Raw genomic sequence first — 57,671 nt, 5'->3', positions numbered from 1 at the left:
TTACTAAGCCCGATACGCCGCCGTATTCGTCAATAACAACAGCCATATGGTAGCGTTGCTGACGAAATTCGTTTAGCAGTGTATCAACACGTTTGCTTTCAGGTACTACCATTGCTGGGCGTAAATAATCGCGTATTGATGGTAAGTGCTCGTCTTTATTTAAGATCAGTGGCAATAAATCTTTAGCGAGCAAAAAACCTTCTACATGATCTTTATCTTCAATCACCACCGGAAAGCGTGAGTGAGTTGAGTCAACCATCATTGGAATTAGCTCTTCAAGCGGCTTGTCGATCTCAAGAGTGATCATTTGTGAGCGCGGAACCATTATGTCTCGCACTTTAAGCTCAGACACGCCAAGCACACCTTCTATCATCTCTTTTGTTTCTGGATCGATTACGTCTCGTTCTTGCGCATCGGCAATAACTTCGACCAGCTCTTCTCTATTCTGGGGTTCCCCTTGCAACATTTGAGCTATTCTGCCCAACCACGTTTTGCCAGAAGAACCCTGGCTAGATTGCGAGTTACCGTCGCTCATTGCGTCTAATTGCTCCGTTAATTTAAATATCGTCCCGGTATGGGTCTGCTATGTTCAGCTCTGCAAGTAATTGCTTTTCTATGCTTTCCATCTCTAAAGCATCGTCACTCTTTATATGGTCAAATCCAAGCAAATGCAAGCATCCGTGAATAACCATGTGGGCAAAGTGGTCATGAAATGACTTCTCTTGCTCAATTGCTTCAGCTAATACAATGGCTGGGCAAATAATTAAATCACCAACCAAGGGAATATCTATTCCTGGTGGTGCTTCAAATTCGAACGACAGTACGTTGGTCGGTTTATTTTTACCACGATAGTCGTTATTAAGCTGTTGCGATTGCGCTTCGTCGCTAATAACAATACTGAGCTCTGACTCATCACGATATTGGCTAAGGGCTTTGTCGGCCCACAGTGCAAATTGCTCTTCGCTTGGGAGGTTGTCAAACTCACAGGCTATTTGTAAATCAAGTTCGGTTGTCAAAGTATTACTCTTTAGTAGTAGGCTGTTGAAGAGCGGCAAGTGCGTCTTTTGCATTTTGCTTTTCAATGCGCTTTAGTCGCTCGCTTTCATCGTTACGCTCGTAGGCTTCAACTATGCGTGCTACAACAGGGTGGCGTACTACGTCTTGGGCTTTAAAGTAGTTAAAGCTAATTTCGTTTACGCCATCAAGTACTTCCATTGCATGGCGAAGGCCTGAGCGTGTACCACGTGGTAAATCAACCTGTGTAATATCACCTGTAATAACCGCTTTTGAGTTAAATCCTATGCGGGTTAAAAACATTTTCATTTGCTCGGCGGTGGTATTTTGGCTTTCATCTAAAATAATAAAGGCATCGTTTAAAGTACGTCCGCGCATGTAAGCAAGCGGGGCTACTTCGATGATATTTTTTTCGATGAGCTTTTCTACTTTTTCAAAACCTAGCATTTCAAAAAGCGCGTCGTAAAGAGGGCGCAGGTATGGGTCTATTTTTTGACTTAAATCGCCAGGTAAAAAGCCAAGCTTTTCGCCCGCTTCTACAGCAGGACGCGTTAATAATATACGGCGTATTTCTTGGCGCTCAAGGGCGTCAACGGCGGCAGCAACGGCAAGGTAGGTTTTACCAGTACCAGCAGGGCCAATACCAAAGGTAATGTCGTGGTGTAAAATATTAGCCACATAAACACCTTGGTTATCGTTACGTGGTTTAATTACACCACGGCGCGTTTTAATCACCATATCTTTGCCGTAAGCGCTGCTTGATGCGTCTTGCTCTAGGGCTTTTGATTCGGTAATAGCTAAATGAACGGCTTTGGGTTCTATTTCGCCTAAAACACCACGCACTGGCTGAGTATCAACATAAAGGTTTTTTAAGATTTCTACAGCGCCGGCGCAGTTGTGCAGTTTACCGGTTACTTTAAAAAAGTTGTCACGGTGAATTATTTCAACAGCCAGGTGGCGTTCAATTTGTTTGATGTTTTCGTCAAACGGGCCACATAAAGAAGAAAGGCGTTTGTTATCGGCAGGTTCTAAATAAATCTCTAATGTTTTTAACTGATTACTCAAAATTGCTTCCTATAGTACTGCGCCAGCGTTAACTGGCGCTAATAGTGTGACTAAGGAACGAAAGTAGCTACGCCAATTTCGTTAACAGTGTCTGGTTTTGGCTCTGCAGCTGCAGCTTTAGTTAAAATAGCTGAAGGAGCGATTTCACGTCGTAAGTTCATTTCTGATTCTGTACGAATTAAGTCACCACGTAAAGAGTTAGGTAGTGCTTCGGTAATACGTACGTCAACAAACTGTCCGATCACTGTGTGTGGGCCAACAAAATTTACTACACGGTTATTTTCGGTACGGCCACGTAATTCCATTGGGTTCTTTTTAGAAGGACCTTCAACAAGTATACGTTGCTCTGTATCGAACATTTGGCGGCTAATTTGCTGCGCCATTTGTGTAATACGATTTTGTAGTAAGTATAAGCGTTCTTTTTTCTCTTGCTCTGTTACGTCATCTGGCAAATCTGCCGCTGGCGTACCTGGGCGTGCACTGTAAATAAAGCTAAAGCTCATATCAAAACCAATGTCGCTAATAAGCTTCATGGTTGCTTCAAAGTCTTCTTGGCTTTCGCCTGGGAAACCAATAATGAAATCTGACGACATGCTTAAGTTAGGACGAATTTTACGTAACTTACGAATAGTCGATTTGTATTCAATTGCCGTATGGCCACGTTTCATTAGGTTTAATATACGGTCTGAACCACTTTGTACTGGTAGATGTAAGTGATCTACAAGCTCTGGTACATCGGCGTAAACGTCAATGATATCTGGTGTAAATTCTACCGGGTGCGATGTGGTGTAACGAATACGGTCAATACCATCAATAGCAGCTATAAGACGAATTAAATCTGAGAAGTAACAAATTTCGCCATCGTGCGTGTCGCCGCGGTATGCATTTACGTTTTGGCCAAGTAGGTTTACTTCACGTACGTTTTGCTCAGCAAGCTGTGCAATTTCAAGTAATACGTCATCTACTGGGCGGCTAACTTCTTCACCGCGAGTGTACGGTACAACACAAAAAGTACAGTATTTAGAACAGCCTTCCATAATTGATACAAACGCAGATGGGCCATCCGCTTTTGGCTCTGGCAGGCGGTCAAACTTTTCAATCTCTGGGAATGAAATATCAACAACCGATGAGCCTTTGTTGCCTTGCACTTGTTTAATCATTTCTGGTAAACGGTGTAATGTTTGCGGGCCAAAAATAACATCTACAAATGGTGCGCGTTGGCGAATAGAGTCACCTTCTTGTGAGGCAACACAACCACCTACACCAATTATTAAGTCTGGCTTGTCGTCTTTTAACAACTTCCAACGACCTAACTGGTGAAATACTTTTTCTTGTGCTTTTTCACGAATTGAACAGGTGTTAAGTAAGATTACGTCGGCATCTGTTGCATCATCAGTTAGCTGGTAGCCGTTGGTGGCATCTAAAAGTTCAGCCATTTTCTGAGAGTCGTATTCGTTCATCTGACAACCCCAGGTTTTAATATGCAGCTTTTTGCTCATTGAAATATTGCCTCGTGTTCAATTCGATAGTGGCACAAAAATGTGCTAGAAACAGGATTAAGGAGCAAGCATGCTCACTTAAAGGAGGCGTATTTTAGCTGGATACCCGCCCAGATCCAAGTATAGTTTTCATGTTTGTGATCTCAAATCAATACAGGGCGAGTTTAATGTGCTGTTAGGGATATCCTCTGGTATAAAACAAATTAATTTTGATACAATCAAAACAGACTCAAGTAATAATAAAATGATGAAAAACATGACCAAAAATAATGTGATAGTAGTGGGCGGGGGCATGGTTGGCGCGGCTATGGCGATAAAGCTGGCTCAACAAGGCTTTGGCGTGCGCATAATCGAAAAACACCTTATAGACCCATCACACATTCTTAGTAGCGATAAGGTGGATATTAGAGTGTCGGCTATTAATCGTTTTTCAGAAAATTTACTTGATGAATTAGGGTCAATGCCTCTTTTAAGGCAAAACCGTATAGCGCCTTATCAACAGTTGGAAGCATTTGAGCGCGGTGGTGACAATTTATTATTTGATTGCGCCGACATAAACACGACACATTTAGGCCACTTGATTGAAAATAGTTTAATTCAAGCAAGTTTGTGGCAGCAATTTGGGCATTATAAGATTGAGGTTGTTGAGCAATCATTGCCGGTAACTAAAATAGAGCAAACGGATGATTTAATTACGCTTGTATATGGAGAACAAACTTATACAGCTGATTTAGTAATTGCCGCCGATGGTGGGCAATCGCAACTGCGTGCTAAAGCTAATATTGGTATTACAGGTTGGCAGTACCAACAGCATTGCATGGGGGTATTAATTAAACTCGATGCACCGCAACAAATTAAAACATGGCAACAGTTTACACCAACCGGGCCATTAGCATTTTTACCAATGCAGGCACCGTACGCTAATTTAATTTGGTACGACGATGCAAATACACTGCAAGCATTTAGAGGGTTAAACCCAGAGCAGTTAAAAACGCACATACTTAATAAATTCCCGGAACTTGCTGGAGACTTTGAAGTACAAACCCATGCAGTATTTCCGCTTACTCGCCAACACGCTAATAATTATTCGCAAGGGCGCTTGGTTTTAGTGGGCGATGCTGCACATACAATTAACCCCCTTGCAGGGCAGGGCGTTAATTTAGGTTTTCAGGACGTTGTGGCACTTGCTGATATTTTAAATGATGCAGATGACGCTGGTTGCCCACTAAAGCTTAAAGAATACGAGCGAGCTCGCCGTAAAGCCAATTTATTAATGATGAGCATGATGGATGCCTGTTACTTTGGGTTTTCTAATCAAATTACGCCACTTAAATGGGCACGTAGCCAGTTTTTAAAAATGGCGAATAATACGGGGCCAATAAAAAACTGGGTTTTAAAATACGCAATTAGCGGTGATTTAGGCTAAATTTAAAGTAGATATTAGAAAGGCTCATTTATGAGCCTTTTTTTATGTCTGTTTTTTAAGTTAACAGATGGTGATATGACTATCTCGAATACGGTTTTAACTTAACGGGCATTACATCATTAAATTGCAATTAAATAACTTTAAAGAGCCTGTGTGTGGATAATTTTTTTACAGTAATGATTATGTTAGGTGTGTTGCTACTTGTAGCTAGCCTAAAAACAACGATTAAAGTATGTAAAAAAACAGCGCAGTTAGCGTGGACTATATTGTTATGCGCCATTATTAGCTTTATTTTTGGCTATTGGTGGGTACTTTATTACTTTTCTAACTACGCTATTGCACCTGTTGTGATGAATATGGTCGCTATGTTGTTATTTGGTGGAGCAGGGTTTGTTTATTTAGTGATTAAACTGAGTTTAAAAAGTATTGTTAAAATAGAGCAAGCAACCCAGTATCAAAAATATCAAACTGAGCACGATAACTTAACAACCTTACCCAACCGCGATAAATTTTTTAAATCCTTAAGTAAACAAGTGGAATACCCTTCTTCATTTGCATTGTTCTATATCGACTTAAATAATTTTAAACAAATTAATGATGCGTTTGGTCATCAATGTGGCGATCAACTATTAGCAGCGTTCGCCAATAAACTAAGCAAAGACTTGTGCGGAATTGCTAAATTATATCGAATAGGAGGTGATGAGTTTGCATTTTTACTGCATACCGATGCGGATGAAAGTATGGATTACTGTGTAAATATTATAAATTCAGCTGTTAAAACTCCATTTTGTACGAATGAGCAAATAGTTAAAATACAATTAAGTATAGGCGTAAGTCGTTTTCCTCATGATAGCCGATTACCCGATCAGTTATTAAAAAAAGCCGACTTGGCACTGCATGAAGCTAAAAAAACATTTCAACCTTTAGTAAATTACTCATCTGCAATAGGTAAAAGAGCGGAGGACTTTTTTGATTTATCAGCCAAAATTAAAGTGGCATTACATAAAGATGAGTTTGAGCTTTATTTACAACCCATAATGGACTCTAAAGATCTGCAATTACATGGCCTAGAAGCGCTTATCCGATGGCCGCAAGATGATGGTAGCTTTATTAGTCCAGAAAAGTTTATAACCGTAGCTGAGCGTACAGGGCTTATTTTTCCTTTATCGAAATGGGTTGTACAAGAAGCCGTTAATCATATTAGAAAGCTCAAGCTATTTGGTTTCACCGGTACTATACATGTCAATTTATCAACGAAAGATATTGAAAGCAGCGAGTTTTACGATTTTATAATTAGTTTACTCGCAACCGACCCTACATTAAGCGACTCGTTAATTTTTGAAATTACAGAAGGTGCAATGATGACAAATATACCGGCTGCTAGAAAAATGATGCAACAGTTGAGTATGCGCGGGTTTAAATTTAGTGTTGATGACTTTGGTACTGGCTTTTCGTCACTGTCATTATTAAGAGAGCTGCCAATCAATCAAATAAAAATTGATCAGTCGTTTGTCAAAGATATGCTCATTAACCCACCAGATTATGCCATTGTTGAGTCTACATTATTTTTAGCGAGTCGATTAAATTGTGATGTAGTAGCTGAAGGAATAGAAACAAAAGAGGTAGAGCAAGCGCTATTAGGTATGAACTGCGATTATTTACAAGGGTATTTATATAGCAAACCGATAACAATAGATGAATTTATAAGTGTTTATTTAAATGCAGAAAAAGTAGGTTGAATTTAGTAAGTATTGGGGAGTTTTAGAAAAGGGAGTCAAATTGGCTGGGATACCAGGATTTGAACCTGGGAATGCCAGGATCAAAACCTGGTGCCTTACCGCTTGGCGATATCCCAACTGTAAATTTGAATTAGTTTTAGTTCTTAATAAGAACATGGTGCGGAAGGAGAGACTTGAACTCTCACAACCTAAGTTACTGGAACCTAAATCCAGCGCGTCTACCAATTCCGCCACTCCCGCATCACTAATTTGCTAATTTAAACTCTAAGCTAGAGCAATTCTTTTATCCAACTTTCCTTGGTAGAAGAAGTTGGCTGGGATACCAGGATTTGAACCTGGGAATGCCAGGATCAAAACCTGGTGCCTTACCGCTTGGCGATATCCCAACAAAGAATTCTTTATAATTTTAGTTCTTATAAGAACATGGTGCGGAAAGAGAGACTTGAACTCTCACAACCGAAGTTACTGGAACCTAAATCCAGCGCGTCTACCAATTCCGCCACTCCCGCATCACTAATTTGCCAATTTAAACTCTAAGCTAGAGCAATTCTTTTATCCAACTTTCCTTGGTAGAAGAAGTTGGCTGGGATACCAGGATTTGAACCTGGGAATGCCAGGATCAAAACCTGGTGCCTTACCGCTTGGCGATATCCCAACAAAGAATTAATGATAATTTTATTTCTTATCAAGAAATGGTGCGGAAAGAGAGACTTGAACTCTCACAACCGAAGTTACTGGAACCTAAATCCAGCGCGTCTACCAATTCCGCCACTCCCGCATCGTTTGTACAATAAAGTACAGGTAGTTATTTTAAACTCTTCATTGAGCTGCAATTTAACTCTTGCAGAGCCATTTCTAAAAGAAGAAATGGTGGCTAAGACGGGATTTGAACCTGTGACCCCATCATTATGAGTGATGTGCTCTAACCAGCTGAGCTACTTAGCCATTGTTGGCTGGGATACCAGGATTTGAACCTGGGAATGCCAGGATCAAAACCTGGTGCCTTACCGCTTGGCGATATCCCAACAATAACAATTGATAGTTTTAATTCTTATCAAGAAATGGTGCGGAAAGAGAGACTTGAACTCTCACAACCGAAGTTACTGGAACCTAAATCCAGCGCGTCTACCAATTCCGCCACTCCCGCATCGTTTGTACAATAAAGTACAGGTAGTTATTTTAAACTCTTCATTGAGCAACAAAAAAATAAATGGTGGCTAAGACGGGATTTGAACCTGTGACCCCATCATTATGAGTGATGTGCTCTAACCAGCTGAGCTACTTAGCCATCTTTTTTTGTTAGCACTTCATCGCTGAGTGCGGGGCGTATTATGCTGATATGACCCAAATTCGTCAACACCTTTTTTGCAAAAAAACACTTAACTGTGTTTGTTTGCAGGAAAATTAAGCTAACAGGCTAAATTTTAATAAAAATGCTGTTTTTTTAGCTGCCTTAAATACGCAGAATCTTAATTAACCCTGTACTTCTTTAATTGAGCGATATTACAAAGATAGACTAGGGCCTGTTTATCTTTTGAGGTTGAATTTGCAGCAGTGTGTTTGGTATTTAGACAAGGCAGAGCCTATGTAGTGTGGTTATTCCCCATAAATAGGCGATAACGCAGAATAAATGCCAAACATGCGCTGCCCGAAGGGTTCTGCCTAGGGGCAATTTACTCTTTGTTGCTCGGTTTTTACTTAGCCCACTAGGTTACAAACCTCGCGCCGCGATTAAATAACCCCTAGATTGAACAAATTTCAATCCTAAAAAGTCAACAGGCCCTGATTGTGCTCAATTATTATTTTTATAATACTTAAATACAAAAAAGGCTCGTAAAAACGAGCCTTTAAAAATTATTACCAAGCTAAATTGGTTTAATTTGTACTTATACGTTGAACAAGAAGTTCATTACATCGCCGTCTTTAACAATGTACTCTTTACCTTCTTGACGCATCTTACCTGCTTCTTTTGCGCCACTCTCACCTTTAAAGGAAACAAAGTCGTCAAAAGCAATAGTTTGCGCACGAATAAAGCCACGCTCGAAGTCGGTATGGATTTTACCCGCTGCTTGTGGTGCTGTAGCACCTACAGGGATTGTCCATGCGCGCACTTCTTTTACGCCAGCTGTAAAGTAAGTTTGTAATTGTAGTAATTCATAACCACCACGAATAACAAGGTTAAGGCCTGGTTCTTCTAGGCCAAGATCAGCCATAAACTCAAGCTTATCTTCGTCATCTAATTCTGAAAGCTCAGATTCGATAGCGGCACATACAGGAACAACAATCGCATCTTCAGCTGCGGCAATTGCGCGTACACGATCAAGGTATGGGTTATTTTCAAAACCATCTTCAGCAACGTTTGCAATATACATTGTTGGTTTAATCGTTAAGAAGTTTATAGAGCTAATTGCTGCTTTTTCTTCTTTAGTTAGTGCTAGACCACGTAAAGTTAAGCCTTCGTCAAGATGCACTTTTACTTTTTCAAGTACAGCATTTTGCTCTTTAGCGTCTTTATCGCCACCTTTAGCTTTTTTTGAATTACGGAAAAGGGCTTTTTCAGCACTATCCATATCAGCAAGCACTAACTCAGTGTTGATTACGTCAATATCGTCAGCAGGGTCAATAGTACCCGCTACGTGGATGATGTTTTCATCTTCAAAACAGCGAACTACGTGGCCAATTGCATCGGTTTCACGAATGTTAGCTAAAAACTGGTTACCAAGGCCTTCACCTTTAGATGCGCCTTTTACTAAGCCAGCAATGTCTACAAATTCCATACTAGTGGTAAGAACTCGTTGAGGATTAACAATTTTAGCAAGTTCGTCTAGACGAGGATCTGGCACTGGTACCACACCTGTATTAGGCTCAATGGTACAAAAAGGAAAGTTAGCGGCTTCAATACCCGCTTTAGTTAGTGCATTGAAAAGCGTTGATTTACCAACGTTAGGCAAGCCAACGATGCCACATTTAAAACCCATAGTAAGATACCTTGTTTAGATTCGTTTAAACGATGTGCTTGAACCCAAGTTATTAGGGTTTAAACGAATGTAGTCTGTTTTGTGCTTTTAACACACCATCTTTTGCAAGTATTTCCATACAACGAACTGCTTCATCAACAGCAGCATCCATTTTTTCTTGGTCTACTTTGGCCGCTTTTCCAAGCACCCAACCAGTTACCATTTCACGATGCCCCGGATGACCTACACCTATGCGTAAACGCATAAAGTCTTTTTGATTTGCCATTTTTGCAATAATGTCTTTTAAACCATTATGACCGCCATGTCCGCCGCCTTTTTTTAATTTGGCAACGCCTGGGTCTAAATCCAATTCGTCATGGGCAACTAAAATGTCCTCGACAGGGATTTTGAAAAAATTAGCTAAACTACTGACCGCTTTACCACTTAAATTCATGTAAGTAGTGGGGATCAATAATTTGAATTCTTGGCCTTGAATTATCACTTTGCCAGTAAGGCCGTGATATTTAGGATCGTGTTTTAGAGTGCAGTTGTAGCGTGCAGCGATTTGCTCGATGAACCAAGCACCTGCATTGTGGCGTGTGTTTGCGTATTCGGGGCCTGGATTAGCCAGGCCCACAAGCATTTGAATAGAATTCAAGGTTGCGAGACCTTAAAAATTATTCTGCTGCTGCAGCGTCGTCTTCAACTGGAGCTGCTTTGTTTGCTTTGATAGTCAGGATAGACTGATCATGGCCTTCGCCTTTACCTAAATCTACAGAGCTTACGCCTTTAGGGAAAGTAAGGTCAGAAATATGAACAGAATCGCCAACAACAAACTTAGACACATCTACTTCAATGAATTCTGGAAGTGCTTTTGGAAGACACGAGATTTCAACTTCAGTTAACTGGTGAACAACAGTTGCGCCAGCTTTAGTTACAATATCTTCACCGATGAAGTGAAGAGGAACTTTAGTTTGAAATTTATGAGTAGCATCTACACGTTGGAAATCAAGGTGAGTAAGCTTAGGTTTGAATGGGTGACGTTGGATATCTTTTAAGATTACTTCAACAGCTTCGCCATCTACGTTAAGCGTAAGGATATGCGTGTAGAAACCTTCGTCTTCTTGTGCTTTGATCATATCTTTATGAGCAAAAGTAAGAGATAAAGCTTCTTTGTCAGCTCCGTAAAGGATTGCAGGAACTTTGTCTTCGCGACGTAGGCGGCGGCTCGCACCAGTACCAGTTTCTACGCGAAGTTCAGCGTTATACGTATAAGTTTTGTTAGACATGATGTCTCCAGTTATTTAAATGTGTAGGGCCTTTGCGACCAAGGTCCCTAGCCAAAAGGCGCGCTATCATACCACCACGCTCAGACAAAATAAACATCACTTACAAAAAAAGCGCCAAAAGGCGCTTTTATACTCAGGAATGTTTAATCTTAGTGTTCAAACATCGCTGAGATAGATTCTTCGTTACTAATACGACGAATAGTCTCTGCTAACATGTCAGCAAGCGTAAGTACCTTTATTTTATCAAGGGCTTTAAGCTCGTCAGATAGCGGAATTGAGTCAGTTACAATTACTTCGTCAATCATTGAGTCACGTAGGTTCTCTGCTGCTTTACCTGAAAGAATAGGGTGCGTTGCGTATGCAAATACACGCTTAGCGCCATGTTCTTTTAGTGCTTCAGCGGCTTTACATAACGTACCACCGGTATCAATCATATCATCTACGATAATACAATCACGGCCTTCAACGTCACCAATAATATGCATTACTTGAGAAACGTTTGCTTGTGGGCGACGTTTATCAATAATAGCTAAATCGGTATCGTTTAGTAGTTTTGCAATTGCACGCGCACGTACAACACCACCAATATCTGGAGATACAACAACGACGTCTTCAAAGTCGCGTTCTTTCATATCTTCAAGTAATACAGGGCTGCCAAATACGTTGTCTACTGGTACATCAAAGAAGCCTTGGATTTGTTCCGCATGTAAATCAACCGTAAGAACACGGTCAACACCCACACTTGATAAGAAATCGGCAACAACTTTAGCGGTAATTGGAACACGGGCAGAGCGTACACGACGGTCTTGGCGCGCATAACCAAAATAAGGAATGACGGCAGTAATACGACCTGCAGACGCACGACGTAGAGCATCAACCATAACGATAAGCTCCATTAAGTTATCGTTTGTAGGGGCACAGGTTGATTGCAATATAAAAACATCCGAGCCACGAACGTTTTCATTTATTTGAACACTGATCTCACCGTCGCTAAAACGGCCAACAACAGCATCGCCTAATTCAATATATAAACGTTTTGCAACTTTTTGAGCTAACTCAGGTGTTGCGTTACCAGCGAAGAGCTTCATGTCAGGCACGGTAGGGTTCCTCAGGCACTGAATATTTGGACTAACGAGCAGTAATAAATACCACTGCAAGTTAACTTATGATTACTTGTACGTTACTTCATTGATCGAAAATGGCGGTTAACTCCGTATGAGCAGGTGAGACATTTGCGCTTGAAGCCACAAAACCCTGCCAAGTATGGGGGAGATTTTCAAGTACATCTTGTGCTTGAACTTGACTAGCAAATTCGACAAAACAACATGAACCTGTTCCGGTCATCTTCGACGGTGCGTATTTTAGCAACCACTGGAGGGTTTTTTCAACCTCGGGGCAAAGCTTTTTAACTAAAGGCTCACAATCGTTGGTTAAAATGTGGTGTTTCCAATCGCCTATTATTTTTGGTGTGTCGCGTTTTAAATCGGGATGTGTAAATATTTTAGCCGTACTTACATGCTGATTTGGATGCACAACACAGTACCATTTTTGTTCAAGTTCTACGTGGTGCAATTTCTCACCAATACCATGTGCTATGGCGCTTTGACCTTGTATGAACACCGGAACATCAGCGCCTAATTTAAGCCCTAATTGGGCTAGGGTTTCCAAATTTAGTTCTAATTTCCATAATTTATTGAGTGCTAATAAAGTACTTGCAGCATCGGATGAACCACCTCCAACACCTCCTCCCATCGGTAAGCGTTTAATTAAATTTATTTTTACACCTAAAGGGATTTTACAGTACGTTTGTAATAAAAGTGCCGCTTTATAGATGAGATTATCAGTTAAGGGTATGTCTTTAGTATCACCATCGATAGAAATGCTGCCATCCGTTGTTAACTCAAAGTACAACTCATCACCAAAATTTAAAAAAGTAAATAAGGTTTCAAGTTCGTGATAGCCATCTTCTCGGCGCGCATTTATATGTAAAAATAAATTGAGTTTTGCCGGAGCAATAAGTGAAAAAGAGGTTTTGTTATTCATGCTTATTTAAACTGCCAATCGTAGAGTTGAATCTTAATTTTTATTTGTTGATGCTTTAACGTTAGTTTGGTTGGTAACCAGTAACCTGCATTTTGTACGTAAGTGCCATAATCTATTTGCCATTTTTTGCCTGTATTATCAAACCATAATACTTGCTTTGCGCGGCCTAACTCATCAACATCTAAACTTTGATCATCAATAGTCCCTTTAAGCCAATTATCGGCATTATCAACAGGGAGTGTAAAACCCGTTAAGCGCTTTAAAAGCTCTGAAGCGTTAGTATCAAAGTACTCATCGCCGTCAAATTCTAATTCAGCACCGTTTGCTGTTTGTTTAAGCGACAAAATACGCGTACCAATAAAGGTAGTCAGTATTAAATTATTGGAATTTGTTGTTTGCTGCCAATTTAAGTTTGCAGATTGACGCTCTTCTGGGCTAATAAACGCGAGTTTACCCTCGACCTGCCAAGTTTTTTGAGCAGCTAAACGTGGTTTCCAATCATCATAAAGTGTTGTTTTTGTATCAATTTGATGAGCACAGCCACCTAAAAACAAAAAAAACATGAATAAAATCAAATATTGTCGAATCAAATGTTGTTCCTTACTTTCCATATTCCGCTGATTTTTGGTAAAATTACCGCCTTTGAAGTAGGGCTCAGCAATATTTGGCAAATATGACCATAATAGCACTAGGTATAAATCACAAAACCGCATCCGTAGAATTACGTGAAAAAGTGGCCTTTTCGCCTGAGCAAATTTCAGAGGCGTTGCAACAATTAAGTGGCCATGCCGACTTTAATGAAGCGGTTATTGTGTCTACCTGCAATCGAACCGAGATCTATTGTAGCCTCGCTCAGCAAAATTCCCAAACACTGTTGACTTGGCTTGCCAGTTTCCATGGTTTGGATGAACATGAACTGAGCAGCAATATATACTGCCATGAAGGTAATGACGCCATTAACCACCTAATGCGCGTAGCGTGCGGTTTAGACTCCTTGGTATTAGGGGAGCCGCAAATTTTAGGGCAAATAAAACAATCGTTTTTTAGCGCTAAAACCCACGACGCTGTAGGTGTTACTTTTGATAGATTGTTTCAAAAAACATTTTCGGTGGCGAAACAAGTTAGAACCGAAACAAATATTGGCGCAAGCGCAGTATCGGTTGCATTTGCGGCTGTTAATTTAGCGAAGCATATTTACGGTAAGCTCGATAAAACAAACGTATTATTAATTGGCGCCGGCGAAACTATAGAGTTAGTTGCTAAACATTTATATCAAAATGAGCCACAAAATATCACCGTTGCGAACCGAACTATTGAGCGAGCTCGAAGCTTAGCTGACGAGGTGTCGGCGGATGTAATTGCTTTAGCGCAATTGCCAGAGCGTTTACATAAAGCCGATATAGTGATTAGTTCTACAGCCAGTACTTTGCCTATTATTGGTAAAGGGGTTGTTGAACAAGCGCTTAAACAACGCCGTCACAAGCCTATGCTATTTATAGATATTGCGGTTCCACGCGATATAGAAAGCCAAGTAGGGGAGCTAGATGCTGCCTATTTATATTCCGTTGATGACTTACAAACCATTGTAAGCGAGAATATGGCAGCGCGAGAGCAAGCTGCTGAGCAAGCACAAATAATTATTACTGAGCGCACCAAAGAATTTGCAATGTGGATGCGTTCACTCGATTCGGTAGATTTAATCCGCCATTATCGAAATGATGTACAAACAATTAAGTCAGAGCTTGTTGAGCGAGCTGTTAGTCAGCTAAATACAGGTAAAGATGCAGAAAAAATTATATTAGAGCTCGCCAATAAATTAACCAATCGCTTAATGCACGCGCCTACCCGTGCAATACAAGACGCAGCGAAAAAAGGTGAAGTGGCGCAGCTAAACCAGTTGAAAAAAATGTTAGGTATTGATCAGGAATAACCGTTAAATGAAAGAGTCTGTTTATAATAAATTAGAAACCTTAGTAGAGCGTTACGAAGAAGTACAAGCGCTGCTAAGCGACCCGTCGGTCATTAGTGATCAAAATCGTTTTCGTGGGCTTTCAAAAGAATACTCTGAGCTTGAAGAGATTGTAAAAACGTTTTTAACCTACAAAGAAACGCAAGACGATTTAGCCAGTGCAGAAGAAATGCTTAAAGATTCTGACCCTGAAATGCGTGAAATGGCGCAAGAAGAATACAAAGAAGCTAAAGCACAAATTTTGGTAATTGAAGATCAAATTCAAGTATTAATGTTGCCAAAAGATCCGCGCGATAACAACAACGTGTTTGTTGAAGTACGTGCTGGAACAGGTGGTGATGAAGCGGCTATTTTTGCTGGTGACTTATTTCGTATGTACAGCCGCTACGCAGAAACTAAAAAGTGGAAAGTAGAAGTTGTGAGCACCAATGAAGGTGAACACGGTGGTTACAAAGAAGTTATTGCAAATATTAGTGGTGAAGGCGTTTACGGGCAATTAAAGTTTGAATCTGGTGTACACCGCGTTCAACGTGTGCCAGAAACTGAGTCACAAGGGCGCGTTCATACCTCTGCGTGTACTGTTGCGGTAATGGCAGAAGTACCAGAAGCTGAAGCGATACAAATTAATACCGCAGATTTAAAAGTTGATACATTTCGTGCATCGGGCGCAGGTGGTCAGCACGTTAATAAAACAGATTCTGCTATTCGACTTACACATATACCTACCGGTGTTGTGGTTGAGTGTCAGGATCAACGTTCACAGCATAAAAACCGGGCTAAAGCGATGTCGGTACTTGCAGCACGCTTGCAACAAGCTGAAGATGAAAAACGCCATGCGGCAGAAGCATCTGAGCGTCGTGATTTAGTAGGTAGTGGTGATCGTTCTGAGCGTATTCGTACTTATAACTACCCACAAGGTCGTATTACCGATCACCGTATTAATTTAACACTTTATCGTTTGAATGAAGTGGTAGCGGGTGATTTAAGCTGCGTTATTGACCCACTAATGCAAGAGCATCAAGCTGACTTATTAGCGGCTATGGGCGACGAGTAGTCGTGAGCCACACTATTGAACAAGCAATTGCTGCAGGCGCTAATTTATTAGCACCTAGCAGCGAAAGTGCTAAATTAGATGCACAAGTTTTACTTTTACATATTCTTCAAAAACCTCACAGTTACCTTTTTACTTGGCCAGAGCATGAGCTTAACGCTGAGCAACAACAGCAATTTGATAACTTTTGCCAAAGACGTTTAAACGGTGAGCCCGTTGCACATATTACCGGGCAACGTGAATTTTGGAGTTTATCGCTTGAAGTTAACGCAACAACCTTAGTACCGCGACCAGATACCGAAACATTAGTAGAACAAGCACTTGAAGTAGCGCTACCCGCTACAGCGAAGGTACTTGATTTAGGCACAGGTACTGGTGCAATTGCGTTGGCACTGGGCAGTGAAATGCCTAACTGGCAAATTACGGCTGTAGATAGAGTAAGCGATGCTGTTGCACTTGCTACACGTAATCAGCAGCGACTGGCAATTAATAACGTACACGTTAAGCAAAGTAATTGGTTTAGCGAGTTGCACGGTGAAAAGTTTAACCTAATTGTCACCAATCCCCCTTATATTGAAAGCAGTGATATACACTTGAATCAGGGCGATGTGCGCTTTGAGCCTTTGTCGGCATTAGTGGCTGATGATTGCGGAATGTCTGATATTAAACAAATAATTACACAATCACGTGACTATTTGTTATCTAGTGGTTATCTTTTAATAGAACACGGTTTTGAGCAAGGTGAAGCTGTACGTCATTTCTTTGAAAAAATGACGTTTGTTAATATTAAAACAGTGAAAGACCTTGGTAATAATGACCGTGTAACGTTTGCACAGTGGCCCTAAAGAATAATAATTGCTTGCTAGTGCGTTAAATAATGCCATGAAGGAATTTCGATTATGATGGGTGATTTTTTATTTTCAGATGAGCCAGAAGAGACAATCGATGAGATTGAACACGGTACCTGGAAAGTGTTAATTGTTGATGACGAACCTGAAGTTCATGCCGTTACAAAACTAGCGTTGAGTGATTTTGAGTTTCAAAATAAACGCTTAGAATTTATCAGTGCTTATTCGGGTGCTGAAGCCAAAGAGCTTATAAAAGAGCATACCGATGCAGCGATTGTGCTACTTGATGTAGTAATGGAAACCGATGATGCCGGCCTACAAGTTGCTAGGTTTATTCGCGAAGAGGCTAAAAATAATCATATACGAATTATTTTAAGAACAGGGCAACCTGGACAGGCTCCTGAGCGCCAAGTAATTATTAATTACGATATTAACGATTACAAATCAAAAACAGAGCTTACTGCTCAAAAACTATTTACTGTTATTATGTCGAGCCTGCGCTCGTATCGGGATATTATTTCGATTGAGCAGTCACGCGAAGGGCTTGAAAAAATAATTATAGCGTCTCGTGATATTTTTTCTGCGCATTCAATAGAGCACTTTATTGAAGGGGTTATGCAGCAGTTAACATCTTTACTTGGCGTTGCTGATCGAGCAGTATATGCGAGCACTTTGGTTGCGCAGAACCCAGGAAGTGGAAATAATAAAAAATTAATTGTGTGTTCTGGTACTGGCGATTTTGAAAAAAGTGAAGGTAAAGAGCTTGATGCGGTGCTACAAATACAGCAGTTAAGTGCATACCATCAGGCCCTTAATGAAAAAAGTATTATTTATAAAGAAAACTACTTATTTGCGTATTGCAGCAGCAAGTATAATCATAACTCAATACTGTTTATATCAGGGATCCCAAAAGATTTAACTGATATACAGCGACATTTAATTAAAATTTTCTCGCAAAATGTACAGCTTGCGTTTGAAAACGTACAACTTCAGTCTGAAATGAGACAACACAGTAAAACTTATTGATAAGTAGAGGCGGTTTTTAACCGTTTTCCTGATTAGATTTTTATAAAACAGAAGTACAGGGGCATATGGATTATTTAGCAGTAAAGCACTCACACATGGCAATTGCGATGTTAAGTGTGATTTTATTTTATGTTCGCGCATTTTCGCGAATGGGTAGTGGTAAATTAGCGAAAAATAAAGTGGTAATGATTGGCAGTCACAGCATAGATACGTTGTTGTTAGTGTCTGCACTTACGCTTATATTTATGGCAAAAATAAACCCGTTTGAACAATATTGGCTATTAGAAAAAATAGTTTTAGTGATTATATATATTGGTATTGGGGCTAAAAGCGCCAGACAAACTAAAATGACGGCTAAAGTTGCTTACGTTTTAGTTAATACCGCTGTTATTTTGGCTATAGGCTATTTGGCGACGTCTAAATCAGCTTTTTTGCTTTAAGTAATATCTAACTATTTGAGCTTTATAATTCTTTGTGAAGCTCAAATACGACTCCCTTCCAGAAAATATTCAAAAACATCTCTATATTGGTATATAGCTTTAAAGTTAGGTAAACTACGCTTTCGTTTTCTAAAATGTTGCAGTATTAATGACTACCCTCGGGTTTGACGAACACGATGAATCTTATCTTGATGATGCTTACGATGAATTTACACCTCCAGCGATTTATCGCTGTATTAAAGCAGAGTCAAAATGGGACCCTCAGATAGATTTAACACCATGTTATGAAACTTTAACTGACTTTGAACAGCAAATTTCAGCGCTGTGTTTAAAAGTGAGTGATGAGCACGATCGTCTCGAAAAATTATTAGATATGTTTTACAGCGATTGGCTATTTAGTGCCTCAGGCTTAAAAGTGCCTGAATATAAATTAAATACACTAAGCTATACACTTTCTATGCGCAGTGGTTCACCTACAACACTGGCAGTTATACTTTGTCACTTTTTACAGCAAGCTAACTTTGACGCGAATCTTAGTCTTACACAAGGTGATGTTGGCGTACATGTGGCGATTAGTGATGAAGAAGGTTACATAATAGAGCCAAGTAGTGGACAACAAAGCTGGTATATCATCCCTGAAAATGCAGACGAAGATGATGGCCAAGAGCAAGAGCCACTCGAACTCATTTTTGATGATGAAGTATATAAGCTATTTTTAGCTCAGCAAAAATGGTCTTTCATTAGCGAAAACAAATTTGGTCACGCTTTAACCTGTGTAGAGATGCTAATGGAGCTAATAGGCGACGACCCGTATGAGAGACGCGACAGAGGTTACTTATTAAATCAGCTCGGTTGCCCTAAAATGGCACGTGATGATTTACAGTTTTTTGTAGATGAGTGTCCGGATGATCCTGCAATAGAGATAATTCAGCACCAAATTGAAGAACTAGAAGATAATAATAAAACGCACCATTAAGAATAGGAATAATTATGGTTGAAACTCAAAGTGCATTAATTACTAATGATGCCGTTGTGCTTGGTTTACTTGCTGTTATTTTGGGGTTTATTTTTAAAACTTCAAACAGTGAGCGTCCAGCTTTAAAACGATTTTACAAATACGTACCAGCTTTACTACTGTGTTACTTTTTACCCTCGTTATTAAATACTTTTGGTATTGTAGATGGTAATAAATCTAATGTTTACTATGTGGCTTCGCGCTATTTACTGCCTGCCTGTTTAATACTTCTTACAATAAGTATTGATTTAAAAGCCATTATTAACTTAGGCCCTAAAGCACTTATTATGTTTTTAGTGGGTACACTCGGGATTGTTATTGGCGGACCATTAGCTATTTTAGTAGTGAGTGCATTTGATCCAAGTATTGTTGGCGGGCATGGACCTGATGCAGTATGGCGCGGTATGACAACTGTTGCGGGTAGCTGGATTGGCGGCGGTGCTAATCAAGCATCAATGAAAGAAATGTTTGAAGTTGGCGGTGATATATTTTCTGTAATGATTACAGTAGATGTAATTGTCGCTAATATTTGGATGGCTGTTTTATTGTTAATGGCAGCAAATCATAAAAAAATTGATGCTGCTACTGGTGCCGATACAAGCGCAATTGAAGATTTAAAAAAACGTGTTGAAGCCTATCACGCAGAACATGCACGTATACCTACACTTAACGATTACATGATGTTGCTTGCAATTGCATTTGGTATAACCGGTTTAGCGCATTTTTGCGCTGACTTTTTAGGCCCGTACTTTGGCACTACCTATGAGTGGGCAAAAGAATACAGCTTAAACAGTAAGTTCTTTTGGCTAATAGTTATATCAACAACGATAGGTATAGGCTTATCGTTTACTAAAGTAAGGCAAATAGAAGCGTTTGGCGCTTCTAAAGTAGCCTCTAGCTTTTTGTATATTTTAGTTGCATCAATTGGTTTGCACATGAACGTAACCGCTATTTTTAATAACCCAGGGTTATTTTTAGTTGGCGCAATTTGGATGCTAGTGCATGCAAGCATAATGTTAATAGTAGCTAAACTTATTAAAGCACCGTTATTTTATATGGCCGTAGGCTCTCAGGCTAATGTGGGCGGCGCAGCATCTGCACCTGTTGTAGCATCTGCGTTTCATCCGTCATTAGCGCCTGTTGGTGTTCTGTTAGCTGTATTAGGTTACGGCGTGGGCACTTATATGGCTTATATTTGTGGATTAATGATGCAAGCAGTTGCACCGTAAGGAATTTAAATGAAAGACCAAATTATTAAAATTAATGAAATTGAACTGGCAAACAACAAACCATTTGTATTGTTTGGTGGTATTAACGTATTAGAATCTCGCGATTTAGCTATGCGTGTTGCAGAGCATTACGTAGAAGTAACCACTAAATTAAATATTCCTTATGTATTTAAAGCATCATTCGATAAAGCTAACCGTTCTTCAATCAATTCGTACCGTGGTCCTGGTATGGAAGAAGGGTTAAAAATATTCGAAGAGATTAAAAATACGTTTAATATTCCTCTTATTACTGACGTACACGAACCGCATCAAGCAGCACCAGTGGCTGAAGTAGTTGATGTTATTCAGTTACCCGCCTTTTTAGCACGTCAAACAGATTTAGTTGTGGCGATGGCTAAAACGGGTGCAATTATTAACGTGAAAAAACCACAGTTTTTAGCGCCACACGAAATGCGCCATATCATTACTAAATTTAATGAAGCGGGTAATAACAACATCGCACTTTGTGAACGTGGCTCTAGCTTTGGTTACAATAATTTAGTGGTTGATATGCTGGGTATGGATGATATGAAAGCCATGGCGCCTGTTATTTTTGATGCAACGCATGCTCTTCAGCGCCCTGGTGGCCGAGCTGATTCTGCTGATGGTCGTCGTGCACAAGCTGCAGAGCTTGCTCGCAGTGGTATGGCTTTAGGCATAGCTGGTTTATTTATTGAAGCGCATCCTAACCCTAACGAAGCTAAATGTGATGGCCCATGTGCACTAGCGCTTAGCAAGTTAGAAGGCTACTTAACGCAAATGAAAGCGGTTGATGATTTAATTAAAAGCTTTGCACCACTTGATACAAGTGCAAGCGACTTATAACTCAGCATAATGTTTATTAAAAAGCGACTTAAGTCGCTTTTTTTATGCCTTTAATATACACAAACTTATATGATGTATATAATCTCACGCATAAGAAAAACTAATTCTAAGCTTGGTTATTATGTCAAGACGAGTACCTCCATTAAACGCATTAAAAGCCTTTGAAGCGGCTGCGCGTCATTTAAGTTTTACAAAAGCAGCAGAAGAGCTTTATGTAACGCAGGCGGCAGTGAGTCATCAAATAAAAACACTTGAAGAGCATTTAGGTTTGAAGTTGTTTTTACGTAAAAATCGCTCTTTACTATTAACTGAAGAAGGCCAAGGCTATTTTTTAGATATTAAAGAGATTTTCACTCAGCTTATTGATGCAACTGAAAAGCTATTAGCGCGTGGTGCTAAAGGCTCACTAACAGTAAGTTTAACGCCAAGCTTTGCTATTCAGTGGTTAGTGCCTCGTTTGAGTTTATTTAATGAGTTGCATCCAGAAATAGACGTACGAATAAAAGCGCAAGACCAAGATGAAAATTCACTGACTGATGACGTAGACGTTGCTATTTACTATGGCCGAGGCCATTGGAATGGTGTTCAGGCATATAAACTTCATACCGAATACTTAGTACCACTTTGTAGCCCTATGTTGTTAAGCGGGCCAAAGCCGCTTGATCAACCTAGTGATTTAGCGCATCACACTCTATTGCACGACACGACACGTAAAAACTGGAAAACATGGATGAAAACCGCAGGTGTGCGTAATGTTCAAGTTAACCAAGGTCCTATATTTAGTCACTCATCTATGGTGCTTCAAGCTGCAGTACACGGGCAAGGTGTGGCAATAGGTAATAGTGTTTTAGCTAAACCTGACATAGATGCAGGGCGTTTGGTTATCCCATTTAATCACAGTTTAGAGAGTAAAAATGCGTATTATTTAGTGCTACGTGAATCGCAAACAGAGCTTGGCAAAATAGTCTCGTTTAAAGAGTGGATGTTGAGCTTAGTAGAGCATGAGCAGGAATATGAGTATTAATAATGATTGAATGGTTTAAAAGCACGGCACGACCTGCAATTGCACAGTTTATATTTGCGCATGGGGCAGGCGCCGGTAGCTATTCTGACTTTATGCAACACATGGCAAAATTAATAAGCGAGCAAGGTGTTGATGTTGGTTTATTTGATTTTGAATATATGCAAATTGCTAAACAAACCAATAAACGCAGGCCGCCTGAACGAGCGCCAAAACTACTTATTTATTATGAACAAGTGCTAACGAATGCTCAGCCAGATTTACCCTTATTTATAGGCGGTAAATCGATGGGCGGTCGCATGGCATCAATGCTCGCATGTACCACTGAGCAGCCCGTTAAAGGTGTTGTTGCATTTGGGTATCCATTTCATCCGCCGGGTAAGCCAGAAAAACTACGCACCGACCATTTTGCTGATATTATTTGTCCTTTTTTAGTATTACAGGGCGAGCGAGATACATTTGGTACGCGTGAAGAACTGCTTACTATGCAAATGCCAAAGCAGCCTTTGCTTACATGGCTAACTGATGGCGATCACTCATTAAAGCCGCGTAAAAAAAGTGGTGTAACTGAACTGCAAAATAGAGAAACAGCGGCATTAAGGGCTGTTGAATTTATTAAGCAACAAATTGAGAAGTGTTAAAACTCGATTAGGAGGTTAAATGATAAAATTATTTTTAATGGCCGGCAGTATTTTTTGTATGCTTTCGGTTATGTTAGGTGCATTTGCTGCCCATGGTTTAAAAAGCCGTTTATCGGAGTATTCATTAGGGGTTTTTAAAACAGCTGCTGAGTATCAGATGGTGCATGGACTTGCATTGATTGCGGTGGCTATTTTAATTAAATGGGGCATAAACCTAAGTTGGGCTGGTGGCTTTTTTATAACGGGCACACTACTTTTTAGTGGCAGTTTATATTTACTCGCTCTAACAGGAATGAAGTGGCTAGGGCCGATAACACCACTTGGTGGGTTGTGCTTTATTATTGGTTGGATTGTTATTTTAGTGCAAGTTGCACGATTTAAGTTTTAAAGAGTTTAAGGGTTAATATGTCTAGTGTTGTGATTTTTTGTCGTAGTGGTTTTGAAAACGATGCCGCTGCTGAAATAACGTTTCATGCTGCAGAGCAAGGTTTTGCAGGGTATGTAAAAGCAAAACCAAATACAGGTTATGTTGTTTACGAATGTTTTGAAGCGCATCACAGCGACGAAATAATCAAAAAGGTCGATTTTAAAAACATGGTGTTTGCACGCCAATGGTTTGCCGGTACATTACTCGAAAATATGCCAGTGGAAGACCGTGTAAGCGCAGTAGTCGAAGCTGCTAAAGGCTTTACATTATGCTCAGAGCTACGCGTAGAAACGCCAGACACAAATGAAGGTAAAGAGCTTTTAACGTTCTGTAAAAAAATCTCAACACCGCTTAAAAAAGCTCTCGAAAAACAAAATACTGTACTGCGTGAGCCAAAAGCAAACCGCCCAGTAATGCATGTTATGTTTTTAACAAACAATACGGCTTATGTGGGTTACTCGTATAGCTTTAATAACTCTCCATTTTTTATGGGTATTTTACGCCTTCGTATGCCAAGCGATGCGCCGAGTCGTTCAACGTTAAAATTAGATGAAGCATTTAATGTATTTATTCCTGAGCAACAACGTGAATCACGCGTGGCTGCAGGTATGCGCAGTGTTGATTTAGGCGCATGCCCAGGTGGGTGGACTTATCAGCTTGTACGCCGAGGTATGTTTGTAAGCGCTATTGATAATGGCCCAATGAACGACGATTTAATGCAAACCGGGCAAGTTAAACACTTTAGAGTCGACGGTTTTAAATATCGCCCAGAAAAAAGAAATATTACTTGGTTAGTGTGCGATATGGTAGAAAAACCAACCAAAGTGACGACGCTAATGATTGACTGGGCAGTAAATGCATACGCAAAAGAGTTTATATTTAACTTAAAGCTGCCTATGAAAAAGCGCTTTGATAGTGTTTATGAATGCCTTTCGATGATCAGAAAAGAGCTTGAGAAACATGGTATTAATTACGAGTTACAAGCTAAGCATCTATATCATGATCGTGAGGAAATAACCGTTCATTTAAACGTTACTAAAGTGCCACAAAATTTGTATAGCTAGCATTTTCATGTGGTAACAAAAATGGGTCGCTGGACCCATTTTTACTTTTAACTTCTGTATTTAGGCCTGTAATTATCAACCCATAAACGCGTTGCACCGCATACAGCTACAGGCATAACTATTAAGTTTATAAACGGGATTGCGGTTAGTAGCATTACGGCAAAACCAAACCCGTATGATAAACCTTGCTTAGATTTTAAATCGTCTTTCATCTGCTTAAAGCTAATTTTATGGTTATCAAACGCATAGTCTTCATACTGCACCGCGTACATCCAACAGGTAAACAAAACCCATAATATTTGGCCTATGACAGGTAAAACCCAAAGTAGTATGAAAAAGCCAATTGCGCGAGGAAGGTAATAACATAATTTTGTCCACTCACGGCCAAGCATTCTAGGCACATCTTTTAATAAATCGGCAAAACCGTCATCATTAATTTTTTGACCCGTTAAATAAAGCTCAACTTTTTCGCTTAATAAAGCATTAAAGGGGGCTGCAATAAAATTAGTGATGACTGTAAAGAGCATACTATAGCTAAATAGCACGACTAATACTGCAATTGGCCACATTAGCCATTCAAGCCAGCTTAACCACTCTGGTAGCATGTTATTGATATAGCTAAAGCTATCACTTAACCATCCAAATAAGAAAAACAACGAACTACCAAATAGCAAAATATTAATTAAAAGCGGGATAAGTACAAAACGCTTTAACCCCTTTTGGCTAATTAATTTAAATCCTGAAAAAAAATATTCCATACCTTGTGTGATCTGCACTGTAACCTCAAAAAATATTCACCATTAGTGACAGTATAAATAGCTGAGTAATTTTAAACAGTATTTTTAGGTAACAAAGTGTTTAAGTTAAATAATAACAACGGCCAGTTTACTATTTTCTCCTCCCAGCTTAATAAGCGACAATTAGTTTGCAAGCTGTATATATTAGCACTATGGCGTAATTAAACGCTAACTTAGCTTGATTTTTGGGCAGTGCAAAGCGTACTATAGCTGATCTAGCCACTCTAGGCTTAGGCATCGTTTTGATGCATTGTGGAGAAATTAGTAAAGTTGCCGCGTCAGTGCGTTGCAAAAATAAAGGGTATAAATAGTGATGTACAAAAATCAGGAAGTAATTTTACGATTGCGCGCTAATATTCCAGCGTTTGAATGCGTAAAAGGATGCCACGACTGCTGCGGGCCAGTAACAACATCTTCAGAGGAAATGTCGCGCTTACCGGTAAAAACAGATGCGGAGCATGAAGCGGCGTTAAACGAGTTCAATTGTGTGCATCTTGGCCCCAATGGCTGCACTGTATATGACGAGCGCCCATTAATTTGTCGCTTATTTGGTACTACGCCAAAAATGCCTTGTCCGAATGATCGTCGACCAGATGAGCCTGTTGACCCTAAAATTGAGCGCGAAGTACATCACTTTATAGCAAACACGCGTCAAGTATTAGTGTAAGTATCGTATTTATTAAAGTAATAGAGCGCTTATTAAGCGCTTTTTTTATGTGTGTTATACGCGTTGCTAATAATTTAGAAACTATCAATAAATTTACCCAAAATATTATCTTCGTTATTTTTACAAAAATACTATCAATACATATTAAATATATTGCGAGATTAATGATGCATTTGACTATTAATATACTTAGCCTTATGTATCTTGTTCTATCGCTGTACTTTCCATCTCTTTATTTATATTGCTATTTCTGTTTTCCTAACCCCTTCAAAATTGTTGTTTTATATTTGTTTATTATTAAAAATAGCTGTAAGCAAGGCTTTACTATTGTGTAAATTCACTATTAATAATTAGAGTACCGTTGGATTAGGTGGCTGAAAAGGGTAAAATATTTACAAGTTGGCAGTTAAGATATTTGTTATGGCATTTTCTAAACTCGAAATAAAGTAAGATCGAAAGATAATTTAACCTTTTGATTCGCGTCGCTTCATTTCGTATTTAGGGTGGGTGTTGTGGTATGTCGCTATGTCGGTAACTAAAAATCCATCAAGAGACGATAAATGAGCACTACTGGAGTAACAAAACAACATGAGGATGAGCATTCATCTACAATAAAGTATTTGGCTGGGGTTGATATACCGGTATTTTTAATCAGTGGTGGCATCCTTGTGCTATTTGCTGTGCTAGCACTTTATGATATTGATTTAATGTCGAGTTGGATCAATACCGCCTTTGCTTTTTCTACTAAGACGTTTGGTGCCTTTTGGCAAATATTATTGCTTTCGACCTTTATAATTGGGTTGTTTTTAGCCTTTGGACGTACCGGAAAAGTGGTATTAGGTGGTTTAAAAAAGCCAGAGATTACCACCTTTAAGTGGATCAGCATTATTATGTGTACACTCCTTGCTGGTGGTGGGGTGTTTTGGGCTGCTGCTGAGCCCATGGCGCATTTTATTTCGCCGCCGCCAATTTTTGGTGGTGAGTCAGGCACTAAAGAGGCTGCATTTAATGCTTTAGCGCAAAGCTTTATGCATTGGGGGTTTTTAGCCTGGGCTATTTTAGGCAGCCTTACTGGCATAGTTTATATGCATTTACATTACGAAAAAGGTTTACCGCTTAAGCCGCGTACTTTGTTGTATCCGGTATTTGGCGATCGCGTAATGAAAGGCGCATTTGGTGCTATTGTCGATTCGTGTTGTGTTATAGCTGTAGTAGCAGGCACGGTAGGCCCTATTGGTTTTTTAGGGTTGCAAGTAAGTTTTGGTTTAGAAAAGCTATTTGGTATTCCAGATACTTACACCACTCAAGTGGCTATTTTATTTGGTTTAATTGCAATTTATACTCTATCTGCTGTAAGTGGCGTCACTAAAGGAATTCAATTACTCAGTCGCTTTAATGTAATTTTAGCCGTAGCGTTAATGCTGTTTATTTTGCTGATGGGGCCTACAGCTTTTATTTTTGATAGCTATATTCATTCGTTTGGGCTTTATATTAATAACTTTATTCCTATGGCCACTTTTCGTGCCGATACCGCCTGGTTAGACTGGTGGACGGTATTCTTTTGGGGCTGGTTTTTAGGTTATGGACCTTTAATGGCTATGTTTGTTGCACGAATTTCACGCGGCCGTACTATTCGCGAAATGATCACGCTTATCTCAATAATTGCTCCTGTTATTACTTGTTTTTGGTTTACGATAGTGGGTGGTTCTGGTATATTTTTTGAGTTAGCAAACCCGGGTGTTATTTCAGAACCCTTTGCGGGCTTAAATTTACCCGCTGCACTGTTGGCCATTACTGAGCAGCTGCCTATGGGCTTTGTTATATCGGTGTTGTTTTTAATTTTAACCACAATATTTGTAGCAACCACGGGTGACTCCATGACCTACTCTGTATCTATGGTAATGACGGGTAACGATCATCCGCAAACACCCGTTAGAGTGTTTTGGGGCATTATGATGGGGGTTATGGCAGCAATATTAATTTCGATAGGTTCAGGTGGTATTTCTGCACTGCAGTCGTTTATTGTAGTAACCGCCGTACCTGTATCATTTGTGTTGTTACCATCACTTTGGACTGCCCCACAAATTGCGAAAAAAATGGCTACTGAGCAAGGTTTATAAGCAATAGGTATTAAAGCTAAATAAAGGATTGATTGCCCAACGTGAGGTAATCAATCTTATTTATTGGTTAGCGCCCCCGGCATCGAGTCTAGAGTGGTCGGGGTTTTCTACCAAGACCCCACACCGAGATAATTTATTTTTAGCCAAATATCTTCGTCAATTCCGATCCCATGATTAACTGAGTGATTTTTGTTTTTTTCAATTTTTTCAGCGCTAATCATATAACTGTTATCACTTTGAAGTGAGGTAGTTATACCAACCTGCATAAATATTTGATCAATTTAACGAATTAAATTGCACTATAACGTTGTTAAAAATTTTTTATTTAGAATAACTTGATACAAAAATTTTTGCCTAGTTCTAGCGTAATTTTCTTAACGTTAAATAGACCCCCTATATAAGCAGATTGGTATTAAATCGACCCTTGAACTACAAATAATGGTTAACGCTTGCTTGTTATCAGTGGTTATTAAGTTGGTTACACCGCTGCTATAGCTAGGGTAACGTCTACCTAAAACGCCCGCATAAAGTAATGCTAATACGACTAATCTGTATGTTCTTTTTATTATTTAGTGCACTTAATAGCGATAAGCCTAGTCCTAGAAGCAAAATAGGGGCGGGTATAAAAGCAGGATAAATCAATACTAAAATTGGCGTAGCAATAACCCCTAAGCCAAAACCAAGTAAACTTTGCAGTGCAGCAGCACCAGCAATAAGGGTTAAAGCAAGGATTAAAATTAAAGGCTCGGTGAGCATAATCACACAGCAAATAGGCATAACGATTAAGTTTATAAATGGTATAGCGGTTAATAACATAACAGCAAAACCAAATCCGTACGATACACCTTGCTTAGCTTTTAAATCGTCTTTCATCTGCTTAAAGTCAATTTTATGGTTATCAAACGCATAGTCTTCGTATTGCACCGCACACATCCAACACGTAAATAAACCCCATAATACTTGACCAATGACCGGTAAAACCCAAAGTAATATAAAAAAGCCAATAGTGCATAGAGGGTAGTAGCACAGCTTTGTTCACTCACGGGCAAGCATTCCAGGTACATCTTTAACTAATTCAGAAAAGCCGTCATCGCTAATTTTTTGGCCCGTTAAATAAAGCTCAACTTTTTCGCTTAATAAAGCATTGAATGGGGCTGTAATACCAACCTGCATAAATTTTTGATCAATTTAACGAATCAAATTGCACTACAACGTCGTTAAAAGTTTTTTATTTAGAACAACTAGATACAAAAATTTTTGCCTAGTTCTAGCGTAATTTTCTTAACGTTAAATAGACCCCATATATAAGCAGATTGGTATAATAAAATTAGTGATTATAGTAAATAGCATGCTGCAGCCAAATAATACGACGCAAAACTGCGATTGGCCACATTAACTACTCTAGCCAGCTTAACCACTCGGGTAGTATGTTATTTATGTAGCTAAAACAGTCGTTTAACCAGAAAAATAAAAAAACGAGCTATCAAATAGTAAAATATTAATTAAAAGCGGGATAAGCACAAAACGCTTTAACCCTTTTTGGCTAATTAATTTAAATCCTGAAAAAATATTCCATACCTTGCGTGATCTGCACTGTAACTTCAAAAATATTTTCCATTAGTGACAGTTATAAATAGCTGAGTAATTTTAAACAGTATTTTTAGGTAACAAAGTGTTAGCTTTAATGTTGCTATTTTGGTTATATGGTAACTACAGATGTTTAGTAATATGCAATTATGATTGATCAAAATAGGTCAGATTAGTTTTTTATTAATAAAATAATAAACTTACTAATCATGACTATACTGAACTTTACTCCATAGTAAAAAAGCATCTGCTTGAGGCTTTTGTTGTATCAATATGTATAAATAATGCGAGCAAGTAAAAATGGGTACGGACAGGTTAAAAAAGTTATTATCTCACCAGCAAGGCATTTTATCTAAAATTGCATTAGGGGCACCTTTAAATGAGGTGCTTACTGAAATTTGTTTATCGATAGAAAAAATTATGGATGATGAATCTGCTAGGTGTTCCATTTTATCAGCTAAAGGCGAGCAGCTTTTTCATTGTGCAGCCCCAAATATTCATCCAGAGTACTGTGGTTTGCTTAATGGAGTTTACATAGGGCCAAAAGTGGGTTCATGTGGTACTGCTGCATTTTCGAAATCGCGCATAATTGTAGAAAATATTGAAACTTCACCACTGTGGGAGGACTTTAAAGACTTAGCGTTAAAGTTTGATCTTAAGTCATGTTGGTCAACGCCTATTATGTCAACTCAAGCTGATTTGTTAGGCACCTTTGCTATTTACCATAGCAGCCCTAAAATTCCATCAAAACAAGATTTAGAATTAATAGATTTTTTTGTACACTTTTCAAGTATCGCTCTTGAAAAAAGTAACGAATTTGAAAAGGCAAAACAGCTTGTCGCTAATTTACAGCACAGTAATGAAAAATTTAAAGCCTTTACCAAAGTAATGCCCGATCTCATCCTTATTTTAAGCGAAGAGGGCGTATATACCGATGTTTATGGTACCTCTAATGAGTTACTGCTTGAGTCGACGGTAGATATTATTGGTGAAAATGTTAAAGGCTTACTTCCTCAAAAAGATGCGCAAATGATAATGGCAGTCATTGCAAAAACGTTGTCGACTAACGATATGCAAATCTTTGAATATGAATTAAATGTCCCGAAGGGGAGTATAGTTTTTGAAGGACGAGCCGCTGCTTTAGATCATTACCACCCTGAGAACCCGACAAAAAGGCATATTGTATGGATGGCCAGGGATATTTCAATAAGGAAAAAAGCAGAGCAAGAAGTTCATAAGCTCGCATTTTATGACCCACTCACCAATCTGCCAAATAGAAGAATGCTTAGTGATAGGTTAAACACGTGCGTAGAGAGCATAAAAAGTATAAAAAATATTGGAGCTTTATTATTTTTAGACCTAGATAACTTTAAGCGTATTAATGATTCGTTGGGGCACAGTGCCGGAGACGAAGTACTTGTAGAGCTATCAAAAAGATTAAACGCCATAATCAAAAGCTCAGACACGTTGGCTAGAGCCGGTGGCGATGAGTTTATTATTTTACTTGAAGACATAGGTGAAAATACAAAGCAGGCAATTTATGAATGCGAATCCGTGACTAAAAAAATTCAGAGCGTGTTTCATGATAATTTTGAAGTCGGCGAACTTGCCTTTCAAGTAAGTTGCAGCATAGGTATTTGCCTAATAGACAGCGTAAATGCACAAACTGATAATATATTAAAGTTTGCCGATACTGCTATGTATCGCTCTAAAAAGAAAGGCGGAAACAGCAGTAGTTTTTACGATCCTGCGTCGCAAACTCTGCTGGAAAAGCAAACTGAGCTTGAAACCGACATTGTTAGAGCTATTGCTTCTGATGAGTTTTGTGCTTATTTTCAGCCACAAGTTAATACTTGCGGAGATATTATTGGAGCTGAAGCGCTAATTAGATGGAACCATCCGCAAAGAGGCCTGATAGCACCAAATGAATTTATACCTATAGCCGAGCAGTACGGACTTATACAAAAACTACAAAATGCAGTATTACGCGATATATGTATTTTAATTAATGAACTTAAAGAAGCCAGCGCTATTGACGATTCGTTCTGTGTTTCAATTAATATTAGCCAAAGTCAGTTTAATTCATCAAATTTAAAAAAGGAGCTGTTTAGTACTATAAGCGAGTTTGATATTCGAGCTTCACAAATTAAGTTAGAAATAACCGAGTCGATGATCTCAAACGATATAGAATATACAATTAAACAAATGAAAGAGCTTATTGCTGCAGGCTTTTTGTTTTCGATTGATGATTTTGGAACTGGGTATTCTTGCTTAGCTTATTTAAGTGCGTTTCCTGTTAAAGAACTAAAAATAGATAAGAGCTTCATTGATAAAATTTTAGACAATGACATTGGTTTTAATATCGCGCAAACAATTATCAGCTTAGGAAAAAGCTTAAACTTAGCGGTAGTGGCAGAAGGTGTAGAAACCGCTGAGCAGTACAATTTACTTAAAAAAATGAATATTGATTCGATGCAAGGTTACTTAATCGCAAAACCAATGGATAAGGATCGCTATTTAAAATGGCATAACGCTAAAAATAAGCCTCACAATCTCATTACTTAAAGCTCAACGCAATTTAATAGCAATAATCTAACTGCTCATTTTGGTACTGGATTATTTATTGCTCTTAGTGATGAAATTTCACAATGCAGTCTCCCCTAAAGATTTTTTTGTTAAACAGTGCTAAGCTACGCCCGCTTAAATATATTATTTAAAGCTTAATCAACTTATAACAATGAATGGAAGCTTTATGCAGTTAGTCGATTTGAACCCTAATGACCCCGATGTAGTCAATGTATTTGATGATATAGACCGACTTATAAACTCTTTATATCCTGTTGCTACCGCGCAGTCTCTTGAGTTAGACGAATTAACCTCACCTAATGTATATGCTATTGGTTTAAAAACCGAAGAGGGAATTATAGCCTGCGGTGCGATTGTAGAGAAATTTGATACTCAACCTTATGGCGAAATAAGACGTTTGTACGTTAAACCAAGCCATCGTGGTAAAGGGCTATCGAGACGTATTATGCAAATTTTATTGCATCAAGCTGGTGAAAAGCAAATCCCGTTAATACGTTTAGAAACAGGCCCAAAGCAAATTAAATCGATCAGTTTATATGAAAATTTAGGCTTTAAACGTTGTGGCAGCTTTGGCTCATATGTCGATAATCCACAAAGTGTATTTATGGAACTAGGGCTTAGCCAATAAGTTAACTAGCTATGCGGCATGTTAAAGTTTAACGTGTCGTAAATATCCTTCCCTACAATCACCCATTATTACCTTGCAATAAACGCTATTCTTAAAACTAATCACTATAAAAACTCCTTTTATAGATAAGCAAAAAATACTTCACTGTTTTTAACACCTGTCTTCGTATAAAATCTGTCTCGATAATTAGTAATTAACTTACAAAGCGAGAATTTTTATCTTTTCTAATAGTAGCGATAAACCAATGAGCGAAATAACAGTAGTAACCCACAATGGTAATTTTCATGCAGACGACGTTTTTAGTATTGCGGTACTTAAACATATTTTGCCAGCGTTTAAGCTTGTTCGTACTCGCGATAAAGCGCTTATAGAAAGTGCTGATATTGTTGTTGATGTAGGCGGCGAATATAACCCAGATACAGGTCGATTTGATCACCATCAACGCGGTGGTGCGGGTGAGCGTGAAAATGGTACTCCTTTTTCATCATTTGGTTTAATTTGGAAAAAGTACGGTTTAATGCTTTGTAATGATAATCAAGCAGTAGCAGATAGAGTTGACTCTGGTTTAGTATCGACTATTGATGCCATTGACTGCGGTTATGTAAAAGGCGTAGTTGAGGGCATAACACTGAGCCAAACAATTTCAATGTTTAATCCTACATGGGAAGAAGAAAGTAACTTTGATGCCTGTTTTGATGAGGCTGTTGAATTTGCAGCGCGTATGCTAACGCGTTTTATCGCTTCAGCTCACGGTAGTGTTAATGCAAAAGCGATTGTTGCTAAAGCAATTGAAAATGCAGAAGATGCTCGAGTAATCGTGCTTGAAAAATACACCCCATGGAAAAAAACAGTGCATATTTTATCAAGCGATGCGTTATACATGGTTTATCCGTCGCATTCAGGGCAGTGGATATTACAAACAGTGCCAGTTGAGCCAGGCTCATTTGAAGATAGAAAATCGCTTCCTAAAACATGGTCAGGCCTATCTGATGAATCTTTTGTAGATGAAACAGGTATTGAAGACGCTGTGTTCTGTCACAATGGTTTATTTATAGCGGGTACTAAGTCGTTTGAAAGTACAATGAAGCTTGCCGCAATGGCATTAGCTGAATAAGTAAAATAGCTAAGTAACAACATTTGTACGTTACTTAGCTAATTAAATTACGTGAGAACGTTATGTTTGAAGTAAAAACTATCGCGCTATTTGTCATAACTGCTCTTGCCGAAATTATTGGCTGTTACCTTCCTTATCTTTGGCTTAAAGAGGATAAAAGTATATTACTTTTAATTCCTGGTGCTTTAAGTTTAGCTTTATTTGCTTGGTTATTATCTCTCCACCCTGATGCAGCAGGTCCTGTATATGCAGCTTATGGCGGCGTATATATTTGTGTTGCGCTATTATGGTTATGGGTTGTTGATGGCGTAAAGCTCACTATGTGGGATGGTATTGGTGGAGCTGTTGCTTTACTGGGTATGGCCATTATTATGTTTGCACCTAAAAGTGTTTAATCTCGTCCAATTTCCTTTTGTTAAAATATCCTATACTCAAATAAATTAAACTGCAGAGATAGGAAGCCAACTATGAATATTTACAAATCACTGCTTTTACTCTTTGGCTGCCTTGTTTTGATAACTGCTTGTAGTAAAAATCCTTTAAAAACCAATGTTATTACCTCGATACCTACGCCTTGGTGGGAGCCATTAACGCCTGATGTTGTTATTAATAACAATGAATTTTATTTACAAGGTTGCTCGTCTATCACTCGGGTTGCTAGTGAAGGCAGTATAAAAACAGCAAGCATTATTTTGAATATACCTACTCGGTTATTGTCTAGCTGCCCAGAAAATCAAAGCAATAAACGCCTTAAATACGATGGCATGTATCTTACATTGACGCTTTGCAGGGTGGCATTTGGCGCTGGTGGCTGCGCAGATGAGCGCTATAGAACTCTTAATTTTGTTAATTGGGAAGAGTATATAGGTATTACATGGCTCAAAAGTGAAAAGTACGAAGCATGGCGCAAACTTGGATCTACATCTTCAAAAGCTGACTCAATAACCAAAGTAGTAATTAATTAAGCAAAAATTTATATAATTTTGGAAGTGAAACTCACCATCATAACCCGCTATATACTGCCAATCATAAAGTTAATTAGCAGCTAAGCCTTATTAATTAAGGGCTCGTTGGCTGTGTAATAAAGTGGGTATTTATAATCTTAAAAATTACTCGTTACGAGTAAAAATACTTGTTGGACTTGAATCCCTATTTTTCTTTTAATGCGCGCAATCAGCCGATACTCACTATTGGCATTCATCAAATAAAAGAGAAAGATAAATGAAAGAAACAACATCACTAGAACAAGCTCGTACGAGCTACAATGTTCGTCATTGGAGCCAAGGTTTTTTTGGTATTAATGATCAAGGTGATGTGTATGTGGCGCCAAAGGCACATGCCCCAGAGCAAACTATTGCATTAACAGATATCGCAAAACAACTACAAGATAAAGGTTTAAGCCTACCTGCTTTAGTTCGTTTTCCGCAAATTTTACACCATCGTGTACACAGCTTATGCGGCGCATTTAATACTGCGATCGAAAACTATGGTTACCCTAAAGATTACCTATTAGTTTACCCAATAAAAGTAAACCAACAACGTGAAGTAGTTGAAGAAATAGTAGCAAGCCAAGCACAAGTAGAAAAAAAGCAACTTGGTTTAGAAGCAGGCAGCAAGCCTGAACTACTAACAGTATTAGCACTGGCTGAAAAAACCAGCGCCGTTATTGTATGTAATGGCTACAAAGATAAAGAATACGTACGTTTAGCACTGATTGGCGAAAAGCTAGGTCATAAAGTGTATATCGTTCTTGAAAAGCTTTCTGAGCTAGACATGGTACTTAGCCAAGCAAAAGAGCTTAACGTAAAACCACGCATTGGTATTCGCGTACGTTTAGCGTCGCAAGGTAAAGGTAAGTGGCAAGCAAGTGGCGGCGAAAAGTCAAAATTTGGTTTATCTGCATCGCAAGTTTTACACGTAGTAAATCGTTTAAAAGACGCAAACCAACTTGATTTATTGCAGCTAGTACATTTTCACTTAGGGTCGCAAATGGCAAACATTCGTGACGTACGTTTAGGCGTGAGTGAAGCTGCACGCTTTTACTGCGAACTACGTAAACTAGGCGCAGAAATTGATTGCCTTGATGTAGGCGGTGGTTTAGCTGTTGATTATGATGGAACACGTAGCCAATCGCATAACTCTATGAATTACAGCTTAGCTGAATACGCAAATAATATTGTGTACACCATTGGTGATACATGTAAGCAGTACGAGCAACCAATGCCGACTATTATTTCTGAGTCGGGCCGTGCGCTTACAGCGCATCATGCTGTGCTTATTTCCAATGTTATTGGTACTGAAAGTTACACGCCAGAAGAGTTAGTAGCGCCAGCAATAGATGCACCACTTTTATTAAAAAACATGTGGGCATCGTTTGTACAGTTAACTGATTTAACAGATGACCGTGCATTAATTGAAATTTATCACGACAGCCAAGGTGACTTAGCTGAAGCGCATAACCAGTTTGCATTAGGTTTATTAGACTTATCGCAGCGTGCGTGGGCTGAGCAAATTAATATTCGTATTTGTTATGAACTTAATAAGCACATGGATAATAAAAACCGTTTTCATCGTCCTATTATTGACGAGTTAAATGTACGTTTAGCCGATAAGTTTTTTGTAAACTTCTCGTTGTTTCAATCGCTTCCAGACGCATGGGGCATTGATCAAGTGTTTCCGGTATTGCCATTAAGCGGATTGACTGAAGCACCAAAAAAACGTGCTGTATTACTTGATATAACCTGTGACTCAGACGGTGCACTTGAACATTACGTAGATGGACAAGGTATTGAAAGCACATTACCAGTACCAGAGTTTAGTGCTGATAAACCATACTTAATGGGCTTTTTCTTGGTGGGTGCTTATCAAGAAATTTTAGGTGATATGCATAACTTATTTGGCGATACGCACAGCGCGATTGTTAATATGGATGAGCAAGGCGTTGCAAGTATTACCGAAATAAACCAAGGCGATACAGTTGCCGATATGATGCGCTATGTACATTTAGATGTTGAGAGTTTTCAGCAATCATATGAGCACTTAGTAAGCACTAAACTTGAAAAACACGAACAGCAAAGCGTTTTAGACGAGTTGCAAAGCGGCCTTGATGGCTACACTTATTTAGAAGAGTTATAAGCAATGTCGACTTTGTTTGGTCACGCAGATCACTCATTGTACTCAAATGGGATGACGTTTTTGCGTCGTCCTATGGTGCAAAATATTAATGCAATTGATGCAGACGTAGTGGTTTTAGGCTTACCGTTTGACTTAGCGACATCGGGTCGCCCTGGCGCACGTTTAGGTCCTGATGCCATTCGCAGAGCGTCGGTTCATTTAGCATGGGAAGACACTAAGTACCCGTGGACGTTCCCGTTGTTTGAACGCTTAAAAGTGGCAGACGCAGGGGACTTTACTTACCCAGTTGGCGATTCTGAGTATTTTACTGCGCAACTAGAAATGGCTGCTGAGCAAATACTTCGCCAAAGTAAAACGCTATTAGGTTTAGGGGGGGATCACTTTGTGACGCTTCCACTATTACGTGCTCATGCAAAAATACATGGCAAAATGGCATTAGTACATTTTGATGCGCACACAGATACCTATAGTAACGGTTCGCGTTTTGATCACGGCACTATGTTTTATCATGCGCCAATGGAAGGGCTAATTGATGTTGAACGCAGTATACAAATAGGTATTCGTACCGACTTTGATCAAAGCAAACATGAGTTTGCTGTGATTGATGCAATGCAAGCCAACGATTTACATGCAAATGATATTGCAGCGCAAATACTTGAGCGAGTAGGTGACCTACCTGTTTATTTAACATTTGATATAGATTGTTTAGATCCTGCGTTTGCGCCTGGTACAGGCACTCCTGTGTGTGGTGGTTTAACGTCAGATAAAGTACTTAAAGTACTGCGCGCGCTAAAAGGCATAAATATGGTAGGTATGGATGTGGTAGAAGTATCACCTTCGTATGACCAAAGTGAGCTTACCGCTATTGCCGCAGCAACCATTGCGAGCGAATTATTACATTTGTGGACACATAAAAATAAGTACTAATTTATTTTAAAATAGAGTTTAAAACTAAATAGGGTATGCGCTGGCATACCCTTTTTTAGTTAGAGGTATCGATTATTCAGTAATTTAATTTCTTTTAACCAAATAACGCTTAGCCCAATAAGCGGAAGGTTAGTAGTTACAGGGTTAAATGCTTCAATAAGTAATTGTGGCTGCATTACAACTACAGCGAGTAAAAGGCCAATTAACGCTAAAATATTTAAAATTATTAGGTGTTTATTTTTGTAAAACACAAATAAACACAATCCAAATATAATTTCGCCAACACCCGCCGAACGTGTAATCAAGTCAGACACTTCGGCTGAAAAACCAGCACTGCCCGTCATTAACTTTTCAAGTGGCGCTACGTGATAAAGCTTTGGGAAAAAGCCGTGATATATCCAACTTAAACTCACTATGTAGCGAGCAAGTTGAATATAACCGCGATTATTTCCTAGCATTATCAATACGCTCTTGTGCACTTGGGTGGCTAGATAAGTACTCTAATAAGTTATTCACTTTTTCAAGGTGTTCGTTTTCGCTAGTATGTGCACTTTGCAGTGCTTCAATTGCATCAGCAAAGTCATTGCTCGAATATCCTAAGTGTTCAAGTTGTATGAGTGCAAAACTATCAGCTTCACGTTCCATATCACGTGAAAATCCTTGCTGAGCAAACGATGCACCCGTACCTAATACAACCTCTGCAACACCTTCTAAATCACCAAATACAACCGCTAACACAATCGTACTTGCGGCAGATTGCGCTGTAATACGTACGCTATGCTGGTGGACTACATGACCCATTTCGTGTAGCAATACCGCTTTTAGCGCATTGGGTTTATCGGCAAGTAAATTGGCTAACTCATCGGTGACGACTATGCGACCATGGGGTAGTGCGAATGCATTAGCGCCAAAACTGTCTGATTTATAAAACGATAATCGATAAACTGATTGATCAAGCGATAATGCATTAAGCATATCTTTAAAATGCGCTTGTACTTTAGCTTGCTGCTCTGCGGGTAGCTCACTTGGGTCAAGCGCAATTTTTTTAATAAGGGTAAAACTCTGCTCACCCATTTGCTCTACAACACTACGCGGTAGGGTATCAACACTATAAACAGCAATGGCGGGCACTGCTTTATAAAGTACTAACCACATAAATAGTGGCGTAAAAATTACGGCGGCTAAAATGGCCCACTTACTTTTTTCAAGGCGTTCCATTATATGATGGTTATTTTCTTTAAATGGCCACCTGTAACTTACATCAAGTGGAATAAAACGACTGCCATCTTCAAAGTTTAGTTCGTCAGCAAGTCCTGCCATCCCCGAACTTAAATTAAGACTTGAGATTGCGTGGCGAGCAATAACATATTCATCGTTAATAATTTCAATGTGTGTGTCGCTAATAGTTGCAACACACACCTGATAATTACTCGATGCTTTGGGAAAAAAATGTCCCTTTACATGCATAGTGAGCTCTTAAGTTAAAGAAAGGTCAATATCAAATACGTTTGCAGCTTCTTCAGCAAATGATGATTGCTGATCCTGCGCGGTATCAATCAGATTCAATGCACCAGGATAAATAGTGACGTTAGTTACATCGGCAAGCATTTTTGATGTACGTACTTTTGTCCATGGGTATGCAAGCCCTAAAGAAAATACAATAGCCAACATATTAGTGAGTAGTAAAACGGCGAAAGGAATGGGCTTTAGCTCTGATTTAAATGTAGCAACGCCTTCAAAATGGCTGTTATCAAAAATGTGATTTCTAATAGCGGCGTGCCATACAGCTGAAACAATGGCAATCATTAGCACATAGGCAATCATCATAAATATAGGAAGCATAACCATAGCAGGGGAGTTTTCTAAGTTTTGTGCATTTTCAACATCTAATAAGTTGAGGCCAAATAATCCTAAAATCCCCATAAATACCACCATTGTGATAGAGCTGACCACAAAACAAATTAGCGCTGTTAGGTAATAGGTTTCGCCTTTTAGATTTACAGTAAGTGGTTGGTCGCCGTAACTAATGTTGCTATGGATATAGCTATCAATACGTTTTATAACATAAGGCATTAATAAATAGAGTGTAAATATGCTTGCTATAGGTAAAAGTATAAAGTTAACAAAGGCTTCGCCATAACTGCCTTTAAAAGCAAAGCGAACATTACGATGGCGCGTCATACGCAGATTAAAACGTAAACCTTGGTTAATAATCCATGGCATTAAAAAGATAAAACCAATAGCAATAAACAGGCCAAGTATAGGCATAAAGCTAATAGAGAATGTGTAAATAAAAAACACAATAACCGCTAAAATCCGGCCTTTTAAAATTTGTATTGGCGTTGCTAGGTAGTCAAAACTATGACCATCTATTCGAGTATGACCGTAAAAATAGCGATGCGTACGTACTTTAGCCCACGCAGAGTATATGCCGAGCGTAATAACACTCAGTAATATATTCACAATCCAAATGCCAAAAAACTCACCGCCTTTACCACTAAACTGCACTTTTCCGCTAAATATGGGTTCAGCAGGCTCATTTACTGGTGGGTTTGCTTCGGGGGGAGTAGGGTGTATTGATTCCATTAAAATTATATCCATGTTGTTTTTTTGTTAATTTACCTAAATTTGGTGCAAAATTCAATGTTTATAATAACACCACAGTTTTGCAAGTAGCTGATTAAAAGGCTATAAGTATTAGCAGTAGGCTTAAAATTGTGTGCCTATTAATTTTAAATTAAGCACAAAATTAATATAATTAGATATCTGCTTTATCGCACTCAACTTTTAACCGTTTTTAAACACATATGGATTTTTATTATGCTGCAAGCAGTTGTTTTAGGCGGGGTAGAGTTTAGCCCTTTGATTATTTACTTTCCTATCGCTTTTATTTTAACAGCCATTACACGTTTTATATTACATCGTTTAGATTGGCACGACCGTATTTGGAAGGTGGCTTGGTTTGAGGTGTCTTTATTTATTTGTTATTTGGCCTTAACCGTTTACCTACTCAGTGGAAGATAAATTAGATGACAAAATATCTACGTATACTTTTAACCATAATCGTTGTTATAGCCGCTGTATTTGCAGGACGATGGGTATGGACTGATTACATGCATACTCCTTGGACTCGAGATGGTCGTATTCGAGCTGAAATAGTCACCGTTTCGCCCGATGTGTCGGGGTGGGTAATTGGGCTAAACATTAAAGATGGTCAAAATATAAAAAAAGGTGACTTACTTTTTAGTGTTGACAACAAACGCTACCAAGCGGCACTTGATAGGAGTAAAGCGACTACTGAAAATGCTTTATACACTTGGGAGTTGGCAAAACATAAACTAGCTCGCCGAAAAGGTTTAAACACTCAGCAAGCAATTAGTGAAGAAGGGCTTGAGTCAACACGCATTAATTCAAAAATAGCAAAAGCCAATTATGAACTTGCAAAAACAGATCAAGCATTAGCTCAACTTAACTTTGATAGAACAAAAGTGTATGCCCCCGTTAGTGGGCAAATTATTAACTTAAACTTACGCCAAGGTAATTATGTAGCTCAAGGCAAATCGGTATTTGCCATTGTAAAATCAGATTCGTTTTACGTTACGGGTTACTTTGAAGAAACTAAAATTCCTTTAATCCATGACAATCAAAAAGCTAAAATATCACTGTTAAGCGGTGGCAAGGCTTTAACCGGGCATGTAATTAGTGTGGGTAAAGCCATTGCGAATACAAACACGCAAAGTAATACACAGCTTTTACCCGTGGTACAGCAAACATTTAACTGGGTGCGTTTATCACAGCGAATTCCTGTTGATATAAAACTAGATTCGGTGCCAGAGGATATACAGCTTAGCGCCGGAATGACCGCCACAATACACCTCAATACTCAGTAGGGAGAATGCCTTGGGTGATGTATTGAGGAATTTGTTTTTTCCTAAAAAACAGGCCATTATTTTTGCAACAAAAGGCGTTATTGCTATGGCAATGTCGTTAAGCGTTGCTATGTATCTCAATCTTGATAGGCCTTATTGGGCACTAGTATCAGCTATATTTTTGCAGTTACGGCCAGAAAGCGGTTTAGTTGTAGAAAAAGCAATTTGCCAAATTGTAGGCACTATTATTGGTGGCTTATTTGGTATATTGCTGCTTACTCAGCTTATGCCTTACCCTTATTTAGCGCTTGGAACTTTAGCATTGTGGCTTGGGTTAAATTCAGCGCTTTCGGCAATGGTGCGCCAAGCTAATTTTGTTTATGCTTTTGCAATGGCAGCTGTAACGGCCGAAATTATAGTACTTTTAGTTATGGCAAACCCAACAACAGTAAGCAGCCAAGCTGTGTTTGATATAGCACAATCGCGTATGAGCGAGATAGTGGTTGGGTCTATTTGTGCGGGATTAGTTAGCCATTTATTTTGGCCAGTTAAAGTTAAAGAGACATTACAGGTTCAAGCTCGCTCTGTTATTAACCAAACACTTAACTACTTAGTTACCGAAATAGACACAAAAGGCACCCACGAAAAACGTCATCAGCAAATCGATGGAATTATGGCCACACTGGGCGTAATAAACGAAGACTCAAGCGCAGTAAGATACGAAGGCCCTAAAGGCCCTGGTCGTTCGCGCGCTGCTAACCAAGTTTCGCAAAAAGTGCTTTCGTTACTTGCTTTAATACAAATATTTGGTCGTTTACAGCGCAGCCACACTGAGCTAATCACCCCCGACTTAACCAAGCTAATGCAAAACTTAAGTGATGTTTTATGCAATATTGCAAAGTCAGATTGTTTTGAGTATTGCGCGGGTGAAGTAAAAACATACAGAAAAAACTTAACAGCCCTTAAAGCTGAGAACCAAACAGACTCTCCCTTTGAATCTCATATGCTGTCACTCGCGTTAGAAGTGGCCTCAGAGTTAACCGTTTTACTAAAAGCTTATAAGGCACTTGAGGAACGAGACAAAAGCTTACTAAATGCCCCAAGTATGCTTACTTATCGCGACCCGCTAGCAGGTGTTTTTGTAGGGCTTAGAACGAGTCTCGTTTTTGTTATTGGCGCATGCATTTGGATAAGTACAGGCTCGTCAGCTGCATTAATGATCATGATTTTACCGGTAATTTTTTCAATCATGTTAGCGCGCATTCCGCTTGCCATGTTAAAAGTGGTAATAAAGCGCCTACTTATTGGCATAGTGGTCGCATCAATTGTAACTATTTTTTACGCGCTTAATTTATTATCGCAAAGCGGAGGGCAATTAGAGATTTTAATCTTAGTGCTAGCGGGCCCTTACTTTTTAGGATTACTACTGCTTGGCGATAGAGCTACACTACCTTACGGTTTAGGGTTTTGTATTCCGTTTTCTATTTTAGTGCGCCCAAGCACCGATATGAGCTTAGCGTTTTCTATCGATTATACATTAAGTGCTGCCATGGCTATTTTTACAGGAGTGAGTATTTTGTTTTGGGTATTTCATTTAATAACAGGGCCCAGTGTACGCTTGCTTGTGCATAGAGTATTTAAAACAACTCATCAAGATTTGCTTCAAATACATCAGCAGCGTACGCCAGCTATTTGGTATAACCGTAGAATGTCTGACCGCTTACTGCGTTTAGCTAACTACGATCAAGGGTCGCATTCACGCGCTATTACCGATTTAGCCTTAACGGCTTTAAATGTAGGGCATGCATCTATTCGCTTGCAGTCAATTTGTACAAACCTAGCAGGTAAGGATTTAAAGCAACTTATTAGCTGGCAGCAATCCCTTGCAGATGCTTTTTTATTAGCTACTAAAGGTAAGTGTAGTAATGAGTTTAAAAATAAATCGGACGCCTTATACGCAGAGCTAGTAGATGCCGCAGGTGAAAGTAGCCAAGTAGAAACCATTAAAGGGATGTTTATGCGCATTAATCTCACTTTTGAGAGAAGCGCTAAAAAAATAGCGAGTTTAGATGTCGCTTAATAAGCACTTTTGTATTTTTGAAGTTCAGAAGTGATTGCTAAATCTGTTATACTGGGCGGATAATTTTATGGGGCTGTTATGATTTCAAAAAACCAACTCAAACTTATTCGCCAACTTGGCCAAAAAAAGTACCGAAAGCAATATAATCAATACCTTGTACAGGGTGAAAAAAACGTACTTGAGTTATTAAACAGCCCATTAAATGTGGTTAATATTTTTGCCACAAACGAATTTATAAGTACGTATCAAGGTAAATATCAGCACGCTAACTTTATTGAAGCAGATGAAGAGTCTCTTACTAAAGCTAGTACATTAGTGAGCAATAATGCAGCTATTGCTATTGTTGATATGCCAAATGCAGAGCTACCTAAAGCCAATGGCTTAATACTCGCGCTTGATGGCGTATCTGATCCTGGTAATTTAGGCACTATAATTAGAGTGGCTGATTGGTACGGCATTAAACATATAGTAACCAGTACCGACAGCGCCGATGCGTATAATCCTAAAACAATTAGTGCCACGATGGGCTCATTTGTAAGGGTATCGGTAAGCCAAGTAGATTTACCTGATTATTTACAGTCTTTAAACCTACCTGTTTACGGTGCGTTTTTAGATGGACAAAGTGTACATAAAACCCAATTTACGGGCTCAGGCGTTTTACTAATGGGCAGTGAGTCGCATGGTATACGCGATGAATGTGCAAAGTTAGTCACTAATAAAATCACCATTCCCGCTTTTGGTGGTGCAGAATCGCTAAATGTGGCAATGGCTACGGGTATTATTTTAGATAACTTTAAACGCCAAGCTTAACTTTTTAACTATTTATGAGTTAAATTGTTTGTAATCAATAACAACAATAAATTGGTAATAACAAAAAGATGCGCTTAAGCACTATTAAATTAGCGGGCTTTAAATCGTTTGTAGAGCCCACTAAAATTCCATTTCCTGATCAAATGACGTGTGTTGTAGGCCCTAATGGCTGTGGCAAATCGAACGTTATTGATGCAGTGCGATGGGTGCTAGGTGAAAGCTCTGCTAAAAATCTGCGTGGCGATGCCATGACCGACGTTATTTTTAATGGCTCAACCAATCGTAAAGCCATATCGCAAGCCTCCGTAGAGCTTGTTTTTGATAACGACAAAGGTAATCCTTCGAATACATTTGCCGACAGAAACCAAATTGCCATTAAGCGTTTAGTAACGCGCGACGGGCAGTCACTATATTTTTTAAATGGTAGTAAATGCCGTAAGCGCGATATTACCGATATATTCTTAGGTACTGGCCTTGGTCCGCGAAGTTATGCGATTATTGAGCAAGGGATGATCTCGCGCTTAATAGAAAGTAAACCACAAGAGCTACGCGTATTTTTAGAAGAAGCCGCTGGCGTTTCTAAATACAAAGAACGCCGCCGCGAAACCCAAACACGTATTAAAAGCACCCGCGAAAACCTTGAACGTTTACTCGATGTGCGTAAAGAGCTGCAAAGCCAGTTAGATAAACTCGCTGTGCAGTCAGTTGATGCAAAAAAATACCGTGAGTTAAAAGCGCAAGAGCGCACGCTAAAAGGGCAAATTGCGGTTTTAAAGTGGCAAAAGCTACACCAGCAACAACTTGAAAAAAGTGCCCAAATTAAAAAGCTGAACGATCAGATTTCGTTTTTTAAAACAGCTAACTCAGGGCATGACGATGTACTTGCAAGCTTAGAAGGACAAGTGCAAGCTCAGCAAGATAAACTAAGCGATGCACAGCACCAGCAACATGTAATACACACCGAGCTTACTCGCGCTGAGCAACAGCAAATAAGTGTAAAGCAGCAAACCCAAACACTTAAACAAAATTTAATTAAACTACAGCAACGCCAAATCCATAGCACTGAGGTTAAAACGCAGCAGCAAATTGTGTGCGAACAGCTAAATGAAACCCTACAAGAGGCAAGTGAAAACAGCCTAATGTGCGAAGAGCAAGTTAGGAAGTTAACGCATGAGCTTGAGGACTTATTAGCACTTAAGCAGCGCCGTAACACTCACTGGCAAGCTTTGTGTGAGCAACAGCAACAACTTAATAATAATGCGCAACTGCATAGCAGCCATATTAAGCAAACTCAGCAGCAAATTGATCATGTTAACGAGAAAATTGATCAGTTAACTGCGCAGCTTACTGACTTACAAAGTAGCGATGTAGAACAGCAATTAACGCAGCAAACACAGCAAACACAAACATTAACTCAAGAACTGGCCGCTAAACAAACAGCGCATACACAGTGCAGTGCTAAGCTTGAAGTGCAAAATGAGCGTGTTAATAACTCACAAAAGCAATACTCAGCGCTTACTCAAACAATAAACGAGTTAAAAGCTAGTATAACCGGGCTTAAAAGTACATTAGGGCTTGATGAAGAAAGTGAAAGTACTAATGGTTTGTTTAATCAGCTAAGTGTTAAAGAAGGCTTTGAGCCCTTAATAGAGCAAGCACTTAAATCGCTAGATCACTTAAATGTAAGTGAGCAGCAAGCTGATAATAGTGTGTGGCCAATTAGTACTAAGCACATTGCTGAAAATAGCTTAGCGGCATTCATAACAAGCGGCGTGTACCCAGATCATTTATCGCGTATTGCTTATAGCGAGAGCGGTGATCTAACGCTGTTAAACGATGCTTTTTATACAGCCGTTATGGATAAAAACGGTGCTTTATATGGTCGTAACTGGCATGTAAGTGCTGATCGCAATGCCGAAAACTCATTACTTTTAAAGCATAAGCAATTGCAGGATAAAGCTCAGCAGTTAACCAATGCCGAGGATGAGCTAAAACAAGTAACACACACTCGTGATGAACATACAGCTGATCAAATAAAGTTAATTAACGAGCAAAGCGAGCTAAAAGAAGCCATACATGAGCTTGCGCAAAATATAGCAGTAGCCGGTACACGCAGCGATATGCTCAAACAGCAAGTAGCGCACTTTAAGCTTCAACTAGAAAAGCTACAGCAACAAAAACAGCAATTAACCACTGCGCTTTTGCAATTAAATAACGTGCTTGATGAGCAAACAGAGCAATTGGAAGTGTTAAATGAGCAGCAACTTAACTTAGCGGATGAGGTAGACGTTGCAAATAGCCTGCGCTCACAAAGTGATAAAAGTTATAGCGAAGCATTAAGCATGCTTGAGCAATATAAAACGCAAGCGCATAAGGCAACGCTCTCAGAGCAAAAGGCACGCAGTGAATGGCAGTTAAGCCAAACCAAATTGAGCCATGCAGAGCAGGAGCACGTTAGTGCATCTGAAGGTGCGCAAGAACTACTCAATGAAATAGAAGAGCTGCTTATACCAGAGCAAGAGCTTAGCGATAAAATAACGCAGTTTTTATCGCAGCATCAAAAAGGCGAGCAGGCACTGGTAGTGCTACAAAAAGAATTATCTCACGCTAAAGAAAGTTTAAACACCAAGCAAGCAAGTCTTAAAAACTCACAAGGTGAGCTGGTGGGCTTGCAAGAGCAGCATCAAAAGCTAACAATTGAAGAACAAAGTTTACTTATAAAAGCGCAGCTTGCCCTCGAACCATTAGAAGATTTAAAGCAAAGTTTAAAAGCAATACTCGATGAATTACCTGATTCATTGAACTTAAGTGCAGCGCAAAATCAGTTAGCCGGATTTACTAATCAGTTAGAAAAATTAGGCGCGGTAAATTTAGCGGCAATAGAAGAGTTTGATTTAGCTAAAGCCCGTAGTGATTATCTTGATAATCAATTAGATGACTTAACCAAAGCGTTAAGTACTCTTGAAGGGGCTATTCGTAAAATTGATAGTGAGACTAAAACACGCTTTAAAGCGACGTTCGATCAAGTTAACGAAGACTTTGCAGAGCTTTTTCCTAAAGTTTTTGGTGGCGGGAGCGCGTATTTAGAATTAACCAGTGACGATTTACTCGAAAGTGGTGTTAGTATAATGGCACGACCACCTGGAAAGAAAAATTCAACAATTCATTTGTTAAGTGGTGGAGAAAAAGCGCTGACCGCATTATCATTAGTGTTTTCTATATTCAGGCTCAATCCAGCTCCTTTCTGTATGCTGGACGAAGTAGATGCACCATTAGATGATGCCAACGTTGTGCGTTTTTGTCGTTTGGTTGAAGAAATGTCACAATCTGTGCAGTTTATTTATATTAGTCATAATAAAATTGCGATGGAAATGGCAGGTAGATTAACGGGTGTTACTATGGCAGAACCTGGCGTATCGCGTATGGTTGCTGTAGATATAGAACAAGCTGTGCAACTTGCACACGTATAAATTTTTATAACAAGTGTATTAGTTTTTAATTAATATACAGGCTTTAGGCATATCAAATAATAAAAGGTGAGGGGATGGCCGAACAATTAAGATGGGTTTTAATCGTTATCAGTGTAGTTGTCATTGGTGGTTTACTAATACATGGATTGTGGTCTGTTAGAAAAAAAGACCGCCCAGAAATATCGGATAATGAACGGGTTGAGCCATTGCAAGAGAGCGCACCAGCTTCATCTAAACCGTTTCGTACTGAGGCTGAGCCAAAAGAGCTTATGCAAAACGAACGTGACGAGCCGCAATTTGGTGAGCTTAACTTTGATGAAAATGAGCCGCAAATTGATACGAGTGTCCCAGAAGTTCCTATTGAAGATGACTTAGAAATAGTTGATGACCTAGAAGCAAAAGAGCAAAGCGCTGAAGAAGCATCTGCCCAAATGTCTGACTTTGTTATTGTGCATATTCAAATGCCAGAAGAGCTTAGCATGCAAGGTAGTAAATTATTGCCAGCAGTTAACACTTTAGGTTTTAAATATTCTGAGGAAGGCTTTTTTAATCGCCACTTAGATCCGGCTGGTCAAGGCCCTGTTTTATTTAGATTAGTAAATATGTACAACCCAGGTACGTTCGATATTGATAATATGGAACAATTTAGTACCGCTGGGGTAAGCTTATTTATGACATTACCTTGCGACGGCGATGGCTTAGCTGCATTTAATATGTTGCACAGCGCAGCTAAAAAATTAGCGGATGAATTTGGTGCACAAATTTTAGATGCTGAGCGAAATGAAATGACGGTAGATCGCGTAAGACAATATGTTGAGCAGGTCCGTTCTTTTTCAGCGTAAATAACGCATACATTATATTTTTATAAGCCACTGGACGGTGAATCGTCAAAGTGGCTTTTTTTATGTTTATTGAGGTTTAAATGTCTAGCAGCATTAGTGAGCAAGTTAATCATCTTCGTACTACATTAGAGCAACACAACTATAATTATTATGTGCTCGACACCCCTAGTATTCCTGATTCTGAATACGATAGGTTATTACGCGAACTAAGCGCACTAGAAACACAGCACCCAGAATTTTTAACCGCTGATTCTCCTACTCAAAAAGTAGGCGGTGCAGCACTTAGTAAATTTGAGCAAGTAGCGCACCAAGTACCCATGTTATCGCTTGATAATGCGTTTAGTGAAGAAGAATTCACTGCGTTTAATCGCCGTATAAAAGAGCGTTTAATGAGTAGTGATGAGCTTACTTTTTGTTGTGAGCCAAAACTTGATGGATTAGCCGTATCGATTATTTATCGAGATGGTGTGCTTGTACAAGCGGCTACGCGAGGTGATGGTTTTACTGGTGAAAACATTACTCAAAATGTTAAAACTATTCGTAATGTACCGCTCAAGCTACGTGGTGATTACCCAAAAGAGCTTGAAGTTCGCGGCGAAGTATTTATGGACAGCGCTGGCTTTGATAAATTGAATACTGAGGCAGAAAAACGCGGTGAAAAAGTATTTGTTAACCCACGTAATGCCGCAGCGGGTAGCTTACGTCAGCTCGACTCTAAAATCACCGCCAAACGGCCACTTATGTTTTACGCTTACAGTACCGGGCTTGTTGCTGATGGCAATATCCCTGAGGATCATTATCAGCAATTAGAAAAGTTGACTGATTGGGGGTTACCGCTTTGCCCTGAAACAAAACTAGTCGAAGGCCCACAAGCAGCGCTTGAGTATTACAGCGATATTTTAACGCGCCGTGGTGAGCTTAAATATGAAATTGATGGCGTAGTAATAAAAATAAATCAAAAGACCTTACAAGAGCGTTTAGGCTTTGTAGCGCGTGCTCCTCGCTGGGCTATTGCGTATAAATTCCCAGCGCAAGAAGAAATAACACAATTACTTGATGTTGAATTTCAAGTTGGACGTACGGGTGCTATTACACCGGTTGCACGCTTAGAGCCTGTTTTTGTAGGTGGCGTAACAGTATCAAATGCAACACTTCATAATGGCGATGAAATTGCTCGTTTAGGTGTAAAAGTGGGCGATACAGTTATTATTCGCCGCGCAGGAGACGTGATCCCGCAAATAACTCAAGTTGTGCTTGAACGCCGCCCTGATAATGCACGCGATATAGAGTTTCCTGTAACGTGCCCAATTTGTGACTCCCATGTTGAAAAAGTAGAAGGCGAAGCTGTAGCTCGTTGTACTGGCGGGCTTGTATGTCCTGCGCAGCGTAAGCAGGCTATTAAGCATTTTGCTTCGCGCAAGGCACTAGATATAGATGGCCTTGGCGATAAAATTGTTGATCAGCTAGTCGATAGAGAGCTTATAAAAACACCGGCTGATTTGTTTATATTAAAACAAGGGCATTTTGAATCTCTTGAGCGCATGGGACCTAAGTCGGCTAAAAATTTGGTAACAGCGCTTGAAGAGGCTAAAGGCACTACGCTTGCTAAGTTTTTATACTCTTTGGGTATTCGTGAAGCCGGTGAAGCAACAGCACAAAATTTAGCAAATCACTTCCTATCCCTTGAAAATGTAATAAATGCCAGCATTGATAGTTTAACGCAGGTGAGCGATGTAGGCGAAATAGTAGCTGCTCATGTTCGTGGCTTTTTTGATGAAGAGCATAATTTAGCAGTTGTTAATGCGCTTATAGAGCAAGGCGTAAATTGGCCAGCACTAAGTGCACCTTCTGAGGAAGAACAGCCGCTAGCAGGGCTTACTTATGTACTTACAGGTACGCTTAATACACTTAATCGTAATGATGCTAAAGCACGCTTACAGCAACTAGGCGCCAAAGTATCGGGTAGTGTATCGGCTAAAACAGATGCACTAGTAGCAGGTGAAAAAGCAGGTTCAAAATTAACTAAAGCGCAAGACCTAGGTATCGACATACTGACGGAAGATGAGTTAATAGAGCTGCTTATAAAGCATAACGGTTAGGAAAACAAAAATGAGCCGATATGGGCCAGAATACTGGGATAAGTACGGAAGTTACCGTACACCTATTGCATTTCATTTAAGTGTACTTGTGCTTTTACGCGGCTATTTTATTTGGGTGATAGCGGCTTTAAGCCGCAGGCCTGAACTGGATTTAATGTCGTTATTTTTTAAAAATAAAAATGATTTTTTTATCGCAATAGCAATCGGAAGTGTTGCAATAATACCGACTATTTTATTTTGCTTACGCAGGCCTCGAGATTCGCATAGTGCGAGCGACAGGCTAGCAAAAATATGGCGACATATGCGTTGGCCCCTTATTTTATGCGCCGTTGTTGATTTGACATGGTTAAGCATTCAAGCTGCGCATAGTCATTATCGATTTTCACCATTTTTAGCCATACAAATGATGATTGTTTTATGGGTACTGTGGTATTTGATGAAAAGCCGTTATTTAACTGTTTTTTTCAATGATTGGCCTGAGCCGACGGAAAAAGCATCAGAAGAAAAAAAGCGACTTAAAAGGGATTAGATGTGGACGCTGTAAATAAAAAAATAGCGATAGCGGTTTCGCTAATAGGATTAGTGCTTGTTATTTTAATGATTAGCACTGAGCTTTTAGAGTTTATGTGGTTTAAAGTGTTATTTGGATTATGGATATTTATTTTTTGTTCAAGTATTTATAGACTTACCCCGCTATTTAAATCAAGAAATAGGTTAGAAGATTTTATTCAACGAGATGCCCAGCACTTATTACTTTTTAGTTTGATGGGATTTTTTGATAAAAAGCACGGTCCTGATTGGTTAGTTATTGAAAGTATCGAACGCATAACAACTAAGGATGACGAGCTAATAATTTATAGTAATAACGAGCGTCAAATGAGCGTTAGTTTGCCTGTAAAAAAAGCAGAACTAGCTCGTTTTATTAAACGAATACTTACCGATTCAGAAAAGCAAAGCATTACCTTTGATTAGGCTGATCTTCGCTCTATTCAAAAACGTAATACTTGGTGATACTTCTCTATAAATTTAGAAAGTACCGCTAATCAACTATTCAATGAGGTTATTATGTTGAAGTGGAATGATGTTATTAATTTTGCCACCAACGGCAATCCTACCCCGAGTAAAAAAGTAGTCAAAACTGATGAGCAGTGGCGGATGCAACTATCAGAAGATGAATATTACGTAACACGTAAAAAGGGAACAGAGCGCCCAGGTAGCTCGGGAAGTTGCACATTGCTCGAACCTGGCAAGTATGTGTGCATTTGCTGTGATAATCTATTGTTTGATGCAGATGAAAAGTTTGATAGCGGTACTGGTTGGCCGTCATTTACGCAACCTGCAACAATTGAAGCAATTGGTTATGTAAGCGATACAAGTCATGGTATGGAGCGCATAGAGGTGATTTGTAACGTGTGTGATTCGCACTTAGGGCATATTTTTCCAGATGGTCCATTGCCAACAGGTTTGCGTTATTGCGTTAATGCCGCATCAATGAAAAAACTCTAATATTTTATTTATTAGGGCGTGTTGATCTTTGTGGATTGAAATTTGTTCAATCTAGGGGCGATTAAATCGCGGCGCGAGGTTTGTAACCTAGTGGGCTAAGTAAAAACCGAGCAACAAAGAGTTAATCGTCCCTAGAAAGAACCCAAAGGGCAGCGCATGTTTGGTATTTATGCTGCGTTATCGCCTATTCATGGGGAATAACCACACTACATAGGCTCCGCCTTGCCTAAAAACCAAACATACTGCTGAAAATTCACCCACCAAAGATCAACGCGCCCTAGCGCTTTGAATATCTAAATTCATTTCTTTTGCTATATGCAAAATCTTATCTAAACGCTGCGTCTGATCTGCTTGTAACTTAGCTTTATCAAGAAGGGCGTAGCATCTTTTAGCAAGTTCTATATTGAATGAGCTGCCAGATTGCTTGGTTGAATCAAATAAACACTGTAATAAATTAAGTGCGATACTTTGATTACGAGGCATGACTCTAAATGCTTGTGTAAACGCTTCCAGTGCCGTATTTAATTGGCCTTTATTAAATTGATTAACCGCATGGTTATTAAGCTCTTTCGGACCCATTTTAATATCGCGTCGCTCACTTTGTTGCTGCTGAATATAACGCAAGTAAGTTGTGTCGCTAACCGCAGGGTGTCTTTCACAGTGGCTGATTATTTGAGTGAATAAGGCTTGTGCCTTTTGATGAAATCCCAGCTCATGAAACGCCTTTGCTTTATCAAGTGCGCCATCAACCGATCGGATGTGAGTATCGTCATCATCAAGCTGCTCAATTAGCTTTTTAGCTTTTTGGTGCTCGTCTTTTAAATAATGAAGTCGTGCATTAAGTACATCAATTTGAGCTTGATTCGCATTATTAGGAAACTGTTTTTTTAAATCATTAATGTACTGATTAGTTTGCCTTGAAATTCGCTGTATTTGATCGGTTTGATCCGTCGTTAACGCAAAGTCGATACCAGCACGAGCTGCATTTAAATATACATCCGGGTGGTCGTGTATTGAATGTTTTGCAAAGGTGGCTATATCTTTTTGAGTCAAATAGCTTTTTTCGTAGTCGTGATTAATTAGCGACACATTGCTTAGCGATTTTTGACGTGAAATATTGCGTGGTGCAATTTCTGCTGCTTGACTTAAAAAGCTCTGCGCTAGCTCAAACTTATTTAGTTTTATTTCTAATCTACCTAATAAATCGAGTGCTACTAACCTAGTTTCTTGGCGCTCAAGCATTGTTTTGAGCATTCGCTGCGCCAAAATATGTTCGTTATTAGCTATAAGTGCCTCTACTAAGCCCACTTTTGCCCAAGCAAATTTTTGAATATCGAGAACAGATTTAAAAAAGTCTTTTGCATCTTGATCGCGTTTTAAGCGAAGTAGTGCATCGCCTTTTAAGCGCAATAGGATAGGGCTGTAATTATTATTTTTTTTATCTAGAGCGGTATCAATAAATTTAATAGCTTTTGAATCGTTACCATCATCAATTAGTGAATACACTGTTTGTAAATCGTGTTTTCGCTTTAAAATTCGTTCAATGCGTGTTTTGAGTTCTTGCACTGTAAAAGGTTTAACTAAAAAGTCATCAGGCTGAAGTTCAAGAACACTATGAACGAGTGAGCCACTAGTTTCTGCTGAGATGAAAATAAACCCAGTCGAACTTTTTATAAGGTGTTTTACACGTAGCTCTTCATAAAGCTGGTAGCCATCTTGGTGTTTGCTTAAGTTAAATGAACAAACTATTAGATCAAATTCTTCACTTAAACACTGCTCTTTTGCAGAGTTTGCATGATCGGCAAAGCGCAACTGCCGAAAGCCAAGCCTTTCTAACGATTGTTTCATATAGCTTTGAGCAAGTGGTTGCTCCTCGACTATAAGTATTTTGGCTTTTGCATAGATCTTAGTTGGCATTGGCTTAAGCGTTATTGTATTTAACACAGACTATAATCAACAGTTTAACGCCTTACAAGGGAATTTAAATGATAGGTGTATTTATTAGGTACTTAATTTTAACTAGTACGTTCATATTTCCACTTCAGAGTGACTTTATTTGGCCGTGTTAGTATTGAAATGATTATTTGTTTTGATGTAAGGGCTGAAGTATTAATAGGTAGTGATGATGTCATTTTTTATAGCTAGGGTAATTATACGCAAATCATAAATTGAATTTTTATAAAATTATTTAAAATAGTAAAGAGGAGTTGTTTCTAAGGAAATGACTTAATCATATTTATATGTGGTGGGTGATACTTGAATTGAACCAGTGACCCTCGCCATTATTTGTAAAGGGAGGCGATGCTCTCTTTTCTTACAACTGAGTTAATTACCCGAATAGGCTTTTTACGATAAATAGTCAGAAGAATTAAGATTAGATGATGTAGAAGTGCTTATATGTGGTGGGTGATACTGGACTTGAACCAGTGACCCTCGCCTTGTAAGGGCGATGCTCTCCCAACTGAGCTAATCACCCACATATAATAGGTATGCTTGTTATTTAATTCTTTATTATCAATAAACCGCTTGATGTAATTTGGTGGGTGATACTGGACTTGAACCAGTGACCCTCGCCTTGTAAGGGCGATGCTCTCCCAACTGAGCTAATCACCCAAATTACATTTTAATATGCACCACTGTAAGTAGTGGTGGGTCGTACTGGACTTGAACCAGTGACCCTCGCCTTGTAAGGGCGATGCTCTCCCAACTGAGCTAACGACCCATATTAAATTTTAAAACGCGACTATTGATATAATAATAGGTTTATATGTGGTGGGTGATACTGGACTTGAACCAGTGACCCTCGCCTTGTAAGGGCGATGCTCTCCCAACTGAGCTAATCACCCACATATAAATTAAAACGCTACTATTAAAATAAATAGTACTGGATTTGAACCAGTGAACTTCGCCGTTACTTGTAAATAGCGGTGATGCTCTCTTTTTTCTAACTGAGCTAATCACCCATTTAGATTTTTGTAATATACACCATTTTAAAAAAATGGTGGGTCGTACTGGACTTGAACCAGTGACCCTCGCCTTGTAAGGGCGATGCTCTCCCAACTGAGCTAACGACCCATATTACAATTTTAGTACTCAACTATTAATATAATAATAGGTTTTATATGTGGTGGGTGATACTGGACTTGAACCAGTGACCCTCGCCTTGTAAGGGCGATGCTCTCCCAACTGAGCTAATCACCCACATATAAATTAAAACGCTACTATTAAAGTAAATAGTACTGGACTTTAACCAGTGAACTTCGCCGTTACTTGTAAGTAGCGGTGATGCTCTCTTTTTCTAATTGAGTTAACAACCCATATAGAATTTAGATGTGAACACTTATAAAAAGTGGTGGGTGATACTGGACTTGAACCAGTGACCCTCGCCTTGTAAGGGCGATGCTCTCCCAACTGAGCTAATCACCCACATCTAAACAACATCACATTGCTGCGTTGTTGTGGGGCGCTATTATAGATAGAGTTGGAAATGTGTCAACACTTGAATGATAAAAATGTACTGAGTGAAGGTTTTATAAACAATAGGATACAGTTGAAGTCTATTTTATCGTCAAATTTAAGATTGCAGTTCAAATAAGCACCTAAAAGTGAGTAGGGAATTATAATAGTACGTAGCTCATTGTCTTTTTATTGGTATCACTTTTCATTGCTATGGACAAAATGGATTAATATTAGGATCAGTTATTTAGTTAATAGGGCAGACCCTTAGAATAAAATCAATCTAAATTTCTCAAAGTGAGTGAATTAATAGCACTTTAAACTCTCTTTTTATACTTACTTTATTTCACAAGCCAGCCCTAGCTAACTCGTAAAGATGCATTCTTCAGTAATAGCCTTCGATTTAAAATTGGATAGATCAGATATCATTACTATCCTTGTACGCAGAATCATAAGGCGCCGTAGTTCCTCTATTCAAAAAGCCGTAGTTCCTCTATTCAAAAATAAGCGAGCATTTCTGAATTAAACTTATCTAGTAATAGAGTGAAGATGACGATACTTACAGTATTTATATTTAAGCCTTGTTGTTTTGCAACCGGTTAAAGGATTAAGGCGATTGGCGAGGCCTAACTCGGTAGTTTTTTAAATAAGTTCAATTTGCATATAAATGTATACCTTTTCTTTGATGCAACTTTGTTGCATCAATTAGGGAGAGTAGGGCTTGATTGAGTATTCGCTGCAATATAGTGATGTTATTATAAGCAATAGGGCTAGAATCTTATTCAAATTGTACTTTTTAGCACGCTTGATAGCCAGTTTGTTGAAAATTAAACCATTTAAATAAAGCTAGGTAAAAAACTGTTGACTTTATTTTGGGTGGTGCATAGAATGCGCCCCGCACTAAGCGATACACGATGTGTTTATCACGACGGGTATTGATTAAGTTGGGGCCATAGCTCAGCTGGGAGAGCGCTTCGCTGGCAGTGAAGAGGTCTGCGGTTCGATCCCGCATGGCTCCACCAAAAATTAGTGTTTTGTCCTAGGGTAGCAGTTTTCTGTGTCCCCATCGTCTAGAGGCCTAGGACACCGCCCTTTCACGGCGGTAACAGGGGTTCGAATCCCCTTGGGGACGCCATTTAGCTTTAATTAGCTAAAGGCGGTTTTACCGAGAAAATAGCGTCACAATTAAAGCTCGAGTCTTTACTTGTACTAAACGCAATTACCTTAAACTCAGGATGTGAGTTAAACTAATCAACTGTCCTAGTGATACATTTATGTGTCCCCATCGTCTAGAGGCCTAGGACACCGCCCTTTCACGGCGGTAACAGGGGTTCGAATCCCCTTGGGGACG

At 39.2% G+C, this 57,671-nt stretch carries 47 protein-coding genes, 22 tRNA genes and 3 pseudogenes (1 of these 72 running past the window's edge); 36 read left to right on the top strand and 36 right to left on the bottom strand.

Going from position 1 to position 57,671, the window contains the following annotated elements:
- The 4 genes in view from corC to miaB are tightly spaced (at most 50 nt apart) and all read right to left on the bottom strand, a layout consistent with a single transcriptional unit that may run on beyond the window.
- Positions 1-535: the 5' portion of a CNNM family magnesium/cobalt transport protein CorC gene (gene corC, locus GQR55_RS01160; RefSeq protein ID WP_165728904.1), read on the bottom strand. It extends 350 nt beyond the left edge of the window; 535 of the gene's 885 nt are visible here — the first part of the coding sequence; its start codon is at positions 533-535; its stop codon lies off the left edge, out of view.
- Positions 536-557: 22 nt separating this feature from the next.
- On the bottom strand, positions 558-1,016 hold the full coding sequence (gene ybeY / locus GQR55_RS01155) for an rRNA maturation RNase YbeY (RefSeq protein WP_002958542.1): 459 nt from the start codon (positions 1,014-1,016) through the stop codon (positions 558-560).
- Positions 1,017-1,020: 4 nt separating this feature from the next.
- Positions 1,021-2,079: a PhoH family protein gene (locus GQR55_RS01150; RefSeq protein ID WP_166419135.1), complete on the bottom strand. Its 1,059-nt coding sequence runs from the start codon at positions 2,077-2,079 to the stop codon at positions 1,021-1,023.
- Positions 2,080-2,129: 50 nt separating this feature from the next.
- Positions 2,130-3,578: a tRNA (N6-isopentenyl adenosine(37)-C2)-methylthiotransferase MiaB gene (miaB, locus tag GQR55_RS01145; protein WP_165728902.1), complete on the bottom strand. Its 1,449-nt coding sequence runs from the start codon at positions 3,576-3,578 to the stop codon at positions 2,130-2,132.
- 169 nt (positions 3,579-3,747) lie between these two features.
- On the opposite strand from miaB, the gene GQR55_RS01140 reads away from it, so the two are divergent.
- Complete coding sequence (locus GQR55_RS01140) at positions 3,748-5,004, top strand: FAD-dependent monooxygenase (RefSeq protein WP_166419134.1); 1,257 nt, start codon at positions 3,748-3,750, stop codon at positions 5,002-5,004.
- A gap of 155 nt (positions 5,005-5,159) precedes the next feature.
- Entirely contained in the window at positions 5,160-6,743 is a 1,584-nt protein-coding gene (locus GQR55_RS01135; protein WP_166419133.1) for a bifunctional diguanylate cyclase/phosphodiesterase, read from the top strand.
- Positions 6,744-6,784: 41 nt separating this feature from the next.
- Here the strand turns inward: GQR55_RS01135 and GQR55_RS01130 are convergent.
- The 16 genes from GQR55_RS01130 to lolB all read right to left on the bottom strand — a co-directional run bounded on the left by GQR55_RS01130 (position 6,785) and on the right by lolB (position 13,622).
- A tRNA-Gln gene (locus GQR55_RS01130) sits at positions 6,785-6,859 on the bottom strand.
- 39 nt (positions 6,860-6,898) lie between these two features.
- A tRNA-Leu gene (locus tag GQR55_RS01125) sits at positions 6,899-6,983 on the bottom strand.
- Positions 6,984-7,054: 71 nt separating this feature from the next.
- Positions 7,055-7,129, bottom strand: a tRNA-Gln gene (locus GQR55_RS01120).
- Between the two features lie 38 nt (positions 7,130-7,167).
- Positions 7,168-7,252, bottom strand: a tRNA-Leu gene (locus tag GQR55_RS01115).
- 71 nt (positions 7,253-7,323) lie between these two features.
- Positions 7,324-7,398, bottom strand: a tRNA-Gln gene (locus GQR55_RS01110).
- Positions 7,399-7,436: 38 nt separating this feature from the next.
- Positions 7,437-7,521, bottom strand: a tRNA-Leu gene (locus GQR55_RS01105).
- 90 nt (positions 7,522-7,611) lie between these two features.
- Positions 7,612-7,688: transfer RNA gene (locus GQR55_RS01100), tRNA-Met, on the bottom strand.
- Positions 7,689-7,693: 5 nt separating this feature from the next.
- Positions 7,694-7,768: transfer RNA gene (locus GQR55_RS01095), tRNA-Gln, on the bottom strand.
- A 37-nt stretch (positions 7,769-7,805) separates the two neighbouring features.
- Positions 7,806-7,890: transfer RNA gene (locus tag GQR55_RS01090), tRNA-Leu, on the bottom strand.
- Between the two features lie 64 nt (positions 7,891-7,954).
- A tRNA-Met gene (locus GQR55_RS01085) sits at positions 7,955-8,031 on the bottom strand.
- A gap of 598 nt (positions 8,032-8,629) precedes the next feature.
- Positions 8,630-9,721 carry a redox-regulated ATPase YchF gene (ychF, locus tag GQR55_RS01080; protein WP_166419132.1) on the bottom strand — a complete coding sequence of 364 codons (1,092 nt, stop codon included), beginning with the start codon at positions 9,719-9,721 and terminating at the stop codon, positions 8,630-8,632.
- Positions 9,722-9,773: 52 nt separating this feature from the next.
- A complete protein-coding gene (gene pth, locus GQR55_RS01075; RefSeq protein WP_166419131.1) occupies positions 9,774-10,358 on the bottom strand; it encodes an aminoacyl-tRNA hydrolase in 585 nt (194 codons plus the stop codon).
- Positions 10,359-10,377: 19 nt separating this feature from the next.
- The gene (locus tag GQR55_RS01070) at positions 10,378-10,989 is read right to left on the bottom strand and encodes a 50S ribosomal protein L25/general stress protein Ctc (protein ID WP_166419130.1); all 612 of its coding nucleotides are present in this window, start codon (positions 10,987-10,989) and stop codon (positions 10,378-10,380) included.
- 149 nt (positions 10,990-11,138) lie between these two features.
- Positions 11,139-12,086 (bottom strand): ribose-phosphate pyrophosphokinase, encoded by a 948-nt coding sequence (locus GQR55_RS01065; protein WP_007583957.1) that lies wholly within the window; start codon positions 12,084-12,086, stop codon positions 11,139-11,141.
- 88 nt (positions 12,087-12,174) lie between these two features.
- Positions 12,175-13,032 carry a 4-(cytidine 5'-diphospho)-2-C-methyl-D-erythritol kinase gene (gene ispE / locus GQR55_RS01060; RefSeq protein ID WP_166419129.1) on the bottom strand — a complete coding sequence of 286 codons (858 nt, stop codon included), beginning with the start codon at positions 13,030-13,032 and terminating at the stop codon, positions 12,175-12,177.
- Between the two features lie 2 nt (positions 13,033-13,034).
- Positions 13,035-13,622 carry a lipoprotein insertase outer membrane protein LolB gene (gene lolB / locus GQR55_RS01055; protein WP_166419128.1) on the bottom strand — a complete coding sequence of 196 codons (588 nt, stop codon included), beginning with the start codon at positions 13,620-13,622 and terminating at the stop codon, positions 13,035-13,037.
- A gap of 83 nt (positions 13,623-13,705) precedes the next feature.
- On the opposite strand from lolB, the gene hemA reads away from it, so the two are divergent.
- The 12 genes and pseudogenes from hemA (at position 13,706) to rlmM (ending at position 24,627) form a co-directional block, all read left to right on the top strand.
- Positions 13,706-14,962, top strand: coding sequence for a glutamyl-tRNA reductase (hemA, locus tag GQR55_RS01050; protein WP_197180838.1), 1,257 nt, complete (start codon positions 13,706-13,708; stop codon positions 14,960-14,962).
- 7 nt (positions 14,963-14,969) lie between these two features.
- The gene (gene prfA / locus GQR55_RS01045; protein WP_007583962.1) at positions 14,970-16,055 is read left to right on the top strand and encodes a peptide chain release factor 1; all 1,086 of its coding nucleotides are present in this window, start codon (positions 14,970-14,972) and stop codon (positions 16,053-16,055) included.
- A 2-nt stretch (positions 16,056-16,057) separates the two neighbouring features.
- Complete coding sequence (prmC, locus tag GQR55_RS01040) at positions 16,058-16,897, top strand: peptide chain release factor N(5)-glutamine methyltransferase (protein WP_166419126.1); 840 nt, start codon at positions 16,058-16,060, stop codon at positions 16,895-16,897.
- A gap of 54 nt (positions 16,898-16,951) precedes the next feature.
- Positions 16,952-17,902 (top strand): annotated as a pseudogene (locus tag GQR55_RS01035) (DUF3369 domain-containing protein); the annotation flags it as partial.
- 89 nt (positions 17,903-17,991) lie between these two features.
- A complete protein-coding gene (locus tag GQR55_RS01030) occupies positions 17,992-18,366 on the top strand; it encodes a SirB2 family protein (RefSeq protein WP_166419125.1) in 375 nt (124 codons plus the stop codon).
- Positions 18,367-18,514: 148 nt separating this feature from the next.
- Positions 18,515-19,342 (top strand): tetratricopeptide repeat protein, encoded by an 828-nt coding sequence (locus tag GQR55_RS01025; RefSeq protein WP_166419124.1) that lies wholly within the window; start codon positions 18,515-18,517, stop codon positions 19,340-19,342.
- Positions 19,343-19,356: 14 nt separating this feature from the next.
- A complete protein-coding gene (locus GQR55_RS01020) occupies positions 19,357-20,610 on the top strand; it encodes a DUF819 family protein (RefSeq protein WP_166419123.1) in 1,254 nt (417 codons plus the stop codon).
- Between the two features lie 9 nt (positions 20,611-20,619).
- Positions 20,620-21,474, top strand: a complete 855-nt coding sequence (gene kdsA, locus GQR55_RS01015) for a 3-deoxy-8-phosphooctulonate synthase (protein WP_166419122.1) — start codon at positions 20,620-20,622, stop codon at positions 21,472-21,474.
- Positions 21,475-21,595: 121 nt separating this feature from the next.
- Positions 21,596-22,498, top strand: a complete 903-nt coding sequence (locus GQR55_RS01010; protein WP_166419121.1) for a transcriptional regulator GcvA — start codon at positions 21,596-21,598, stop codon at positions 22,496-22,498.
- A gap of 2 nt (positions 22,499-22,500) precedes the next feature.
- On the top strand, positions 22,501-23,136 hold the full coding sequence (locus GQR55_RS01005) for an alpha/beta family hydrolase (RefSeq protein WP_166419120.1): 636 nt from the start codon (positions 22,501-22,503) through the stop codon (positions 23,134-23,136).
- 19 nt (positions 23,137-23,155) lie between these two features.
- Positions 23,156-23,524 carry a DUF423 domain-containing protein gene (locus GQR55_RS01000; RefSeq protein ID WP_166419119.1) on the top strand — a complete coding sequence of 123 codons (369 nt, stop codon included), beginning with the start codon at positions 23,156-23,158 and terminating at the stop codon, positions 23,522-23,524.
- Between the two features lie 17 nt (positions 23,525-23,541).
- On the top strand, positions 23,542-24,627 hold the full coding sequence (gene rlmM / locus GQR55_RS00995) for a 23S rRNA (cytidine(2498)-2'-O)-methyltransferase RlmM (protein ID WP_166419118.1): 1,086 nt from the start codon (positions 23,542-23,544) through the stop codon (positions 24,625-24,627).
- A 47-nt stretch (positions 24,628-24,674) separates the two neighbouring features.
- On the opposite strand, the gene cysZ (GQR55_RS00990) is transcribed toward rlmM, so the two are convergent.
- Positions 24,675-25,403 (bottom strand): sulfate transporter CysZ, encoded by a 729-nt coding sequence (gene cysZ / locus GQR55_RS00990; protein WP_166419117.1) that lies wholly within the window; start codon positions 25,401-25,403, stop codon positions 24,675-24,677.
- A gap of 334 nt (positions 25,404-25,737) precedes the next feature.
- Between cysZ (GQR55_RS00990) and GQR55_RS00985 the strand changes: the two genes are divergently transcribed.
- Both GQR55_RS00985 and GQR55_RS00980 read left to right on the top strand, forming a co-directional pair.
- Entirely contained in the window at positions 25,738-26,091 is a 354-nt protein-coding gene (locus tag GQR55_RS00985; protein WP_165728894.1) for a YkgJ family cysteine cluster protein, read from the top strand.
- 560 nt (positions 26,092-26,651) lie between these two features.
- Positions 26,652-28,211, top strand: coding sequence for a BCCT family transporter (locus GQR55_RS00980; RefSeq protein ID WP_166419116.1), 1,560 nt, complete (start codon positions 26,652-26,654; stop codon positions 28,209-28,211).
- 765 nt (positions 28,212-28,976) lie between these two features.
- Here GQR55_RS00980 and cysZ (GQR55_RS00975) read toward each other — a convergent pair.
- Together cysZ (GQR55_RS00975) and GQR55_RS20135 are read right to left on the bottom strand one after the other, a co-directional pair.
- A pseudogene (gene cysZ / locus GQR55_RS00975) lies at positions 28,977-29,372 on the bottom strand (sulfate transporter CysZ); the annotation flags it as partial.
- Positions 29,373-29,531: 159 nt separating this feature from the next.
- Positions 29,532-29,805: pseudogene (locus GQR55_RS20135) on the bottom strand (EI24 domain-containing protein); the annotation flags it as partial.
- A 293-nt stretch (positions 29,806-30,098) separates the two neighbouring features.
- Between GQR55_RS20135 and GQR55_RS00965 the strand changes: the two are divergent.
- The 7 genes from GQR55_RS00965 to speB all read left to right on the top strand — a co-directional run bounded on the left by GQR55_RS00965 (position 30,099) and on the right by speB (position 38,188).
- Positions 30,099-32,363: an EAL domain-containing protein gene (locus GQR55_RS00965; protein WP_166419115.1), complete on the top strand. Its 2,265-nt coding sequence runs from the start codon at positions 30,099-30,101 to the stop codon at positions 32,361-32,363.
- Positions 32,364-32,550: 187 nt separating this feature from the next.
- Positions 32,551-33,012, top strand: coding sequence for a GNAT family N-acetyltransferase (locus GQR55_RS00960; protein WP_166419114.1), 462 nt, complete (start codon positions 32,551-32,553; stop codon positions 33,010-33,012).
- A gap of 244 nt (positions 33,013-33,256) precedes the next feature.
- Positions 33,257-34,126, top strand: coding sequence for an MYG1 family protein (locus GQR55_RS00955; RefSeq protein ID WP_166419113.1), 870 nt, complete (start codon positions 33,257-33,259; stop codon positions 34,124-34,126).
- Positions 34,127-34,188: 62 nt separating this feature from the next.
- Positions 34,189-34,521 carry a YnfA family protein gene (locus GQR55_RS00950; RefSeq protein WP_166419112.1) on the top strand — a complete coding sequence of 111 codons (333 nt, stop codon included), beginning with the start codon at positions 34,189-34,191 and terminating at the stop codon, positions 34,519-34,521.
- 72 nt (positions 34,522-34,593) lie between these two features.
- The gene (locus GQR55_RS00945; RefSeq protein WP_166419111.1) at positions 34,594-35,091 is read left to right on the top strand and encodes a hypothetical protein; all 498 of its coding nucleotides are present in this window, start codon (positions 34,594-34,596) and stop codon (positions 35,089-35,091) included.
- A 256-nt stretch (positions 35,092-35,347) separates the two neighbouring features.
- Positions 35,348-37,261, top strand: coding sequence for a biosynthetic arginine decarboxylase (gene speA, locus GQR55_RS00940; protein ID WP_166419110.1), 1,914 nt, complete (start codon positions 35,348-35,350; stop codon positions 37,259-37,261).
- Between the two features lie 3 nt (positions 37,262-37,264).
- Positions 37,265-38,188: an agmatinase gene (speB, locus tag GQR55_RS00935; RefSeq protein ID WP_166419109.1), complete on the top strand. Its 924-nt coding sequence runs from the start codon at positions 37,265-37,267 to the stop codon at positions 38,186-38,188.
- A gap of 59 nt (positions 38,189-38,247) precedes the next feature.
- On the opposite strand, the gene GQR55_RS00930 is transcribed toward speB, so the two are convergent.
- Genes GQR55_RS00930 through GQR55_RS00920 form a run of 3 tightly spaced genes read right to left on the bottom strand, consistent with a single transcriptional unit; the run spans position 38,248 to position 40,774 of the window.
- On the bottom strand, positions 38,248-38,646 hold the full coding sequence (locus tag GQR55_RS00930; RefSeq protein ID WP_166419108.1) for a DoxX-like family protein: 399 nt from the start codon (positions 38,644-38,646) through the stop codon (positions 38,248-38,250).
- A complete protein-coding gene (locus tag GQR55_RS00925; RefSeq protein ID WP_166419107.1) occupies positions 38,633-39,655 on the bottom strand; it encodes a M48 family metallopeptidase in 1,023 nt (340 codons plus the stop codon). The genes GQR55_RS00930 and GQR55_RS00925 overlap by 14 nt, the downstream gene beginning before the upstream one ends.
- A gap of 9 nt (positions 39,656-39,664) precedes the next feature.
- Positions 39,665-40,774, bottom strand: coding sequence for a YjgN family protein (locus GQR55_RS00920; RefSeq protein WP_166419106.1), 1,110 nt, complete (start codon positions 40,772-40,774; stop codon positions 39,665-39,667).
- Between the two features lie 234 nt (positions 40,775-41,008).
- Here GQR55_RS00920 and GQR55_RS00915 point away from each other — a divergent pair, with 234 nt between their 5' ends.
- From GQR55_RS00915 to msrB, 10 genes are all read left to right on the top strand, one after another.
- Positions 41,009-41,212, top strand: a complete 204-nt coding sequence (locus GQR55_RS00915) for a DUF1656 domain-containing protein (protein ID WP_024600681.1) — start codon at positions 41,009-41,011, stop codon at positions 41,210-41,212.
- 5 nt (positions 41,213-41,217) lie between these two features.
- Positions 41,218-42,078: an HlyD family secretion protein gene (locus GQR55_RS00910; RefSeq protein WP_166419105.1), complete on the top strand. Its 861-nt coding sequence runs from the start codon at positions 41,218-41,220 to the stop codon at positions 42,076-42,078.
- A gap of 10 nt (positions 42,079-42,088) precedes the next feature.
- A complete protein-coding gene (locus tag GQR55_RS00905) occupies positions 42,089-44,137 on the top strand; it encodes an FUSC family protein (protein ID WP_166419104.1) in 2,049 nt (682 codons plus the stop codon).
- Positions 44,138-44,215: 78 nt separating this feature from the next.
- Positions 44,216-44,947 (top strand): RNA methyltransferase, encoded by a 732-nt coding sequence (locus GQR55_RS00900; protein WP_166419103.1) that lies wholly within the window; start codon positions 44,216-44,218, stop codon positions 44,945-44,947.
- A 68-nt stretch (positions 44,948-45,015) separates the two neighbouring features.
- Positions 45,016-48,417 (top strand): AAA family ATPase, encoded by a 3,402-nt coding sequence (locus GQR55_RS00895; protein ID WP_166419102.1) that lies wholly within the window; start codon positions 45,016-45,018, stop codon positions 48,415-48,417.
- 74 nt (positions 48,418-48,491) lie between these two features.
- Positions 48,492-49,259: a cell division protein ZipA gene (gene zipA, locus GQR55_RS00890; protein ID WP_166419101.1), complete on the top strand. Its 768-nt coding sequence runs from the start codon at positions 48,492-48,494 to the stop codon at positions 49,257-49,259.
- Positions 49,260-49,339: 80 nt separating this feature from the next.
- Positions 49,340-51,358, top strand: coding sequence for an NAD-dependent DNA ligase LigA (ligA, locus tag GQR55_RS00885; protein ID WP_166419100.1), 2,019 nt, complete (start codon positions 49,340-49,342; stop codon positions 51,356-51,358).
- A 10-nt stretch (positions 51,359-51,368) separates the two neighbouring features.
- Positions 51,369-51,887 (top strand): DUF2919 domain-containing protein, encoded by a 519-nt coding sequence (locus tag GQR55_RS00880; protein ID WP_166419099.1) that lies wholly within the window; start codon positions 51,369-51,371, stop codon positions 51,885-51,887.
- A gap of 2 nt (positions 51,888-51,889) precedes the next feature.
- Positions 51,890-52,330: a hypothetical protein gene (locus tag GQR55_RS00875; protein ID WP_166419098.1), complete on the top strand. Its 441-nt coding sequence runs from the start codon at positions 51,890-51,892 to the stop codon at positions 52,328-52,330.
- Between the two features lie 93 nt (positions 52,331-52,423).
- Positions 52,424-52,864 carry a peptide-methionine (R)-S-oxide reductase MsrB gene (gene msrB / locus GQR55_RS00870; RefSeq protein ID WP_166419097.1) on the top strand — a complete coding sequence of 147 codons (441 nt, stop codon included), beginning with the start codon at positions 52,424-52,426 and terminating at the stop codon, positions 52,862-52,864.
- A 267-nt stretch (positions 52,865-53,131) separates the two neighbouring features.
- Here the strand turns inward: msrB and GQR55_RS00865 are convergent, their stop codons facing one another.
- From GQR55_RS00865 to GQR55_RS00820, 10 genes are all read right to left on the bottom strand, one after another.
- Positions 53,132-54,781 (bottom strand): tetratricopeptide repeat-containing response regulator, encoded by a 1,650-nt coding sequence (locus GQR55_RS00865; protein ID WP_166419096.1) that lies wholly within the window; start codon positions 54,779-54,781, stop codon positions 53,132-53,134.
- A gap of 326 nt (positions 54,782-55,107) precedes the next feature.
- Positions 55,108-55,199: transfer RNA gene (locus GQR55_RS00860), tRNA-OTHER, on the bottom strand.
- A 65-nt stretch (positions 55,200-55,264) separates the two neighbouring features.
- A tRNA-Val gene (locus tag GQR55_RS00855) sits at positions 55,265-55,340 on the bottom strand.
- Between the two features lie 61 nt (positions 55,341-55,401).
- Positions 55,402-55,477: transfer RNA gene (locus GQR55_RS00850), tRNA-Val, on the bottom strand.
- 33 nt (positions 55,478-55,510) lie between these two features.
- Positions 55,511-55,586: transfer RNA gene (locus GQR55_RS00845), tRNA-Val, on the bottom strand.
- A 48-nt stretch (positions 55,587-55,634) separates the two neighbouring features.
- Positions 55,635-55,710: transfer RNA gene (locus GQR55_RS00840), tRNA-Val, on the bottom strand.
- A gap of 29 nt (positions 55,711-55,739) precedes the next feature.
- Positions 55,740-55,831, bottom strand: a tRNA-OTHER gene (locus GQR55_RS00835).
- A 32-nt stretch (positions 55,832-55,863) separates the two neighbouring features.
- A tRNA-Val gene (locus tag GQR55_RS00830) sits at positions 55,864-55,939 on the bottom strand.
- A gap of 50 nt (positions 55,940-55,989) precedes the next feature.
- Positions 55,990-56,065: transfer RNA gene (locus GQR55_RS00825), tRNA-Val, on the bottom strand.
- Between the two features lie 149 nt (positions 56,066-56,214).
- Positions 56,215-56,290 (bottom strand) — tRNA-Val (locus tag GQR55_RS00820).
- 976 nt (positions 56,291-57,266) lie between these two features.
- Here GQR55_RS00820 and GQR55_RS00815 point away from each other — a divergent pair.
- The 3 genes from GQR55_RS00815 (at position 57,267) to GQR55_RS00805 (ending at position 57,671) form a co-directional block, all read left to right on the top strand.
- Positions 57,267-57,342: transfer RNA gene (locus GQR55_RS00815), tRNA-Ala, on the top strand.
- A gap of 37 nt (positions 57,343-57,379) precedes the next feature.
- A tRNA-Glu gene (locus tag GQR55_RS00810) sits at positions 57,380-57,455 on the top strand.
- A 143-nt stretch (positions 57,456-57,598) separates the two neighbouring features.
- A tRNA-Glu gene (locus GQR55_RS00805) sits at positions 57,599-57,671 on the top strand.

The organism is Pseudoalteromonas sp. Z1A8 (assembly GCF_011378855.1).
Taxonomy (GTDB): domain Bacteria; phylum Pseudomonadota; class Gammaproteobacteria; order Enterobacterales; family Alteromonadaceae; genus Pseudoalteromonas.
This window is presented reverse-complemented; position numbering and strand designations above follow the sequence as displayed.

Bases quoted from the DNA above. Each gene is read 5' to 3' on its own strand.
- GQR55_RS01005 (WP_166419120.1), top strand. From the start codon at position 22,501: ATGATTGAATGGTTTAAAAGCACGGCACGACCTGCAATTGCACAGTTT.
- GQR55_RS00910 (WP_166419105.1), top strand. From the start codon at position 41,218: ATGACAAAATATCTACGTATACTTTTAACCATAATCGTTGTTATAGCC.
- miaB (WP_165728902.1), bottom strand. From the start codon at position 3,578: ATGAGCAAAAAGCTGCATATTAAAACCTGGGGTTGTCAGATGAACGAA.
- ychF (WP_166419132.1), bottom strand. From the start codon at position 9,721: ATGGGTTTTAAATGTGGCATCGTTGGCTTGCCTAACGTTGGTAAATCA.
- GQR55_RS00980 (WP_166419116.1), top strand. From the start codon at position 26,652: ATGAGCACTACTGGAGTAACAAAACAACATGAGGATGAGCATTCATCT.
- kdsA (WP_166419122.1), top strand. From the start codon at position 20,620: ATGAAAGACCAAATTATTAAAATTAATGAAATTGAACTGGCAAACAAC.
- GQR55_RS01070 (WP_166419130.1), bottom strand. From the start codon at position 10,989: ATGTCTAACAAAACTTATACGTATAACGCTGAACTTCGCGTAGAAACT.
- GQR55_RS01020 (WP_166419123.1), top strand. From the start codon at position 19,357: ATGGTTGAAACTCAAAGTGCATTAATTACTAATGATGCCGTTGTGCTT.
- GQR55_RS01000 (WP_166419119.1), top strand. From the start codon at position 23,156: ATGATAAAATTATTTTTAATGGCCGGCAGTATTTTTTGTATGCTTTCG.
- speA (WP_166419110.1), top strand. From the start codon at position 35,348: ATGAAAGAAACAACATCACTAGAACAAGCTCGTACGAGCTACAATGTT.
- zipA (WP_166419101.1), top strand. From the start codon at position 48,492: ATGGCCGAACAATTAAGATGGGTTTTAATCGTTATCAGTGTAGTTGTC.
- rlmM (WP_166419118.1), top strand. From the start codon at position 23,542: ATGTCTAGTGTTGTGATTTTTTGTCGTAGTGGTTTTGAAAACGATGCC.
- GQR55_RS00945 (WP_166419111.1), top strand. From the start codon at position 34,594: ATGAATATTTACAAATCACTGCTTTTACTCTTTGGCTGCCTTGTTTTG.
- GQR55_RS00895 (WP_166419102.1), top strand. From the start codon at position 45,016: ATGCGCTTAAGCACTATTAAATTAGCGGGCTTTAAATCGTTTGTAGAG.
- GQR55_RS00880 (WP_166419099.1), top strand. From the start codon at position 51,369: ATGAGCCGATATGGGCCAGAATACTGGGATAAGTACGGAAGTTACCGT.
- GQR55_RS00920 (WP_166419106.1), bottom strand. From the start codon at position 40,774: ATGGAATCAATACACCCTACTCCCCCCGAAGCAAACCCACCAGTAAAT.
- GQR55_RS00915 (WP_024600681.1), top strand. From the start codon at position 41,009: ATGCTGCAAGCAGTTGTTTTAGGCGGGGTAGAGTTTAGCCCTTTGATT.
- GQR55_RS00985 (WP_165728894.1), top strand. From the start codon at position 25,738: ATGTACAAAAATCAGGAAGTAATTTTACGATTGCGCGCTAATATTCCA.
- GQR55_RS00930 (WP_166419108.1), bottom strand. From the start codon at position 38,646: ATGCTAGGAAATAATCGCGGTTATATTCAACTTGCTCGCTACATAGTG.
- ligA (WP_166419100.1), top strand. From the start codon at position 49,340: ATGTCTAGCAGCATTAGTGAGCAAGTTAATCATCTTCGTACTACATTA.
- GQR55_RS00900 (WP_166419103.1), top strand. From the start codon at position 44,216: ATGATTTCAAAAAACCAACTCAAACTTATTCGCCAACTTGGCCAAAAA.
- GQR55_RS01030 (WP_166419125.1), top strand. From the start codon at position 17,992: ATGGATTATTTAGCAGTAAAGCACTCACACATGGCAATTGCGATGTTA.
- GQR55_RS00955 (WP_166419113.1), top strand. From the start codon at position 33,257: ATGAGCGAAATAACAGTAGTAACCCACAATGGTAATTTTCATGCAGAC.
- GQR55_RS00950 (WP_166419112.1), top strand. From the start codon at position 34,189: ATGTTTGAAGTAAAAACTATCGCGCTATTTGTCATAACTGCTCTTGCC.
- GQR55_RS00960 (WP_166419114.1), top strand. From the start codon at position 32,551: ATGCAGTTAGTCGATTTGAACCCTAATGACCCCGATGTAGTCAATGTA.
- GQR55_RS00965 (WP_166419115.1), top strand. From the start codon at position 30,099: ATGGGTACGGACAGGTTAAAAAAGTTATTATCTCACCAGCAAGGCATT.
- GQR55_RS00865 (WP_166419096.1), bottom strand. From the start codon at position 54,781: ATGCCAACTAAGATCTATGCAAAAGCCAAAATACTTATAGTCGAGGAG.
- speB (WP_166419109.1), top strand. From the start codon at position 37,265: ATGTCGACTTTGTTTGGTCACGCAGATCACTCATTGTACTCAAATGGG.
- prfA (WP_007583962.1), top strand. From the start codon at position 14,970: ATGAAAGAGTCTGTTTATAATAAATTAGAAACCTTAGTAGAGCGTTAC.
- GQR55_RS01010 (WP_166419121.1), top strand. From the start codon at position 21,596: ATGTCAAGACGAGTACCTCCATTAAACGCATTAAAAGCCTTTGAAGCG.
- msrB (WP_166419097.1), top strand. From the start codon at position 52,424: ATGTTGAAGTGGAATGATGTTATTAATTTTGCCACCAACGGCAATCCT.
- ispE (WP_166419129.1), bottom strand. From the start codon at position 13,032: ATGAATAACAAAACCTCTTTTTCACTTATTGCTCCGGCAAAACTCAAT.
- GQR55_RS01025 (WP_166419124.1), top strand. From the start codon at position 18,515: ATGACTACCCTCGGGTTTGACGAACACGATGAATCTTATCTTGATGAT.
- hemA (WP_197180838.1), top strand. From the start codon at position 13,706: ATGACCATAATAGCACTAGGTATAAATCACAAAACCGCATCCGTAGAA.
- GQR55_RS00925 (WP_166419107.1), bottom strand. From the start codon at position 39,655: ATGCATGTAAAGGGACATTTTTTTCCCAAAGCATCGAGTAATTATCAG.